Annotated in this window: 53 protein-coding genes (1 of these 53 cut by a window edge); 22 read left to right on the top strand and 31 right to left on the bottom strand. The window is 71.5% G+C overall.

The features are described 5' to 3' along the window. Window positions 1-672 carry the 5' portion of a helix-turn-helix transcriptional regulator gene (locus tag DEJ03_RS18130; protein ID WP_111054919.1) on the bottom strand. 291 nt of this gene lie to the left of the window's left edge, so 672 of the gene's 963 nt are visible here — the first part of the coding sequence; its start codon is at window positions 670-672; the stop codon falls past the left edge of the window. Continuing rightward, window positions 669-836, bottom strand: coding sequence for a hypothetical protein (locus tag DEJ03_RS18030; protein ID WP_163343324.1), 168 nt, complete (start codon window positions 834-836; stop codon window positions 669-671). The genes DEJ03_RS18130 and DEJ03_RS18030 overlap by 4 nt, the downstream gene beginning before the upstream one ends. 196 nt (window positions 837-1,032) lie before the next feature. Here DEJ03_RS18030 and DEJ03_RS13785 point away from each other — a divergent pair, with 196 nt between their 5' ends. The 3 genes from DEJ03_RS13785 (at window position 1,033) to DEJ03_RS13775 (ending at window position 3,356) form a co-directional block, all read left to right on the top strand. After that, window positions 1,033-1,791: an AraC family transcriptional regulator gene (locus DEJ03_RS13785; protein ID WP_110865022.1), complete on the top strand. Its 759-nt coding sequence runs from the start codon at window positions 1,033-1,035 to the stop codon at window positions 1,789-1,791. Between the two features lie 106 nt (window positions 1,792-1,897). Then, on the top strand, window positions 1,898-2,275 hold the full coding sequence (locus DEJ03_RS13780) for an ATP-dependent DNA ligase (RefSeq protein WP_071245963.1): 378 nt from the start codon (window positions 1,898-1,900) through the stop codon (window positions 2,273-2,275). A 55-nt stretch (window positions 2,276-2,330) separates the two neighbouring features. Then, entirely contained in the window at window positions 2,331-3,356 is a 1,026-nt protein-coding gene (locus tag DEJ03_RS13775) for a glycosyl hydrolase family 18 protein (protein ID WP_110865021.1), read from the top strand. Window positions 3,357-3,453: 97 nt separating this feature from the next. Here the strand turns inward: DEJ03_RS13775 and DEJ03_RS13770 are convergent, their stop codons facing one another. From DEJ03_RS13770 to DEJ03_RS13755, 4 genes are all read right to left on the bottom strand, one after another. Then, a complete protein-coding gene (locus DEJ03_RS13770) occupies window positions 3,454-5,826 on the bottom strand; it encodes a glycoside hydrolase family 3 N-terminal domain-containing protein (protein WP_375342295.1) in 2,373 nt (790 codons plus the stop codon). A 113-nt stretch (window positions 5,827-5,939) separates the two neighbouring features. Further along, window positions 5,940-6,821: a carbohydrate ABC transporter permease gene (locus DEJ03_RS13765; RefSeq protein WP_017886791.1), complete on the bottom strand. Its 882-nt coding sequence runs from the start codon at window positions 6,819-6,821 to the stop codon at window positions 5,940-5,942. Continuing rightward, on the bottom strand, window positions 6,821-7,843 hold the full coding sequence (locus tag DEJ03_RS13760) for a carbohydrate ABC transporter permease (protein ID WP_027464452.1): 1,023 nt from the start codon (window positions 7,841-7,843) through the stop codon (window positions 6,821-6,823). Before DEJ03_RS13760 ends, DEJ03_RS13765 begins: the two co-directional genes overlap by 1 nt. A 2-nt stretch (window positions 7,844-7,845) precedes the next feature. Then, complete coding sequence (locus DEJ03_RS13755) at window positions 7,846-9,141, bottom strand: ABC transporter substrate-binding protein (RefSeq protein ID WP_027464451.1); 1,296 nt, start codon at window positions 9,139-9,141, stop codon at window positions 7,846-7,848. Window positions 9,142-9,287: 146 nt separating this feature from the next. Between DEJ03_RS13755 and DEJ03_RS13750 the strand changes: the two genes are divergently transcribed. Then, a complete protein-coding gene (locus DEJ03_RS13750; RefSeq protein WP_181422725.1) occupies window positions 9,288-10,331 on the top strand; it encodes a LacI family DNA-binding transcriptional regulator in 1,044 nt (347 codons plus the stop codon). Window positions 10,332-10,344: 13 nt separating this feature from the next. Here DEJ03_RS13750 and DEJ03_RS13745 read toward each other — a convergent pair whose 3' ends face one another. Continuing rightward, window positions 10,345-11,328 (bottom strand): AraC family transcriptional regulator, encoded by a 984-nt coding sequence (locus DEJ03_RS13745; protein ID WP_110865020.1) that lies wholly within the window; start codon window positions 11,326-11,328, stop codon window positions 10,345-10,347. 121 nt (window positions 11,329-11,449) lie between these two features. Between DEJ03_RS13745 and DEJ03_RS13740 the strand changes: the two genes are divergently transcribed. Beyond that, complete coding sequence (locus DEJ03_RS13740; protein WP_071405206.1) at window positions 11,450-11,896, top strand: MarR family winged helix-turn-helix transcriptional regulator; 447 nt, start codon at window positions 11,450-11,452, stop codon at window positions 11,894-11,896. Between the two features lie 95 nt (window positions 11,897-11,991). Here the strand turns inward: DEJ03_RS13740 and DEJ03_RS13735 are convergent, their stop codons facing one another. The 4 genes from DEJ03_RS13735 to DEJ03_RS13720 all read right to left on the bottom strand — a co-directional run bounded on the left by DEJ03_RS13735 (window position 11,992) and on the right by DEJ03_RS13720 (window position 16,514). Continuing rightward, on the bottom strand, window positions 11,992-12,840 hold the full coding sequence (locus DEJ03_RS13735; protein ID WP_027464448.1) for a carbohydrate ABC transporter permease: 849 nt from the start codon (window positions 12,838-12,840) through the stop codon (window positions 11,992-11,994). Further along, window positions 12,840-13,808 carry a carbohydrate ABC transporter permease gene (locus DEJ03_RS13730; protein WP_171907805.1) on the bottom strand — a complete coding sequence of 323 codons (969 nt, stop codon included), beginning with the start codon at window positions 13,806-13,808 and terminating at the stop codon, window positions 12,840-12,842. The genes DEJ03_RS13735 and DEJ03_RS13730 overlap by 1 nt, the downstream gene beginning before the upstream one ends. Beyond that, window positions 13,805-15,124 carry an ABC transporter substrate-binding protein gene (locus tag DEJ03_RS13725; protein WP_110865019.1) on the bottom strand — a complete coding sequence of 440 codons (1,320 nt, stop codon included), beginning with the start codon at window positions 15,122-15,124 and terminating at the stop codon, window positions 13,805-13,807. The genes DEJ03_RS13730 and DEJ03_RS13725 overlap by 4 nt, the downstream gene beginning before the upstream one ends. Window positions 15,125-15,497: 373 nt before the next feature. Continuing rightward, entirely contained in the window at window positions 15,498-16,514 is a 1,017-nt protein-coding gene (locus DEJ03_RS13720) for a LacI family DNA-binding transcriptional regulator (protein WP_253183720.1), read from the bottom strand. A 201-nt stretch (window positions 16,515-16,715) separates the two neighbouring features. Here DEJ03_RS13720 and DEJ03_RS13715 point away from each other — a divergent pair, with 201 nt between their 5' ends. From DEJ03_RS13715 to DEJ03_RS13680, 8 genes are all read left to right on the top strand, one after another. Then, the gene (locus DEJ03_RS13715) at window positions 16,716-17,951 is read left to right on the top strand and encodes an ABC transporter substrate-binding protein (RefSeq protein ID WP_110865018.1); all 1,236 of its coding nucleotides are present in this window, start codon (window positions 16,716-16,718) and stop codon (window positions 17,949-17,951) included. Window positions 17,952-17,953: 2 nt separating this feature from the next. Beyond that, window positions 17,954-18,919, top strand: a complete 966-nt coding sequence (locus DEJ03_RS13710; protein ID WP_110865017.1) for a carbohydrate ABC transporter permease — start codon at window positions 17,954-17,956, stop codon at window positions 18,917-18,919. Beyond that, window positions 18,912-19,799, top strand: coding sequence for a carbohydrate ABC transporter permease (locus tag DEJ03_RS13705; RefSeq protein WP_084740987.1), 888 nt, complete (start codon window positions 18,912-18,914; stop codon window positions 19,797-19,799). The genes DEJ03_RS13710 and DEJ03_RS13705 overlap by 8 nt, the downstream gene beginning before the upstream one ends. 32 nt (window positions 19,800-19,831) lie before the next feature. Then, window positions 19,832-20,665 carry a ThuA domain-containing protein gene (locus DEJ03_RS13700; protein ID WP_110865016.1) on the top strand — a complete coding sequence of 278 codons (834 nt, stop codon included), beginning with the start codon at window positions 19,832-19,834 and terminating at the stop codon, window positions 20,663-20,665. Then, window positions 20,662-21,765: a Gfo/Idh/MocA family protein gene (locus DEJ03_RS13695; RefSeq protein ID WP_071405201.1), complete on the top strand. Its 1,104-nt coding sequence runs from the start codon at window positions 20,662-20,664 to the stop codon at window positions 21,763-21,765. Before DEJ03_RS13700 ends, DEJ03_RS13695 begins: the two co-directional genes overlap by 4 nt. A gap of 181 nt (window positions 21,766-21,946) precedes the next feature. Continuing rightward, window positions 21,947-23,320, top strand: a complete 1,374-nt coding sequence (locus DEJ03_RS13690; protein WP_110865015.1) for an ATP-binding protein — start codon at window positions 21,947-21,949, stop codon at window positions 23,318-23,320. Next, window positions 23,317-23,940 (top strand): response regulator transcription factor, encoded by a 624-nt coding sequence (locus DEJ03_RS13685; RefSeq protein ID WP_110865014.1) that lies wholly within the window; start codon window positions 23,317-23,319, stop codon window positions 23,938-23,940. The genes DEJ03_RS13690 and DEJ03_RS13685 overlap by 4 nt, the downstream gene beginning before the upstream one ends. Before the next feature lie 114 nt (window positions 23,941-24,054). Then, window positions 24,055-24,936, top strand: a complete 882-nt coding sequence (locus tag DEJ03_RS13680; protein ID WP_110865013.1) for a hypothetical protein — start codon at window positions 24,055-24,057, stop codon at window positions 24,934-24,936. 154 nt (window positions 24,937-25,090) lie between these two features. On the opposite strand, the gene opgC is transcribed toward DEJ03_RS13680, so the two are convergent. From opgC to DEJ03_RS13660, 4 genes are all read right to left on the bottom strand, one after another. After that, a complete protein-coding gene (gene opgC / locus DEJ03_RS13675) occupies window positions 25,091-27,580 on the bottom strand; it encodes an OpgC domain-containing protein (protein WP_146237733.1) in 2,490 nt (829 codons plus the stop codon). Then, window positions 27,577-27,987, bottom strand: coding sequence for an ATP-binding protein (locus DEJ03_RS13670; RefSeq protein ID WP_110865011.1), 411 nt, complete (start codon window positions 27,985-27,987; stop codon window positions 27,577-27,579). The genes opgC and DEJ03_RS13670 overlap by 4 nt, the downstream gene beginning before the upstream one ends. Further along, entirely contained in the window at window positions 27,984-29,939 is a 1,956-nt protein-coding gene (locus DEJ03_RS13665) for a glycosyltransferase (protein ID WP_258370828.1), read from the bottom strand. Before DEJ03_RS13665 ends, DEJ03_RS13670 begins: the two co-directional genes overlap by 4 nt. A 310-nt stretch (window positions 29,940-30,249) precedes the next feature. After that, a complete protein-coding gene (locus tag DEJ03_RS13660; protein WP_110865010.1) occupies window positions 30,250-31,035 on the bottom strand; it encodes a TetR/AcrR family transcriptional regulator in 786 nt (261 codons plus the stop codon). 151 nt (window positions 31,036-31,186) lie between these two features. On the opposite strand from DEJ03_RS13660, the gene DEJ03_RS13655 reads away from it, so the two are divergent. Beyond that, complete coding sequence (locus tag DEJ03_RS13655; protein WP_110865009.1) at window positions 31,187-32,110, top strand: NAD-dependent epimerase/dehydratase family protein; 924 nt, start codon at window positions 31,187-31,189, stop codon at window positions 32,108-32,110. Between the two features lie 98 nt (window positions 32,111-32,208). On the opposite strand, the gene DEJ03_RS13650 is transcribed toward DEJ03_RS13655, so the two are convergent. The 3 genes from DEJ03_RS13650 to DEJ03_RS18025 form a co-directional block, all read right to left on the bottom strand. Further along, the gene (locus DEJ03_RS13650) at window positions 32,209-33,543 is read right to left on the bottom strand and encodes a fibronectin type III domain-containing protein (protein WP_181422724.1); all 1,335 of its coding nucleotides are present in this window, start codon (window positions 33,541-33,543) and stop codon (window positions 32,209-32,211) included. A gap of 319 nt (window positions 33,544-33,862) precedes the next feature. After that, on the bottom strand, window positions 33,863-35,671 hold the full coding sequence (locus tag DEJ03_RS13645; protein WP_110865007.1) for a DEAD/DEAH box helicase: 1,809 nt from the start codon (window positions 35,669-35,671) through the stop codon (window positions 33,863-33,865). A gap of 91 nt (window positions 35,672-35,762) precedes the next feature. Beyond that, the gene (locus DEJ03_RS18025; protein WP_163343313.1) at window positions 35,763-36,227 is read right to left on the bottom strand and encodes a MarR family winged helix-turn-helix transcriptional regulator; all 465 of its coding nucleotides are present in this window, start codon (window positions 36,225-36,227) and stop codon (window positions 35,763-35,765) included. A gap of 96 nt (window positions 36,228-36,323) precedes the next feature. Between DEJ03_RS18025 and DEJ03_RS13635 the strand changes: the two genes are divergently transcribed. After that, a complete protein-coding gene (locus DEJ03_RS13635; RefSeq protein ID WP_258370824.1) occupies window positions 36,324-38,573 on the top strand; it encodes an MDR family MFS transporter in 2,250 nt (749 codons plus the stop codon). Between the two features lie 76 nt (window positions 38,574-38,649). Further along, a complete protein-coding gene (locus DEJ03_RS13630; RefSeq protein ID WP_051596480.1) occupies window positions 38,650-39,237 on the top strand; it encodes a TetR/AcrR family transcriptional regulator in 588 nt (195 codons plus the stop codon). Window positions 39,238-39,422: 185 nt separating this feature from the next. Here DEJ03_RS13630 and DEJ03_RS13625 read toward each other — a convergent pair whose 3' ends face one another. The 10 genes from DEJ03_RS13625 to DEJ03_RS13580 form a co-directional block, all read right to left on the bottom strand. After that, complete coding sequence (locus DEJ03_RS13625) at window positions 39,423-39,923, bottom strand: flavin reductase family protein (protein WP_110865006.1); 501 nt, start codon at window positions 39,921-39,923, stop codon at window positions 39,423-39,425. A 14-nt stretch (window positions 39,924-39,937) separates the two neighbouring features. Continuing rightward, a complete protein-coding gene (locus DEJ03_RS13620; RefSeq protein WP_258370823.1) occupies window positions 39,938-41,659 on the bottom strand; it encodes an MDR family MFS transporter in 1,722 nt (573 codons plus the stop codon). A 1-nt stretch (window position 41,660) separates the two neighbouring features. Further along, the gene (locus DEJ03_RS13615; RefSeq protein WP_110865060.1) at window positions 41,661-42,995 is read right to left on the bottom strand and encodes an NtaA/DmoA family FMN-dependent monooxygenase; all 1,335 of its coding nucleotides are present in this window, start codon (window positions 42,993-42,995) and stop codon (window positions 41,661-41,663) included. Then, window positions 42,992-43,729, bottom strand: coding sequence for a cysteine hydrolase family protein (locus DEJ03_RS13610; RefSeq protein WP_258370822.1), 738 nt, complete (start codon window positions 43,727-43,729; stop codon window positions 42,992-42,994). The genes DEJ03_RS13615 and DEJ03_RS13610 overlap by 4 nt, the downstream gene beginning before the upstream one ends. Continuing rightward, window positions 43,726-44,790, bottom strand: coding sequence for an LLM class flavin-dependent oxidoreductase (locus DEJ03_RS13605; protein ID WP_110865005.1), 1,065 nt, complete (start codon window positions 44,788-44,790; stop codon window positions 43,726-43,728). Before DEJ03_RS13605 ends, DEJ03_RS13610 begins: the two co-directional genes overlap by 4 nt. 48 nt (window positions 44,791-44,838) lie before the next feature. Beyond that, window positions 44,839-45,981 carry an ABC transporter substrate-binding protein gene (locus DEJ03_RS13600; RefSeq protein WP_110865004.1) on the bottom strand — a complete coding sequence of 381 codons (1,143 nt, stop codon included), beginning with the start codon at window positions 45,979-45,981 and terminating at the stop codon, window positions 44,839-44,841. A gap of 148 nt (window positions 45,982-46,129) precedes the next feature. Further along, a complete protein-coding gene (locus tag DEJ03_RS13595) occupies window positions 46,130-46,978 on the bottom strand; it encodes an ABC transporter permease (RefSeq protein ID WP_110865058.1) in 849 nt (282 codons plus the stop codon). 13 nt (window positions 46,979-46,991) lie between these two features. Beyond that, a complete protein-coding gene (locus DEJ03_RS13590) occupies window positions 46,992-47,819 on the bottom strand; it encodes an ABC transporter ATP-binding protein (RefSeq protein ID WP_110865057.1) in 828 nt (275 codons plus the stop codon). Between the two features lie 174 nt (window positions 47,820-47,993). Further along, a complete protein-coding gene (locus DEJ03_RS13585) occupies window positions 47,994-48,407 on the bottom strand; it encodes a hypothetical protein (RefSeq protein WP_110865056.1) in 414 nt (137 codons plus the stop codon). Between the two features lie 130 nt (window positions 48,408-48,537). Beyond that, window positions 48,538-49,296, bottom strand: coding sequence for an SDR family NAD(P)-dependent oxidoreductase (locus DEJ03_RS13580; protein ID WP_110865003.1), 759 nt, complete (start codon window positions 49,294-49,296; stop codon window positions 48,538-48,540). A 69-nt stretch (window positions 49,297-49,365) separates the two neighbouring features. Here DEJ03_RS13580 and DEJ03_RS13575 point away from each other — a divergent pair, with 69 nt between their 5' ends. Together DEJ03_RS13575 and DEJ03_RS13570 are read left to right on the top strand one after the other, a co-directional pair. Continuing rightward, entirely contained in the window at window positions 49,366-49,944 is a 579-nt protein-coding gene (locus tag DEJ03_RS13575; protein ID WP_027464431.1) for a TetR family transcriptional regulator, read from the top strand. Between the two features lie 48 nt (window positions 49,945-49,992). Beyond that, entirely contained in the window at window positions 49,993-50,403 is a 411-nt protein-coding gene (locus DEJ03_RS13570; protein ID WP_110865002.1) for a VOC family protein, read from the top strand. Window positions 50,404-50,422: 19 nt separating this feature from the next. Here DEJ03_RS13570 and DEJ03_RS13565 read toward each other — a convergent pair whose 3' ends face one another. Further along, complete coding sequence (locus tag DEJ03_RS13565; RefSeq protein ID WP_071245932.1) at window positions 50,423-50,692, bottom strand: hypothetical protein; 270 nt, start codon at window positions 50,690-50,692, stop codon at window positions 50,423-50,425. A 94-nt stretch (window positions 50,693-50,786) separates the two neighbouring features. Here DEJ03_RS13565 and DEJ03_RS13560 point away from each other — a divergent pair, with 94 nt between their 5' ends. Beyond that, window positions 50,787-51,662 (top strand): DUF808 domain-containing protein, encoded by an 876-nt coding sequence (locus DEJ03_RS13560; RefSeq protein ID WP_110865055.1) that lies wholly within the window; start codon window positions 50,787-50,789, stop codon window positions 51,660-51,662. A gap of 491 nt (window positions 51,663-52,153) precedes the next feature. Here DEJ03_RS13560 and DEJ03_RS13555 read toward each other — a convergent pair whose 3' ends face one another. Continuing rightward, window positions 52,154-53,035, bottom strand: coding sequence for an SDR family oxidoreductase (locus DEJ03_RS13555; protein ID WP_110865001.1), 882 nt, complete (start codon window positions 53,033-53,035; stop codon window positions 52,154-52,156). A gap of 85 nt (window positions 53,036-53,120) precedes the next feature. Between DEJ03_RS13555 and DEJ03_RS13550 the strand changes: the two genes are divergently transcribed. The 3 genes from DEJ03_RS13550 (at window position 53,121) to DEJ03_RS13540 (ending at window position 55,684) form a co-directional block, all read left to right on the top strand. Beyond that, the gene (locus tag DEJ03_RS13550; protein WP_110865000.1) at window positions 53,121-53,699 is read left to right on the top strand and encodes a TetR/AcrR family transcriptional regulator; all 579 of its coding nucleotides are present in this window, start codon (window positions 53,121-53,123) and stop codon (window positions 53,697-53,699) included. A gap of 91 nt (window positions 53,700-53,790) precedes the next feature. After that, window positions 53,791-54,225 carry a VOC family protein gene (locus DEJ03_RS13545; RefSeq protein ID WP_110864999.1) on the top strand — a complete coding sequence of 145 codons (435 nt, stop codon included), beginning with the start codon at window positions 53,791-53,793 and terminating at the stop codon, window positions 54,223-54,225. Between the two features lie 61 nt (window positions 54,226-54,286). Further along, window positions 54,287-55,684 carry an FAD-binding oxidoreductase gene (locus DEJ03_RS13540; protein ID WP_110864998.1) on the top strand — a complete coding sequence of 466 codons (1,398 nt, stop codon included), beginning with the start codon at window positions 54,287-54,289 and terminating at the stop codon, window positions 55,682-55,684. Between the two features lie 120 nt (window positions 55,685-55,804). Here the strand turns inward: DEJ03_RS13540 and DEJ03_RS13535 are convergent, their stop codons facing one another. Then, a complete protein-coding gene (locus DEJ03_RS13535; protein ID WP_071405987.1) occupies window positions 55,805-56,200 on the bottom strand; it encodes a hypothetical protein in 396 nt (131 codons plus the stop codon). Between the last annotated feature and the right edge of the window lie 336 nt (window positions 56,201-56,536).

The raw sequence follows: 56,536 nt of genomic DNA, 5'->3' as shown, positions 1-56,536 counted from the left end.
CGCGAGCCAGGCCTGTGCGAGCTGCACGGTGTTCACCGTCCGGCGGACCGGCGATGCGTCGGGTTCGGCGTCCGTCCCGCCGAAGGCCCGCAGCACGGACTCGGCCAGCAGCACCTGTGCCGACAGGTGCCCGCCCGGGTTGCGGTCGGGGTGCAGTGCGTTGACGGCGACCGCGTCGATGCGGGCGACCAGGTGGGACACCTCGGCCTCGGCCGGGCGGGATCGCAGTCGGCCGGCGAAGCGGTGGTCGAACACGACCCCGTTCACGGCGTCGAGGAATCCGCGGTCGACCCGCAGGACCTGGACGGTCCCCGCCGGCACGAGCAGCGTGAACGGCCGGTCCGTCGGCAGGAGCACCGGCACACCGGGCCGGGCGGGCGCGTCGTCGTCGACCCGCAGGCACCCCGCGGTCGACCACGCCAGCACCGGCGTGCCGTCCGGCGTGAACGAGGCGGCGGCGGCGGTCGACACCGCCGACGACAGCAGCGCGACGTTGTGGTGGCGCACCGTCCGGTGGCGGAACGCGAACCGGTCGGTGGGGGCGAACCGGACGTCGCGACCGTCGTACACGGCACGCACCGTCCGGACGGCGTCCGCGGTGGTCCGGCCGCACCGCTCGGCGGTCCGGGGCGCGTTGCCGACGGCGACCCGCGGGACGGTGTCGCTGCTCACTGGCCCGATCCTCGCCGGGCGCGGAGGTCCGCGAAGGTGAACCGCTCGCGGTCGACGTCGTCCTCGGACTGCACGATCCACCCGCGTCGGGCAGCGCGTGCCCGAGCCCGGTAGGAGGTGATGTGGACCGGGGCGACCCCCGGTGCACGCTCGTAACCACTCATCAGATCCTCCGATCTGTCCCCGTGCCTCCGACCCTGTTCGGAGGGGGACAGTTTGAGTACCTCTTGGACGATAAGCGCCCTCACCGGGGTCCACAATGGCCCCCGAACGGGTGCGATCCACATCCGCGCACGCCGGATAACGGCGGCGTCGTGGCGTCGGAGGCCGATCGGCCCGACCGACTCGTACCCTCCACGTATGGACCAGGCACCGACCACGGCGAGTGGTCCCGAGCACGGCGGAGCACGGCTGTCGCGCACCGTGCACGAGGCGCTGCGGTTCGTGCACGCCCACGCCCGCGAAGCGATCTCCGTACCGGACATCGCCGCCGCCGCACACCTGTCGACCCGCGGCCTGCAGAGCGCGTTCCGGCGGGAGCTGCAGACCTCACCCGCGTCGTACCTGCGCGGGGTGCGACTCGAGGGCGTCCGCCGCGACCTGCTGTCGATGACACCGGCCGACCGTCGCACCATCGCGGACGTCGCCAAGCACTGGCACTTCAGCAACGCCGGTCGGATGGCGGCCGAGTACCGCGCCGCGTTCGGCACCGCACCGTCGGCGGCGCTCCGGTCGTTCGACCCGGAGGACCCGGACCCCCGCGCCACGTCGGACCTCGCCGGGTCCCCGGGCGAGGGATCACGCTTCCGGATCGTGCTCGACTGCGAGGTGGAGGTCGACGACGCCGACGCGACCTTCGCCCATGCCCTGCGCCGTGCCCAGGGCGACGACCGCCCCTGGCACGGCTACGACCCCGACGGCAGCACGGCGGACGTCGTCGCGTTCCTGCTGGCGAACGCCGTCCGCGGGGCCGCCGGGGACACCTCCGGCATCCGGCTGCGTGCGGTCAACCCGATGCTGCGGGCGCCGGACGAGCACGGCGGGTACCCGTCGGCCGAGCTCCCGCCGTGGTCGGCACCGGCCGTCCCACCGTCGGCCACCGGCACGGAACGGGACTGATCGCGCCGTCGATGGACGAAAAGCGCCAGGGGTCGAGGAACCGGGGGAGGATGGACCTCGCGGGCCCGGCACGTGCGGCGGGCCCCGGCAAACGGAAGGCAGCGCCATGGGCCAGCTCATCTACGACTCGCAACCCCTCGAGCTCCGCCTCGACGACCGTGCGCTCACGCACCTGCAGATCGTCATCGTGAACCTCATCCGCCGCGGGGAGAGCTTCGTGTTCTCGTGGAAGGACGACCCCGCCGTCGGCGGGGGCCGCAGCAGCATCTGGATCCACCCGTACTGTGGACTGCACTTCAAGTTCGCCGGCGGCAAGTCCCCGAGCGTGAACCGCTCGTGGCTCGACGAGCTCTACGCCAGCGCGGCGAGCGGCTCCGGCCTCGTCCTGAGCCCGGAACCGACGGACGCCGAGGGCCCGGTCTCCGCCGACGACGTCGCCGGCGCCCCACCGGCACGACCCACCACGACCATCAGCGCCTCCTGACCGGAGCGCTGACGACGCGCCCCGACCGGGCACGAACGACAGGACGCCCCTCCCCGTGACCACCACCCCGCGTCGACGCCGCTCCGCGCTGCTCGCCGCCGCGCTCACCGCCGGACTCGCACTCGCCGGCTGCACGGCCCCGACCGCCGCCCACGCTGAGGGGTTCGACGTGACCGGCTTCCAGCCCGAGAACGCCGACACCGCCCTGGTGGACGCGAACGCCGCCGCGATGGACGTGGTCGGCGTCGACGGCCTGCTGCTGAACCGCACGGGCACGAAGGTCACCGCCCCGTCGCGCGCCGCCAAGGCCCAGCGCAACCGGGCGCACGCCAACGGGCTCACCGCGCAGCTGCTCGTCAGCAACTACTCCGAGGCCGACGAGGACTTCAGCGAGCCGATCGCGCGGAAGCTCCTGACCTCGCCCGCGAACCGCGCCCGGGTCGTCCGATCACTCGCCGCCGACGTGGCCACGGGCGGCTGGGACTCGGTCATGATCGACCTCGAGGCGCTGACCCCGGCGGAGAAGCCCGGTCTCACCGCCTTCGCCCGGGAGCTCCGGGCCGCCGTCGGCGACGACGTCCGGCTCGACATCGCCCTGTCCGCGTCGACCACCGCCGCCGGGTACGCCCGCCTCGGCTACGACGTCCGCGCCCTCCGCGCCCCGCTCGACCACCTGACGCTCATGGCCTACGACCAGCACGGCCCCTGGGAGCCGGACACACCCGGCCCGGTCGGGTCGCTCGCGTGGTCGTCGAAGGCTGCCCGTGCGCTCGCGACCCTCGCTCCCGCCGACCAGATCGTGCTCGGTGTCGCCGGGTACGGCTACCACTGGAAGGGGAAGCGTCCGGCCGGTCAGCTCTCCGACGCCCAGGCCCGGCTCCGGGTCCGGAAGGCGGGCGCGACCGCCCGCTGGGACGCGACGGTCGGCGAGTGGACCGCGACCCTGCCGAGCGGTGAGGTGCTCTGGTGGTCCGACGCACGCTCGCTGCGCGAGCGGGTCGCGCTGGCGGAACGGCTCGGCCTGACGGGCGTCGCCGTCTGGTCGCTGGACCTGTCCGACCGGATCGAACCGGTCGGGTGACCGCGACCCGCTGACGGACAGGAGGCGCGGTGCGAGCCCGCACCGCGCCTCCCGTCCGTCTCCCGGTCACGCCCAGGGCGCGTGGTCCGTCACCAGGTCAGACGAGCGACCACTCCACCAGGCGGGGGTCGTCGAGGGTGACCTCGTGGACCGAGCCGGTGACCGCGACGGTGGCGCGCGCCGTGGCGGTGCCGGGGACGGGGTGTCGGACCGGCCCGTCGCCCGAGGCGACGATCCCACCCGCTGCCACCGGGCCTCCCGGCCGGGACGCCGCCGCGTGCGACGCGACCCAGACCTGCACGTCGCCGGGTTCGACCACCTTGCGCATCCGACGGTCGGTGAACGCGAAGCGCTGCACCGGGACGCGGAAGCGGACCCGCGCGGACTCCCCCGCGGCGAGCGCGACCCGCGCGTAGCCGAGGAGCTGCACCTCGGGCCTGGTGACGCTGCCGTGCACGTCGTGCCCGTAGAGCTGCACGACGTCCTCGCCGGCACGGGACCCGGTGTTCCGGACCGTCACCGACGCGGTGAAGACGCCGTCGGAACGGACGTCCGGGTCGACGACGAGCTCGTCGTGGGCGAAGTCGGTGTAGCCGAGGCCGAAGCCGAACGGCCGCACCGGCGTCGAGTCGGCGGCGGTGACGTCCGACGGACCGCCGAGCCGGGGGTGCAGGTACGTGAACGGCTGCGCGCCGGCGGACCGGGGCAGGGACAGCGGCAGGCGGCCCGAGGGCGAGGCCGCGCCGGTGAGCAGGTCGGCGATCGCCAGCCCGCCGCCCTCGCCCGGGAAGAACGCCTGCACGACCGCGGCCGGACGCGGCTGGTCGCCGTCGAGCGCCCAGCCGATCGCGTACGGCCGGCCGGTGAGCAGCACCATCACGGTGGGGGTGCCGGTCGCGACGACGGCCTCGACCAGCTCACGCTGCACGCCGGGCAGGTCGAGCGACTCGGTGTCGTTGCCCTCGCCGACCGTGCCGCGGCCGAAGAGCCCGGCCTGGTCGCCGACGACGACCACCGCGACGTCCGAGGCGGAGGCCACGGCGACCGCGTCGGCGAAACCGGCCCGGTCGTCGCCCGTGACGGCGCAGCCCGCTGCGAAGCGGACCGCTGCCGGGCCGAGGGCCCGGGCGACGGCTTCGCGGACGGTCGGGATCGCGAAGCCGAGCGGCAGGTCGGGGTGCGAGGCGAGCACGTGGTTGGCGAACGAGTAGCAGCCCTGCAGGGCCTCGGCTCGGTCGGCGTTCGGGCCGATGACGGCGACGGAGGCCCCCGGTGCGAGCGGGAGGACGGGGGTGGTGCTGTCGACGGTGCCACCGTCGGCGGTGCCGCTGTTGGCGCTGCCGCTGTCGTTCGACAGCAGCACGAGCGACTTCGCCGCCAGCTGGCGTGCGAGTGCCTGGTGCAGCGGGGTGTCGAGGTCGATCCCGGTCGGGGCGTCCTCGGCGAACGCGTCCGGTTCGAGCAGGCCGAGCCGCTCCTTCTGCCGGAGCACCCGGAGCACGGCGCGGTCGACGAGTGCCTCGTCCACCTGCCCGCTGCGGACCCGCTCGACCAGCGGCGCGAGGTACGCGTCACCGGTCGGGAGCTCGACGTCGATGCCGGCCTCGAGCGCCAGCGCCGCGGCCTCGCCACGGTCGGCGGCGATGCCGTGCATGACCTCGAGGAACGCCACCGAGAAGTAGTCCGCGACGACGGTGCCGTCGAAGCCGAGCCGGTCGCGGAGCAGGTCGGTGAGCAGCTCGCCGTTCGCCGCGACGGGCACGCCGTCGATCTCGGCGTACGAGTTCATGACGCTCCGGGCGCCGCCGTCGCGCAGCGCCATCTCGAACGGCGGCAGGTACACGTCGGCGACCTCGCGGGCCCCGGCGTGCACGGGGGCGTGGTTCCGCCCCGCCTGCGACGCCGAGTAGCCGAGGAAGTGCTTCAGCGTCGCGTCGACCCCGGCGGACTGCAGGCCACGCACGTACGCGGTGCCGACCGTGCCGACCAGGTACGGGTCCTCGGCGATGCACTCGTCGACCCGGCCCCAGCGGGGGTCACGGATCACGTCGAGCACGGGTGCGAGCCCCTGGTGGACGCCGAGCTGGCGCATGGACGCACCGATCGCGGCGCCGACCTGCTCGACGAGCTCCGGGTCGAACGACGCGCCCCACGCCAGCGGGGTCGGGAACGTCGCGGCCTTCCACGCGGCGAGCCCGGTCAGGCACTCCTCGTGGACGAGCGCCGGGATCCCGAGCCGGGTCTCGCGCTGCAGGCGGCGCTGTTCGGCCCAGAGCCAGGCGGCACGTTCGTCGGGTTCGACGGGGCGGGTGCCGTAGACGCGGGTGAACTGCCCGATGCCGTCGCGGGTGATGTCCGCCAGGGTGCTGCCCTGCTGCACGGCCGCCATCTCGCCCTGCATGGGGGCGACGACGCCGTTCTGGTCGAGCCAGTAGCCGACGAGCTGCGCGACCTTCTCGTCGAGGGTCATCACGGCGAGCAGGGCGTCGGCGCGGGGTCCGGCGGCGGTCGCGGTCGCGTCCGTCGCGCTGTCGGTCTGGAGGCGCGGGTCGCGTCCGGCGGTCTGCGTCGCGTCCGTCGCGGTCACCCCTTCACCGCCCCGGTCAGGCCGCCGACGATGCGGCGCTGGAAGATCGTGAAGAACACGAGCGCCGGGATCATCGACATCGAGGTGAACGCGAGCACCTTGGCGGTGTCGACGGAGTACTGCGACGAGAACGACTGGACCCCGAGCGGCAGGGTGTACGCCGCCTCGTTGTTCAGGATGAACAGCGGCAGGATGTAGCTGTTCCAGCTGGCGATGAACGCCAGGATGCCGACCGTGACGACGCCGGGCAGCGACAGCGGCACGACCATCCGGAAGAAGAACCCGAGACGGCTCGCTCCGTCGATCGACGCGGCCTCCTCGAGCTCGTCGGGGATCGCCCGCAGGAACGGCACCAGGATGATGACGGTGGTCGGCAGCGCGAACGCGATCTGCGGCAGGATCACGCCGGCCAGGCTGTTCGTCAGACCGAGGTCCTTGACGAGCAGGTACAGCGGGGTGATCGCGACGGTGATCGGGAACATCAGACCAGCAGCGAACAGGGCGTACAGCGCCCCGCGGCCGGCGAACCGGTAGCGGGCGAGCACGAAGCTCACCATCAGCCCGAGCACGACGACCCCGAGGGTGGTCGTGACGGCGCTGATCGTGGAGTTGCCGAGCTGCTGCCAGAAGATGCCGCTGGACAGCACGGACCCGTAGTTGCCGAACTCGAACGGTGCCGGCAGTCCGGCGGGGCTCGTGGTGATCTGCGAGTTGGTCCGGAAGCCGCCCAGCACGATGTAGAGCACAGGTGCCAGGTTGGCGGCGACGAACAGGATCGCGACGACGTACGTCAGCGGGTTCGCGCGTCCGATCGCGGCACTGGACCGGCGCTCCCGCACGGCCCGGCGCCCGGGGGCGACGATGCTCGTGGTGGCCATCAGTTCTTCCTCTCGGTGAGTGCACCCGCGGTGTCGCGGCGGAGCACGAAGCGCTGGTAGATCAGGGCGACCACGAGCGAGATCACGAACATCACGACCGCGACGGCGCTGCCGAAGCCGAAGTTGCCCGAGGTCCGGCCGTTGGCGACCATGTACGTCGCCATCGTCGAGGTGCCCGCGGTCGACGCGATGTACTGCCCCCAGATGATGTAGACGAGGTCGAACAGCTGCAGCGAGCCGATGATCGACAGGAACGCCCAGATGCGGATGGTCGGACCGAGCAGCGGCAGCGTGATGCGCCGCTGGATCTGCCAGTAGCCGGCGCCGTCGATGGCGGCGGCCTCGAACAGTTCCTCGGGGATGCTCTGCAGGCCGGCGAGGAACAGGATCACCGCGAAGCCGATGTACTTCCACGAGATGATCACGAGCAGCGTCCAGATGGCGATGTCGGGGTTCGACAGCCAGTCCGCACGGAGCCCGCCCAGGCCGATGCTCTGGAACAGGTCGTTCACGGCGCCGTTCGACTGGAGCATCAGGCTCCACCCGGTGCCGACGATCACCTCGGAGATGACGTACGGCACGAAGACGAGCACGCGGACGAGTCCTCGGCCGTGCATCTTCTGGTTGAGCAGCAGTGCGAGCACGATCGCGATCGGCCCCTGCAGCACCAGGGAGAGCACGACGATGAAGCCGTTGTGCATCAGGACCGCGTGGAACGCCTTGTCCTGGAAGATGATCAGGTAGTTCTGCAGCCCGACGAAGTCGGTGGGCGGGCCGTAGCCCTGCCACTTGAAGAACCCGTAGTAGGCGGCGAGCGCCACGGGCAGGATCACGAACGTGACGAAGACGATGACCGCGGGTCCGGCGAGGACCGCGATCTCGACGCGCTTGCGCCAGTCCGCGATGCGGCGCTTGGTCCGCCGACCGGCGGGGAGCGGCGAACCGCTCCCCGCCGGGGACGTCCCCGCGGCCGTGTCCGACCCGGTGGTCGGAGTCGTACCGAGCGAGGTGTCGAGGGTCATGCTCAGCCCTTGGCCGCAGCCTGGTTGGTGGTCTCGACGATGTCCTTCGCGCTGCCCTTGTCGGCGAGCAGGTCGACGACGCTGGTGTTCAGCGCGTTGCCGACGTTCTGGCCGTACAGGGTGTCGAGGTACTGCGAGACGAACGGGGCTTCCTGGTAGGCGGCCAGGGCCGTCTTCAGGTAGTCCGAGTCGACGACCGACTGGGCTTCCTTGTTCACCGGGATGGCGTTGAAGGCCTTGTAGTAGCCCTCCTGGTTGTCCTTCTGCACGATGAAGTTCAGGAAGTCAGTGCACGCCTTCTTCGGGGCCTGCGCCGAGCAGGAGTTGCCGTCGACACCACCCATCATCGACTTCGGGTCACCCTTGCCACCGTCGATCGCGGGGAACGGGAACCAACCGAGGTCGGGCAGCGGCTTGGCGTCCGGCGTCAGCGACGCGATCACGCCCGGGTCCCACGCGCCCATGAGCTCCATGGCCGCCTTGTGGTTGGCGAGGAGACCGGCGGAGCTGCCGGCGCCCTGCTGGGCTGCGGTGGTCAGGAAGCCGTTGTTGAAGGGCTTGGTGGCGTTGAAGTCCTCGAGCTGCTCGCCGGCCTTCGTCCAGCAGGCGTTGTCGAACTTCAGCGACTTCGCCGTGTCCTCGAGGGTCTTCTGGCTGCACTCGCGGAGCGCGAAGTTGTAGTACCAGTGGGCGGCCGGCCACGCGTCCTTCGCGCCGACGGCGACCGGGTCGATGTCCTTGGCCTTGAGCTTCGTGATCGCGTCGTTCAGCTCGTCCATGGTCGTGGGCGTGCCCTCGATGCCGGCTTCCTTGAACAGGTCCTTCGAGTACCAGATGCCCTCGGGGAGCACCGCGCCCGGCATGGCGTAGGTCTTGCCGTCCTTCTCGTACCCGGCGAACGTGCCCGCGCTGATGGACTTCTTCGCGTCGGCGCTGATGGAGTCGGAGATGTCCATGAGCTGCCCGGCAGCGATCATCGCGTCCATCTTGCCGCCGCCGCGCTGCAGGAACACGTCGGGGGCGTCGCCGGAGTTGAGGGCGGTCTGGAGCTTGCCGTCCAGGTCCTCGTTCTGGATCGCCTGGGTCTTGATGGTGACGTTCGGGTACTTCTCCTCGAACGCCTTCACCGTCGAGGCCCAGTAGGCCTTGCCAGGTCCGGTGGTCGAGTTGTGCCAGAAGGTCATCGTGACCTTCCCGCCGTCCTCGGAGGCATCGCTGCCCGCCGAGCACCCACTGGCCACCAGTGCTGTGGCCCCGATCAGCGCGATGGCTGCCGCGGCACGGATCTTCCTCGTCATCGTGGAACTCCTGAAGTGTCGTCGTTGACATGCGCGACATCGACTGCCGCTGCGGAGAGCATGCCTGCTGCTCCAGGTCGATGTCAATCGATATCGATAACGTTTTCTTACCCGATCGCATGGTGCCGCAGCGGTACGGTGTGCACATGGACTCGGCACTCGGCGCGCGTCCCGGTGCCGGCCGGGTGACGATCGGCGACGTGGCGCGGGTGGCCGGGGTCTCGATCCCGACGGTGTCCAAGGTGATCAACCAGCGCGACGGGGTCGCACCCGCCACGATGCTCCGCGTGCAGCAGGTGGTCGAGGACCTGGGGTACGAGACCTCGCTGGTCGCGCGGAGCCTGCGGAGTTCGCGGACCGGGGTCGTCGGCATCCTGGTGCCCGAGTTCGAGCCGTTCTCGACCGAGCTGCTCCGGGGCATCTCGCGGGCGGCCACCGGCACCGGCTACGAGCTGCTCGCCTACGCCGGCCTGATGACCGGCGCCGATCGACCCGGCTGGGAGCGCCGGTCGCTGTCCCGCCTCTCCGGCACCCTGATCGACGGCGCGATCGTCGTCACTCCGACCACGGCGCTGTCGAGCTCGTCGATCCCCGTCGTGGCGATCGACCCGCACACCGGGCCGGAGGGGCACGCCACCGTCGACGCCGACAACGAGGCCGGCGCGGTGCAGGCCGTCCAACACCTGCTGTCACTCGGACATACCCGCATCGCGCACCTGCAGGGACGCGCCGACCTGGCCTCCGCCCAGCTCCGCGCGGCCGGGTACCGCTCGGCCCTGACGGCCGCGGGCATCACGGTCGACGAGTGCCTGCTGCGTGACGGCGGCTACCAGGAGGACCAGTCCGCGGCCGTCGCCCGCGAGCTCCTGACCCTCGCCGACCGCCCCACCGCGGTGTTCGCCGCGAACGACTCGTCGGCGATCGGCGTGCTCCGTGCCGCGGCCGAGGTCGGGCTCCGCGTCCCCCAGGACCTGTCCGTCGTGGGCTTCGACGACGTGCCGCAGGCGTCCACCACGACCCCGCCGCTCACCACGGTGTCGCAGCCGCTCGCCGAACTCGGGTCGCACGCCGTGCAGATGCTCCTGACGATGCTCCGTGGCGAACCGACCACGGACCACGTCCGGCTCCCCACGACCCTGCGGGTGCGGGCGAGCACCGGCCCCGTGCCGAGGCCGGCATCCGGCCGCTGAGCACCCGGCGTCGTCAGCGTCGCAGGGTCTGCTTCGGGTACTCGCCGAACCGGGCCGCGTAGGCCGCCGAGAACCGGCCGAGGTGGGCGAACCCCCACCGCCGCGCGACGTCGCCGACGATCCCGGCCTGCGGGTCGAGCTCGAGCAGTTCTCCGCGCACCCGGTCGAGCCGGACCTCGCGCAGGTAGGTCAGCGGTGACACGTCGAAGACCCGGCGGAAGGACTCCTGCACCGACCGCACGCTCAGGCCGGCGACCTCGGACAGCTCCTGGACCGTGACGGACTCGGCGGCGTGCGCGTGGATGTACTCCACGGCGGCCCGCAGCCGGGCGTTCCGCGGCAGGCCGAGCACCGCGGGCAGGTCGTCCGCCTGCGGCGGGAAGGTGTCCAGGAACGCGGTGGCCGCCGACCGCTTGGCCTCGTGCCACGCGTCGGAGTCGGGCCCCTCGGCGCGCAGTGCCCGGGACAGCGCCACGAGTGCCCCCTGCCAGCGCTCCGCCGTGTCGGGTTCCGGCGCGCGGGTGGGGTCGAACCGCAGTGGTGTGGCGTCGACCTCCAGGTGTTCGAACGCGACGCGGTGCACGTACTCCCGCCCGAAGTGCACCAACCGCTGGTCGTGGTCCTCGGCCGTGAACACGAAGTCGTCCTCGGGCGGCAGGAGCACGGGGACGTCCCGGCGCAACTCCATCCGGACGCGCCCGGAGTCCAGGTGCGCGGTCCCGCTGGTGATCCACGTCACCACGTAGTCGGCACCGACGGGCACCGAGCCGCGCACGGCACCGCGGAGCTGCGAGCGCCGGATGCTCACGTCGGAGTCCCCGACGGCTGTGTACCGGTACGAGAAGTCGTCGTCGATGCGCCGGACGGACCACCGATCCGCGCCGTGGACGGCGGCGAGGTCGCGCTCGGCCGAGTCGGGATCCCCGCCCGAGACCTCGAAACGCACCGGTTCACCGGCGCGTTCGGCGCCCTGTGGGGTCGGGACGGGGTCAGCCACAGCGCCTCGCTCCCGATGCCGTCACCCGCACCGTTCCACGCTCCGCGTTATGTGGATACGCTGGGGCGGTGACTGCGGCGTATCGTGACCCGGACGAGACCCGTTCAGAGGGGGCGTTGTCGTGAGCGATGTCGACCTGGACGCGGCGCTGACCCGGCTCGAGGCCGCGGTCTCCGAACTGCGCGGCCGACTGCGCGACGAACTCGGCGTCTCCGGCGGAGACCTGACGCTGCTGCAGTTCGTCTCGCGTGCCGAGGAAGCGGGTCGGACGGTGCGCGTGAAGGACCTGTCGAAGCACCTGGGGCTCACCGGCCCGGCGGTCACCGGCATGGTGGACCGCCTCGAGCACAGCGGACACCTCAGTCGTGTCCCGAACCCCGACGACGGCCGCAGCCGGTACATCGAGCTGACCGATGCTGCCCGCCGCGACTACGCGCGCGCGATGGACGGCACGAACAAGCACCTGCACGACCTGATGGCCTCCTTCTCGGAACGGGAGCGGGCCAGGTTCGTGCGGATCATCGACCGCATCGTCGCAGCCGTCGATCTCGGCGCACCGAGCCCCTGACGGCAGGGTACGGGCGGTCAGGTCGACGTCCGGACGAATGTCCAGCATGCGCAGCTAGGTAAGTTCCCTACCTATCTCCGCATGCCGGACACCGGTCACCCCTTGACGGCGCCGGAGGTCAGACCGGACACGATCGAGCGGCGGAACACGAGCACCAGGATGACGATCGGCACCGTCGCAGCGACGCTCGCGGCGAAGATCTGCGCGAACGGCACCGTGAACTGCGTCCCGAAGAGCGCGATGCCGACCGGGATCGTCCGGAACGAGTTCTCGCTGTTGAAGGTCAGTGCCATCAGGAACTCGCTCCACGAGGCCGTGAAGGTGAAGACGCCGACCGTGAACAGGCCCGGCTTGGCCATCGGCAGGATCACCGACAGCACGGTCCGCCACGCCCCGGCGCCGTCGATCTCGGACGCCTCCTCGATCGTCGACGGGATCCCCTGCAGGTAGTTCCGCATGATCCAGATGGCGAACGGCAGGTTGAACGCCACGTACGGCACGATCAGGCCCGGGTACGAGTTGAGCAGCCCGAGGTTGCGCTCGAGCAGGTACAGCGGTGTCAGCACCGCGATCGCCGGGAACACCGACAGCATGAGCAGCGAGGTCATGATCGCCGTGCGCCCCCGGATGAACCGGCCGGCCAGGGCGTACCCGGCGAGGAACGCCAGCGCGAGCACGATCACCGTGGTCGACACCGAAACGATGACGCTGTTCACCATGTACTGGCCGAGCGCGTTGTCGCGGAAGGCCACCACGAAGTTGTCGAAGGTGAACGACTGCGGCCAGACGGTGGGCGGCGACTGCCCGATCTCGGACGCCGGCTTGAGCGACGTCGTGACGAGCCAGTAGAGCGGCAGCGCGGTGAGCACCGCGATGACGACACCGCTGACGTTGACGGTGTTGACCCACTTGCGCCAGCCCTTGCGCACACGTTGACGGGGCATCAGTCGTCCCCTCCCTTCGCCTGGTTCCGGAACGCCCGGAGGAACAGCAGACACCCGGCCGCGACGATGACCGCGGTGGAGGTCGCGATCGCCGCGCCCGGTCCGATGTTGATGTCCTGGAAGAGCACCTTGTAGCCCATGATCGCGAGCGACTGGGTGGCGGTGCCCGGTCCACCGTTCGTCAGCACGAACGGCAGGTCGAAGACCCCGAACGCCTGCAGGATGCGGAACAGCACCGCGATCGTCAGGGTCGGGGTGAGCTGCGGCAGCACCACGCGCCAGAACGTCTGCCAGGTGCTCGCACCGTCGAGCTCGGCGGCCTCGTAGTGGTCCTCGGAGATCTGCACGAGCCCGGCGAGCAGGATGATCGCGACGAACGGCGTCGTCTTCCAGATGTCCGCGACCATCAGCCCGGTGATCGCGGGCACCGGTTCGCCGAGGATCACCGGCGCGTCCCCGAACAGGCCGAAGAACCACGTCGCGACGCCGTAGGTGCTGTCGTAGATGTACTTCCACAGCTGCGCGTTGACGATGGTGACGAGCGACCACGGGATGAGCATGAGCGCGAGCATCCAGCCGCGGGTGGCCCCGAGCCGCTCGAGCACCAGGGCGACGAGCATGCCGAGCACCAGCTCGACCGACACCGTCACCACCGTGTAGAGCACCGTGAAGCCCAGCGCCCGGTACCAGTCGGCGCTCTGCAGCAGGGCCGCGTAGTTGTCGAACCCGAACGACTGGATCGTGAAGCCCTCGTAGCCGACCTCGACGTCCGCGAAGCTCAGGACGACCGAGTACACGACCGGGAAGATCGTCACCGCCGCGACCACCAGGAGCGCCGGTGCCGCGAAGCCCCACGCGCCCCGCGAGCGGATGCGGTCGAGACGTGACCGCCCCGTCGGCCGGGGCGGCGGATCGACGCGACCCGTGCCTCCAGGCCGTGCCGGTCGTGTCGCCGTGCCGGCGCTCACAGCGCTGCTCCCTGCAGTGCGAGCGAGATGGCGGAGGCCATCGCGCTGGTGCCGCCGTCGACGGACGCCTGTCCGCCGAGGATGCTGTTGCCGTTCTGGTAGACGCCCTGCGAGACCTTCGGGTAGTAGGCGGTCGAGGTCGGGCGGGGCACGAGCGTGATGCCGGCGGCCGTGTCGTAGGTCGGGCGCTCCTGCCGCTTCGCGTCCTCGCTCACGAGCGAGGCGCTTCGGGCCGGCAGGACCCCGCCCTCGCGGGTCAGGAACTGCTGCGCGGTCTCGCTCGACATCCAGCGCGCGAAGGTCAGTGCCGCCGCGGGCTCCTGGGTGTGCGGGTTGATGTAGTTCCCCCACCCGCCGATCGTCGAGTGGTGCTCGTCCATGCCGTCGAACGTCGGCCGGGCGGCGAGCCCCACCTTGCCGGCGACCTTGCTGTCCGGGCCGTTCGCGATCCCCCACGCGTACGACCAGTTGCGGAGGAACGCCGCGCGGCCGCCGGAGAAGGCGTCGTTGGTGTCCTGCTCCTGGTACGTCAGGGTGGCCCGTGGCGACGCTCCCGACGTGACCAGCGACCGCATGAACTCGAACGCGCGCTTGGTCTCGGAGCTCGTCGTCTCGGGCTTCGTGAGGTCGTCGTTGAGCAACGACCCGCCCGCGTCGGCGACGAACTCGGTGACGTTGCAGGTCAGTCCCTCGTACACGTCGCCCTGGAACGCGAACCCGTACGACACGTCGCCGGAGTCCACGAGCTTCGCGGCGGTCTCGCGCACTTCCTCCCACGACCCCGGCACCTGCAGGGAGTGCTTCGCGAGCAGGTCCTTCCGGTACAGGAAGAACGACTCGTCGATGTAGAGCGGGAACATGTAGTACGTGCCGTCGACACTCGCCGCCAGCCGCAGGCCCTCGGGGAACTGGTCGAAGAAGTCCTCGCCGACGAGCTGGTTCACGGGGGTCGCGAGCTTGTTCTTCGCGAACTGCCCGGGCCAGGCGACGTCACCCAGGTAGACATCCGGCGTGCTGCTGCCGGCCGCGATCTGGGTCGTCAGGCTGGTGCGGTTCGTGTCGGTGTCGCTCGGGGCGCTGACGATCCGGACGCGGATGTTCGGGTGCTCCTTCTGGAACTCCGCGATGAGCCGGCGGCGCAGGTCACCGCCGTCCTTCGAGGCGACCTGGCCGGCCCACCAGCTGATCGTCGCCTCGCCCTCGGGCGGTTCGGTGGGCCAGTCCTCGACGCGCGTGCGCTCGGGTCGGGTGGAGCAGCCGGCGAGCAGCAGCACCCCCGCTCCCCCGAGCATGAACGTCCTCCGGTCGATTGCCATCCGTCCTCCTCGACGTGTGGTGCTGCGAACCTGTACGTCCACACAACCAGGCGGAGCCTGGTCTGTCCGCCAGGCGGCGGCGCGGTCGCCGTCGCTGTCGCTGTCGCTGTCGCGAAAGCGACACCCTGCCGCGGAACGTCCGCAGGGATCTGTCGCTTTCGCGGGTGGGGGCGTGGGCCCGCGGGGCGGCGGACGGGAGGCGCGTGGCGGGGACGACCCGCGCCTCCAGGCCGCCAGGTGGTCGCGAAAGCGACAGAACCCGCACGGCCGAACCCGTCAGTCCCCGCGAAAGCGACAGTGTGCCGCGAACCGTTGGCGGAGATCTGTCGCTTTCGCAGATGGGGCCGACCCGCGCCTCCAGTCCGGCAGGGGGTCAGGCGGGGGCGGGGGCCGTCGAGTCGGCCAGGTGCAGGGCGCACGGGATGAGCGTGTGGGTGCGCTCGGTGCTGCCGCCCTCGAGGCGGTCGACCAGCGACTCGACCGCCAGGCGGCCGAGCTCCGGGCCGGGGGCGTTCAGCGTCGTGAGCACCGGTTCGGTCGCGGCGCCGGCGCCGTCGGAGGACACGATCGCGATGACCGAGACGTCCTCGGGCACCCGCCGACCGCCGGCCCGCAACCCGCTGACCAGCCCGAAGTTCGAGTCGTCCTTCATGATGATCGCGGCCGTGACGTCGGGGTCGTGCGCCAGCAGGTCCGCCGCCGCACGACGACCGCCCTCGGCCGAGGCACCGGCGGCGACCACGGTGCCGGTCAGTCCGCGGCGCTCGATGCCGGCGTGGAACGCCGCCTCGGAGCGGACCTTCGGCCCGTAGTCGGCCATGGTGGTGCCGTCGAGGTCCTCGACCACGAGGCCGATCCGACGGTGCCCGAGCCCGGTGAGGTGGTCGAGGGCGTCCTCGACGGTGCGCTCGAAGTCGATGTCGACGTAGGAGATGCCCGAGGGGTCGGCGGTGCGGCCGATCGCGACGAACGGGACCTCGAGCTCGGTCAGACGGGCGATCCGGGGGTCGTGCATCGTGACCTCCATCACCACGACCCCGTCGGCGAGACCACCGGAGATGAGCTCCTGCACGTCGTCCGCCGTCGTCACCGCCGGCCAGAGCACCAGGTGGTACCCGAGCTCCGAGGCGCGGCTCGCGGCACTCGTGAAGAACTGCAGCGCGGTCTGGCCGAGCCGGTGCTCGAGCACCGGGAACACGAGCGCGAGGATCCGGGTGCGGCGCGACGCCAGCGCCCGGGCGACCACGTTGTTCCGGTAGCCGAGCTCGCGCATCGCCGCCGTGACCCGGGCACGGGTGTCGGCGGACACGCGCTTGTTGCCGTTCACGACGAAGGACACCGTCGCGATCGAGACGCCCGCCCGGTCGGCGACCTGCTGCATCGTCGCCATGCCGCTCCCTCACCCTGTCCCGCTCACTGTAGCGGGGGCGGTGTCCGAAAAAGTTCGTCTAAGCGCTTTACCATCTAACCGCTTCGATGCTAACTTCGACCCCACTCGGGACGCGACGGAGCGGTTCTGGTCCGGTCGTCCCCGATCCACGAGCGACACGTTCGACTCGTGTCCGGCAACCATCCAGAGAAGAGCGAAGCAATGAAGCCTCGACACCGCAGGATCGCCCCGGTCCTCAGCGCGGTCGCCATGCTGGCGACCGTCCCCCTCGTCCTCGCCGGCTGTTCCGGCGGCTCGTCCGCGAGCTCCGGCGGCAAGGTGGACTCCATCACCGTGCTCGACTACTACAACCAGGGCAACGACAAGAAGGTCATCGGCGAGTACCTCGACAAGTGCGGGGCCGAGAACGACGTCACCATCAAGCGCAGCCTGGTGCCCGGCTCGTCGCTCATCCAGAAGGTCCTGCAGCAGGCGTCGTCGAAGACCCTGCCGGACGTCCTGATGCTCGACAACCCGGATCTGCAGCAGATCGCCGAGACCGGTGCGCTGTCGCCGCTGTCCGACTACGACATCTCGACCGACGGCTACGCCAAGGGCGTGCTGCAGGCCGGGACCTACGAGGACAAGGTCTACGGCCTCGCCCCCACCGTGAACACCATCGCGCTCTTCTACAACAAGAAGGCGCTGTCCGAGGCCGGTGTCACCCCGCCGAAGACGTGGGACGAGCTGCAGTCCGCCGCGGCGAAGCTCACCGAGGGCGACCAGTACGGGTTCGCCGTCGACGCCAACGCCACGTACGAGGGCACCTGGCAGTTCCTGCCGTTCATGTGGTCGAACGGCGGCGACGAGAAGGACATCGCGACCCCGGAGACCGAGGAAGCACTGTCGCTCTGGAAGGGCCTGGTCGACGACGGCTCGATGTCGAAGAGCGTCGTGAACTGGACCCAGGCCGACGTGAACGACCAGTTCATGGCCGGCAAGGCCGCGATGATGATCAACGGCCCGTGGCAGATCCCCGGGCTGAAGGAGTCGAAGGTCGACTACGGGATCGCCCAGATCCCCGTGCAGTCCGCCAGCGACAAGGCCGTGGCCCCGCTCGGTGGCGAGGTCTGGACCGTCCCGAACACCGGTGACAAGGCGAAGCAGGCCGTCGCGGCGAAGATCGTCGACTGCATGAACAGCGACGCGAACCAGCTCGCGATGGCGAAGCTGCGCTACACGATCCCCTCGAAGACCGACGTCGCCCAGCAGTTCGGCAAGGACGTCCCCGAGGAGCAGGTGTTCGTCGACCTCGTCGCCGACGCCCGCGCCCGCACCGGCGAGCTCGGTGCCGACTGGCCCAAGGCCGCGACGAAGATCTACACGGCCGTGCAGTCGGCGCTGACCGGGCAGGACTCCCCGGCCGACGCCCTGCAGAACGCGCAGTCGAGCAACTGAGCATGACGAGCACCGCGACCCCCGTCGCCCCACGGCGGGCCGCCGGGAACGGAGCACCCGCTCCGTCCCGGCGGCCCCGCCCGGGCCGCTCGCTGCGCTTCGAACGGATCGCGCAGCTGCTGTTCCTGCTGCCGGCCGTCCTGTTCCTGCTGCTGTTCTTCGGCTACCCGGTGGTCAAGAACATCGTCATGAGCTTCCAGGCGTACACGACGTCGACGTTCTACACGGGCGAGGCGCCGTGGGTCGGCCTGGCGAACTACGCCTCGGTCGTGTCGTCCCAGCTGTTCGGCACGGCGATGCTCAACACGGCGCTGTTCACGATCGGGTCGATCGTCGGCCAGTTCGTCCTCGGCCTGCTGCTCGCCCTGTTCTTCCGACGGAACTTCCCGCTGTCCGGCCTCCTGCGCTCGCTGCTCCTGCTGCCCTGGCTGCTGCCGCTCATCGTCTCGAGCGCGGTCTGGAAGTGGATGCTCGACCAAGACTCGGGCGTCGTCAACCAGTTCCTCGGCACCTTCGGCGTCCCGTCGGTCCCGTGGCTGACGAGTCCCGCCGTGGCGCTCATCACCGTCATCGCGGTGAACATCTGGATCGGGATCCCGTTCAACACCACGATCCTGTACGGCGGTCTGCAGGACATCCCCACCGAGCTGTACGAGGCAGCGGCACTCGACGGCGCGACCGGGTGGAAGGCCTTCTGGGCGATCACCTGGCCGATGCTGCGACCCGTCGTGAGCGTCACGCTCGTGCTCGGCGTCGTCTACACGATCAAGGTGCTCGACATCATCCTCGGGTTGACGAACGGCGGGCCGGCGAACGCCACCCAGACCATCGCGACCCAGTCCTACGACCTGTCGTTCAAGCAGTTCGACTTCGGGCAGGGCGCCGCGCTGAGCAACATCCTCATCGTGATCTCCGCCCTGTTCGCGATCGTCTACCTCCGCCTCAACAGGAAGGCCGTCGATGACTGACGCAGCGTCCACCACCGACGCCCTCCGGACCCGCGCGGTGGTCACCCGCGGTGCCCGGCGGCCCGTCCGTCCCACGAGCGCGAAGCAGTGGGTGCTGTCCGGCGTCGGGATCCTGATCCTCGCCGTGATGCTGTTCCCCGTCTACTGGATGATCAACATCTCGCTGCAGCCGGCCGGCTCCGCGATCGAGGCCGCCTGGTTCCCGATCAACGCCCAGCTCGGCGGCTACGCGCAGGCCATCGCCGACCAGGGCGGCGCCCTGGTCACGAGCCTGGTGATCGCCCTGGGCAGCGTCGTCGTCAGCCTGCTCATCGCGACGCCGGCGTCCTACGCGCTCGCCCAGTTCAAGGTCAAGGGCATCAACGCGGTGCTGTTCGGCATCCTCATCTCGCAGATGATCCCGGGCATCGTCGTCGCGAACGCCCTGTACGCCGCGTACAACGACCTCGGCCTGCTCAACACCGTGCCCGGGCTGATCCTGGCCGACAGCACCGCGGGCGTGCCCTTCGCGATCCTGATCATGCGGGCGTTCATGCAGAACATCCCGCCGTCGATCATCGAGGCCGCCAAGGTCGACGGTGCCGGCAACTTCCGGGCCTTCCGCTCGGTCGTCGTGCCGATCAGCGCCAACGCCCTGATCACCGCCGGGCTGTTCACGTTCCTGTTCACCTGGAGCGACTTCCTGTTCGCCCTGACCCTCACCACCACCGAGGACGTCCGGCCGATCACCCTCGGCATCTACAACTACATCGGCACCTTCACCGCCGACTGGTCGACCGTCATGGCCGCCGCGGTGATGGCCTCGATCCCCGCCATCGTGCTGCTGCTCGTGGCGCAGAAGTTCATCGCCGCCGGGGCCACCGGCGGCGCAGTCAAGTGACCGGGTCTCACCACCCCCGAAAGGCACACACCATGACCACCACCCCGCTCCGCATCACCGTCTGGGGCGAGAACGTCCACGAACAGGTCGAGCAGCACGTCGCCGAGCGGTACCCCGACGGCATGCACGGCGCGATCGCGGACGGCATCCGCGAGCACCTGCCCGAGGCCGTCGTCCGGACCGCCACCATGCAGGAGCCCGAGCACGGCCTCACCGACGAGGTCCTCGCGAACACCGACGTCCTCACCTGGTGGGGGCACGCCGCACACCAGGACGTCGACGACGCCGTGGTCGACCGGGTGCACAAGCACGTGCTCTCCGGCATGGGGCTGCTCGTCCTGCACTCCGGCCACTGGTCGAAGATCTTCGGCAAGCTGATGGGCACCACCTGCACCCTCCGCTGGCGCAGCGAGCACGACCAGGAGCTCGTCTGGACCGTCAACCCGCAGCACCCGATCACCCGCGGGGTGCCGAACCCGATCGTCATCCCCGAGCAGGAGATGTACGGCGAGTACTTCGACGTCCCGACGCCCGACGAGCTCGTGTTCATCTCGGGCTTCACGGGCGGCGAGGTGTTCCGGAGCGGCATGACCTACCGCCGCGGCCTCGGGAAGATCTTCTACTTCTCCCCCGGTGACCAGGACTTCCCCGTCTACCACCACCCGGACGTCCGCCGCGTGATCGCGAACGGTGCCGAGTGGGCGCGGCCCGAGCGGGAGCGGGAGATCCCGACGCTCCGCCGCTACGACCTGGGCGAGTACTTCGACGGGCAGCACTACCGCGGCCCGTTCGACGACGCGGAGCCCGACGACGCCGAGCCCGAGACCGCCGAGCCCGTGGCCGAGCGCGACGGGGCACAGGCGTGAGCCCCCTCCGCGTCCTGCAGGTCGGCGCCGGCGGGATGGGGCGGGCCTGGCTCGCCACCGTCGCCGCCGACCCCGAGGTCGAGCTGGTCGGCATCGTCGACCTCGACCTCGACGCCGCCCGCGCCGGGGCCGAGCACGCCGGCGACCCGTCGATCCCGGTCGGCACGGACCTGACCGTGCTGGCCGCCGAGACCGGTGCCGAGGCCGTCCTCGACATCACCGTGCCGGTCGCGCACCACCCGGTCACCCTGCAGGCGCTCCGTGCCGGGCTCCCCGTGCTCGGCGAGAAGCCGGCAGCGCAGACCGTCGCCGAAGCGCTGTCGCTCGCCGCCGCCGCCGAGGCCACGGGCAAGCTGTTCATGGTGTCGCAGTCCCGCCGGTACAACGACCAGCTCGTCGCGTTCCGGCAGCACGTCCGCGACCTCGGTGCCGTGGGCGGGCTGAGCACCCGGTTCGCGAAGGCGCCGCACTTCGGTGGGTTCCGCGAGGAGATGGACGACGTCCTGCTGCTCGACATGGCCATCCACGCCTTCGACTCCGCCCGGTACGTGCTCGAACGCGACCCGGTGTCGGTGTACTGCGAGTCGTGGAACCCGTCGTGGTCCTGGTACCGGGGCGACGCGGCCGCCGCAGCCGTCTTCACGTTCGAGGACGACGTCCGCTACGTCTACGACGGCTCGTGGTGCGCGCCGGGTGCCGAGACCTCGTGGAACGGCGACTGGCGTGCCTCCGGAGCGGCCGGCACGGCGCTCTGGGACGGCGACCACGACCCGTCGAGCGACCTCGACGGCACCCCCGGTTCCCCTGCCGCTGCGCCGTCGGTCGGGCACGAGATCGCCGGGTCGCTGGCGTCCTTCGTCCGGGCGGTCCGCTCCGGCGAGGTGCCGGACGGCGAGGTGCACGGCAACGTGATGAGCCTCACGATGGTCGACGCAGCCATCACCTCGGCCCGCAGCGGCCGCCGGGTCGTCATCGACGAGGTGCTCGAACAGGCGCACCGGGACGCCCTGGCCGCCGAGCAGGACGACGCGATCCGCGACCGCCTGGCCGGGTGGGAGTCGGTCCGCGGCGCCCTGCGCGAGCGGCTGCCCGCTTCGTGAGCAGGAACGGTCGGGTCGCGCACCGCGACCCGACCGTTCCTGCTCACCATGTGCGGTACGACGCACCCCGAGCAGGCCTGGAGGCCCGTGGCGACGCCGCCACGGGCCTCCAGGCCTGCGTTCTGCGGCGATCCGGGCCCCACGCGCGCCCGGTGGGGACGCCGCCGGTTACGGTGTCCGGGTGCACGGACAACGGTCGTCGGACAGTGACACGGCGGCAGAGCCGGTCGTGCTCGTCGCGGCCGACCCGCGCCGGAGGACCGGCCGGACGCCCTGGCGGCTCGTCCTGGTCGGCGTCGTGCTCGCCGCGGTCGTCGGCGGCGCCGCGGTCGCGACCGCCGGCACCCTGGTGGCGCAACGCATCGCGGAGTCGTTCGCCGTCCGTGACGCGACCAGCGACACCGCGGCGCTCGCACGGGTCGTGGTCGAACCCGCACTGCTCGACGCGGTCGCCGACCCGTCCCGCTCCGCCGTCGACCGGGCTGCCGCACGGACGCGCCTGGACGACGCGGTGGCCGGTGAGCTGCGCGCCGGGTCGGCGGTCCGGATGAAGCTCTGGGCGGCCGACGGCACGGTGCTCTGGTCGGACGAACGTCGACTGGTCGGCGAGCGCTTCCCGCTGTCCGACGAGGACCAGGAGGCGCTGGAGTCGGACCGCTCCGACGCCGAGGTGTCCGACCTGACCGAGCCGGAGAACCGCTACGAGCGCGGGCACGGGCCGCTGCTCGAGGCGTACCAGGCGGTGCACACGCCGTCCGGCGAGGCGCTGCTGTTCGAGGCGTACCAGCCGTACGACCAGGTGCTCGCGCGCGCCGCGGACCTGCGACGGTCGTTCGCCGTCCTGGCGTTCGGCACGGTGGCGGTGGTGCTCGCGCTCCTGGTGCCGCTGCTGCTCGGGTTGCTGCTGCGGATCCGTTCCGGGCAGCGCCTGCGGGAGCGGCTGCTCGGTCGCGCGCTCGACGCCGAGGCCGCGGAACGCCGACGGATGGCCGCCGAGCTGCACGACGGACCGGTGCAGGACGTCGCCGGACTCGCACTGTCCCTCGGTGCCGATCCCGCCACGCGTGACGCCGCCGCCGTGCTCCGGGGTGCGGTGTCGTCGCTGCGGACCTCGATGGCGACGATCCGGCCGGCGGCTCCGACGCCCGAGGGACTCGGTGCCGCCCTCGACGACGCCTGTGCCCGCGCGCGTGCAGCGGGGCTCGCGACCACCGTGCGGGTGCCGGACGCCGTCGACGCGTCCCCCGCCGCGCTGCTCGCGGTCGTCCGGTTCGTCCGCGAGGCCGTCTGGAACGCCGTCAAGCACGCCGGCGCAGGCCGGGTCGAGGTCACGGTCACGCAGGCCGTCGGCTCGGTCCGGGTGGTCGTGCACGACGACGGGGCGGGCTTCGACCCCGCCGTGGTCGTCGAGGGCGGCCGCACCGGACACCTCGGCACGACCCTGCTGCGCGAGGTCGCCGAGGACACCGGCGGGTCCCTGCTGCTCCGGACCGCTCCGGGTGCCGGCACCACCTGGGACCTCGGGGTCCCCGTCGACGCGGAGGCCCTGCGGTGAGGGTCCTGCTGGTCGACGACCACGCGCTGGTCCGGAGCGGGCTGCGCGCGGTGCTCGCGACGACCGACGACTGCGAGGTCGTCGGCGAGGCGGCCACCGGCGAAGCGGCGGTGGCGCTCGTGCCGACGCTGCGGCCCGACGTCGTCGTGATGGACCTGTCGATGCCCGGTGCCGGCGGTGTGGAGGCGACCCGGCGGGTGCGGACCCTGCTGCCGTCGGTCCGGGTCCTCGTGCTCACGACGTTCTCCGACGACCAGCGGGTCCGGGCCGCCCTGGCCGCGGGTGCCACCGGGTACCTGCTGAAGGACGCCGCGCCCGACGACGTGGTCGAGGCGGTCCGTGCCGCAGCGCGCGACGAGACGCCGATCGACCCCCGGGTGGCCCGGGCGCTCCTGCCCGGAGCAGCCGCCGGCGCCGCCGCGGACCGGGGCCCGGAGCTCCCGCCCCGGGAACGGGACGTGCTCGTCCGCATCGCCCGCGGCATGTCGAACCGGCAGATCGGCACGGAACTCGGCATCGCGGAGCGGACCGTGAAGGTGCACGTCGGGTCGCTGTTCCGGCGGATCGGCGTCGCCGACCGGACGAGCGCCGCACTCTGGGCCCGCGACCACGGCTGGTGACCGTGCCCTGCTGCACGCTGCTGCCGGGGTACTAGTACCAAGGTCCGATGGTGCGGAGTGGGGCTGGCGGCGACGATCGTCGTACCGGCCAGACAGGCCCACCAGGAGGCACCCATGCACACCCAGCGCTCACGCCGACGCGGTACCGGCATCGCCGCCGCGATCGCCCTCGGCACCGTCGTCGCCGCTGCCCTCGTCGGGGTCTCCCCCGCGAACGCGTCCGGCAAGACCTCGACCGGCGGTGACTACGCCGTCACCGTGAACGGGGTCACGACGAACCCCGCCCAGGGCAAGGAGCTGAAGATCCGGGACGTCGCGGTCGCCGGCACGATCGCGGTCCGGGGCAAGCACAACGGCTTCGACATCCGGATCGCCGACCTCGGCGTGTACGACTACACGCTGACCGGCGCCGCGGACACGCAGCGCATGGTGACGAAGCCGACCGTGGTGTTCGCGTCGAAGGTCCCGTCGCTCACCGCCGCGCAGCTCGCCAGCACGAAGCTCTCGTCGCTCGAGGTCAAGGACGACACCCTCGTCGCGATCTTCTCGACGGGGGCCGGGAAGCTCAAGGTCCAGGCGAAGGACGGCGCCCAGGGCGGCATCTTCCAGATGGAGACCGAGTTCGCGGGGCCGGTGACGTTCACCCACACCCTCGGGGCGGGCCTGTTCTACTTCACGAACCCGTACACGGGCAAGATCAACTTCGGCGACGGCATGGCCGCGGTGTCCGCGGGCAGCGGTGCCCACCAGATGCTCCTCGGCAAGGACAGCCCGCAGGTCGCCACGAAGACCTCGCAGACCACGACGACGACCACGTGGACGGTCCAGCCCGGCGGGCGTCTGGGCGGGGTACTCGGCGAGGACGCCGTCGAACTGTCGCAGGGTGCGACGAACTGCACCAGCGACTGCCAGGCGCAGAACCAGATCCGCGGGTCGCTCCCGGTCCCGCCGGACCCCGTGGACCCGACACCGCTGAGCGTCACGCGGATCGCGTGAGCGCATGACGGACAGGAGGCCCGTGGCGACGCCGCCACGGGCCTCCTGTCCGTCTGCCCTCGCTTCGTGAGCAGGAATGGTCGGGTCCGCACGTCGGACCCGACCATTCCTGCTCACCATGTGCTGCGCGCTGCGCGGCGCCGCGCGCACCCGCTCAGCGCGGGATGACGGAGAACAGGAACTTCTTGCGGACCATGTACCAGGCCAGCAGGATCAGCGCCGTGTGCACCACGAACCCGATCCAGAAGTCGCCCCACGGCACACCGGGGATCGAGGCGATCGCCAGGGCGAAGAACACCTGCCAGACGAACACGTACAGGCTCGCCTGCCCGAGCGGGATCCAGAGCCAGCCGATGGCGGCGGCGATGGGCTTCCAGAACACCGTGAGGATCGCGTAGGACACGATCGCGAAGAACGCGATGTCCACCAGGCGACCCCACTGCAGGTCCACCCGCTGGTACGCCGTGTTGTACAGGGACTCGTACATCGTCGCCGGGAACGGCACCGGGGTGAACCCGAAGTGGTCGCCGGCCCACACGTAGACCAGGAACGCCGCGTACCCGGCGACGGCGACGCCGACCAGGACCTTGCCGAGACGCCCGGTGAGCGCGCCGACGATCTGCCGCCGGTAGTACCCGAGCACGAGCCCGTGGGTGAACACGACCTGCCAGGTGAACAGGGGGAACACCGCCTCGAACTGGGAGTTCAGCGGACGGAAGTCGGGGTTGAGCGCCTGGAACACGTACAGCGCCCAGCTGGCGGCGAGCAGTGCCCACCAGAACCCGCGGCGGATCACCCAGATGAACGCCGGGATGAACAGGCTCAGCACCACGAACAAGCCCATGATGTTGAACGGCCACGGCCCCATCTCGAGCAGCAGGAACTGCCGGATCGCGTACCAGGGCGGCGGGTAGGCGAGCAGCTGCATCGCGTTCGGGTACAGGTCGTAGACCCGGCCCTCGGCGTCGACACCGCCGGTGCCCGTGCCGCGGTCGGTGAACGTGGTGATGGCATCGGTGTTCAGGAACGGGACGAAGCTCAGCGCGAAGACCACCAGGATCACCACGAGCGTGACGACGTACTGCTTGCGCGCGCGCTTCCACGCCCCGACGGCCGCCGCCCACTCGCCGAACTTCTTCACGGCGAACGGGTACGTCATGCCGAGGACCATGCCGGACAGGAACACGAACATCTCGGCGCCGGTGATCGCGCCGACGGCATGCAGCGTGAGGTACGAGTACGGCCCGCCGATCTCGATGTGGGTGATCACCACGGCGAGGATGATGAACCCGCGGAACAGGTCGAGCCGCAGGTCACGGCCGGGCTTGCCGTCGTCGGGGTAGCGCCAGCTCGGCAGGAGCCGGCCGAACACCCCGCTCAGCAGGAACACGATCGCCAGGCCGGCGGCCAGCCAGACGATCCATGCCATCTGCTCGCCGCCGGTCTCGTACTCCTGGGAGATCGCGGCGTTGCCCTGCTGCACGGTCACGCGGTCGGTGACCGGACCGAAGGCGAAGTCACCGGACCGCTCGAGGTCGGCGCGGAAGGACCCCGCGACGCCCGGGTCCGCGGTGAGTCGCCAGTCGGCCACGCGGTTGCCGGCCTCGGGCTCGCGTCGCTCCGCCTCGAGCACGGTCATGCCCCGGATCAGCGGACGCTCCTGCACCGCGGCGAGCACCTGCCGCCACCAGCTCCGCTTGACCTGGAGCTCGGCGTCGCCCTGCAGCTCGCGGTTGTACAGGGCGCCGGTGTCGAGGAGCATCGGGCGGTCGTCGGCGGCCGCGAACCGGTCGTAGAACGTGCCCGACTGGGGCTGGTCGTACCCCCAGTCCTCGTCGAACCGGGCCTCGACCTCGCCGCTGCGGGTGAGCGGCACGGCGCGGCCGGCGGCCTCGGTCGGGTCGCCCTTGCCGTACGAGAACATCGAGAGCCCGACCCAGTCGACGGCCTCGGCTCCCGGCCAGTACGGCCCGTACGGGTCGTCGGCGGCGGTGAGCTGTCCGTCGCCGTTCGTGTCCGCCTTCGCGACGTCGACCGGGGACAGGTTCCGCAGCCGCCCGGCGGACTCGCCGAACGGGTAGCCGGCACCGTAGGACGGGGACCACACCATGAGCGCGTCCGACGTGCCCGCGTGCACGGTCGTGCCGAGCGCCCGGAACGCCCGGACGAACTCGGTCGGCTGCTGGCCCCAGCGGACCCACGTGCCGTTCATCTGCGGTGCGAACCGGACGAGCACCTGGGTGTCGTACTGGTCGTGCAGGTCCTCGAACACGGTGTTGACGGCACGGGTGTCCGCGGTGTCGAGCGACCGCAGTTCACGGTCGGGTTCGAGGCTCACGACGAGCACCGCACCCTGGGTCGCAGCCGCACGCGCTGAGCGGAGGAGCTCCTGCTTCGCCGTGCGGTCGAGCGGGTAGTCGACGGAGACCCCGTACATCGACGGCGTCGCGCCGAGCCGCCCCTCGTACCCCTCGGGCGAATCGCTGGCCCAGTCGAGGTCGGGGCCGAACCACGTCGACCCCTCGGCCGGCTGCACGGCGGCCGCCGGGTGCACGGACGCAGCCGACGCCGGCAGCGCACCACCGAGCAGAAGCGTGGCGATCGTGACGAGGAGGGCGACCGCGCGGGCCACCGGCTGCTTCACCGGTCGCACGCAAGCGTCCAGACGTTGTGGCCGGGCTCGTGCCGGTGCTCCAACCGGTCGAGCGCCGCGATGGCGAGTGCGAGACCGCGCCCGCTCTCCTGTTCGACGTCGGCCATGGTGACGGCACTCAGGTCGATGTCGACGGGCATCCCGTTGTCGGTCAGCACCGCGGTCAGGGCCCGGTCGGTGGCCTCGAGGTGCACGGTGTACCGGCGCCCGGTCCCCCGGTCGGCGCGGACGGTGTGCTCGACGATGTTCGCGGCGACCTCGGCCAACGCGGTCTCGAGTGCGAACCGGAGCCGCACGTCGTCGATGCCCAGGCCGTCCCACCACGCGGCGAAGCGGTCCTGCACCTCGTCGAGGGAGTCGGGCGTCGCGGCGACCTCGAACGTGGTCTCGGTGCTCACAGGGGTCCTCCGGCGGTGCTCGACTCGTGTTCGGACTGGGCTGGGGTGGCAGGCCCGCGGTACCGGACGGCCCGGATCACGATGCTGAAGATGAACAGGTCGAAGACGACCCACGCGGTGTTCACGAGCGGTGCGATCCCCTCGGCCTGGCCGGTCAGGTAGCGGATGCCGATCATGATCAGGGCGGCGACCAGGGCACCCATGGCGTACAGCTGCGGCTTGACCAGGTCCCACCGCGGCTTCTGCTCGGTCTCGTCGCGCACCTTCGGGGTGACGCGGAACCCGAGCGGCTTGCCCCGGTAGACGTTCTGGAACGCGCTGGTCACCGACTCGATCCAGACCGGGAACAGGGCGAGCGAGTACTGCTGCCCGCGCCAGGTCGGTCTGCCGGCGGCCACCACCCAGAACAGCAGCTGGTTGCACACCAGGAACGGGATGAGCCGGGCGAAGAAGTCGACGCTGTAGGCCTGCACCGGGATGACCCCGAACGACAGGCAGAGCACCGGGGCGGCGATGTAGACGATCGCGGCGAACCCCGACAGGTAGCTCCACATCGTCGAGAAGTACATGAGCCGCTGCCCCCACGACAGCCCCTTCTGCACCAGGGGGTTCTCGCGGAAGAACACCTGCATGGTGCCCTGCGCCCAGCGGAGTCGCTGCACGAGCATCGTCGGCAGGTCCTCGGGGGCCAGCCCCTTCGCCAGGATCTCGTCGTGGTACGCCGACTTCCAGCCGAGGCCGTGCAGGCGCATCGCCGTGGCCATGTCCTCGGTCACCGAGATCGTCGCCAGCGGCATGATCGGCTGCGCCTCGTCGTCGCGGTTGACGTCGAGGGCACGGGCGAGCACCGCGATGGACTCGATGGCGGCGACCGGTGAAGCCTCGCGCCGGCCGAGCACGTCGAGCGCGGCGTCGTCGAGACCGGCGAAGGTGTTGGCGTCGGTCGACATCGCCGCGAGCTCCTGCAGGTCGTTCCGCACGGACTCGAGGTCGGCGGCGGCGAACCGGAAGGCGATGGCGTCGATCCCCCGCTGGAACCCGTACGTCACGTCACCGAGGGGTTCACCGGCGCGGACCTGTTCGCGCGCCTGGTCCACCACGGCCTCGGCGTCGTCGAGGGCGGCGAGCACGCGCGGGTCGGTCTCGGTCTCACGGGAGCGGGCGAGGAGCTTGCGCGAGGTGGCGAGGGTGCGCTGCACGGACGCCTCGACCTCGGCCACGTAGCGCGAGATGCCGAGCTGCATGAGCGCTTCGCGTCGCAGGATGGCGTTCGACCCGCAGAAGAACGCGGCGTTCCAGCCGTCCTTCGACTGCTGGATCGGACCGTAGAACAGCGGCGCCTGGCTGCCGAGGGGGTCGTCGTCCGGCACGTTCTCGAACCACTGTGGCGTCTGCACGAGCGCCATCTTCGGGTCCTTGAAGTAGCCGAGGGTGCGGTCGAGGATCGCCGGGTCGGGCACCTGGTCGGCGTCGAGGATGAGCAGGAACTCGCCCTGGGTCGCGAGCAGGGCGTTGTTGAGGTTGCCGGCCTTGGCGTGCCGGGGTCGGTCCACCCAGTCGGCACCGCGGGTGATGACGCCGATGCCGAGCGCGTCGGCCGCCGCACGCATCTCGGGGCGGTTGCCGTCGTCGAGGATCCAGGTGGTGTGCGGGTGCGTGATCGCCTTCGCGGCCCGGGCGGTGCGCTCGACCAGGTCGATGGGCTCGTTGTAGGTCGTGATGAAGACGTCGACGGTGACGTCGGTGGACGGCTTCGCCGGTGGTTCGCCGCGCTCCCGGAGCCGCCAGGCCCCGAGGGCGAAGAGCAGGGAGTCGATGACGCTGTAGGTCTCGGCGAGGATCAGCGGCACCGCGATCCACCACGAGTGCCAGTTCACCGAGGCCGCCCAGCGCCACACGATGTAGTTGACCCCGGCGAGGGACGCCAGGAGCGCCACCGTCCGCACGGCCACCAGGCGTCGGCGGGCGGTGCCGGTGCTCAGGCGGCGGCGGTCCTGTCGGCTGACGTCGAGCGCGGTCACCGGGTCTCCCCGTCCGCGGCGTCGCCGGACGTGCTGCGTCGCAAGCGTTCCTCCTGATCCCCGCGCGGGCCCCGGCCGCGTCGCACACGCCCGAGTGTGGTTCCGTCCGGCAGCTGACCCGGAGGGCACCGTGCCGGTCGTCCGCTCCGGTCATCGGGCACGACCTCGGCGTGACGACCTGTCTACCGCACGGGCGGGGCCTGTGTCAGGCTGCGCACCCGATCTGGGGACAGCACGCGCGTCAGAACGTGGCGGTGAACCCCAGGTCATCCGCCAGGCGCACGATGACCTGGTCGAAGTAGGCGGCCGGGTCGGACACGGAACCGACGAAGTGCCCGAAGAGCTCGAACGAGATCGTCCCGAACACCGTCGTCCAGGCCATCAGGGTGCGGACCAGGACCTCGTCGGGCAGGGTGATGCCGAACGAGCGCAGGGTGGCGACCCCGTCCGCGACGGCGGGACCGGCCACCCCGGGAGCCGCCGTGGGCGCGGTGGGTGATCCGGGCCTCCCGGCCGCCCCCGGCGTCGACGTGACGGACGAGCCCGCCGCACCGGACGCACCGGACGCACCGGGCGCATCGGACATACCGGAGCCGATGGCGTCCGCTACCACGCGCACCAGCGCCAGCGCCGTCCGCGACGCGGGCACGACGGTCTCGCGCGGCGCCGCGTAGCCCGGCACAGGCGAGCCGAACAGCAGCGCGAAGTCCCCCGGGTGCGCGATCGACCAGTCGCGGATCGCCCGGCACATCGCGACCCAGCGCGTACCGGGAGCCGGTCCGGCCGCGGCACCGGCGGCCTCGACCGCGGTGCCGAGTTCGTCGTAGTCGGTGATGAGCAGGGCCGTCAGCAGGTCGTCGCGGCTCGGGAAGTACCGGTACACGGCCGACGAGACCATCCCGACGTCACGGGCGACGGCACGCAGGCTGAGGGCGGCCGGACCCTCGTCGGTCAGGCGGGTGCGTGCCGCGGCCAGGATGTCCGCGGTGACCGTCTGCCGTGCCAGTGCTCGGGCGGTGGGTGCCATCCCACGATCCTGGCACGAGAGAGCAGCGCACACAAAGGAGAGCACTGCTCTTGCTTTCGCGTCGACGAACTGCCATGCTCGATTCCGAGAGCAGTGCTCTCGCAAGGACCAACAAACGACCAACAAGCGATCAACCAGGAAGCAGGAGACCATGCCCCACCACCTCATCGTCGGCGCCGGCCCCGTCGGCCGGCACGTCGCGGAGTTGTTGACCGTCCGGGGTGACCGCGTCACCGTCGTCTCCCGCTCCGGTCGCAGCACGGGCATCGTCGGTGTCGAGCACCTCGCGCTCGACGCCTCCGATGCCGATGCCCTCTCCCGCGCCACCGAGGGAGCAGCCACCCTCTACAACTGCGCGAACCCCGGCGACTACACGCAGTGGGAGCGCACCTGGCCCCCGCTCGCCGCAGCACTGCTCACCGCGGCCGAACGCACCGGGGCGACCTACGCCATCACCGGGAACCTGTACCCGTACGGCCCGGTCGACGGGCCGATGCACGAGGGACTGCCGGACGCCGCCACAGACCACAAGGGGGTGCTCCGGGCGACGCTGTGGACGGATGCCCTCGCCGCGCACGACGCCGGCCGTGTCCGGGCCGTCGAGGTCCGCGCCTCGGACTACCTCGGTCCCGGGATCGGCGCGAACGGGCACGTCACGCGCGTGCTGCCGGCGGCGCTGCGCGGACGGGCGGTGTCGATGGTCGGTCGCACGGACCTGCCGCACACCTTCACGGACGTGCTCGACGTCGCTCGGACCCTCGTCGCCGCTGCCGAGGACCAGGGCGCGCACGGCCGCACGTGGATGGTGCCGAGCAACGCGCCGCGGACGCAGCGGCAGGCGCTCACCGACGTCCTCGCGGCGGCGGGGAAGCCCGCGGTGCCGGTGCGGCGGATGCCCGCGGCACTGTTCCGCGTCGGCGGGCTCGTGTCGCCGATGCTCCGCGAGCTGGCCGAGATGTCCTACCAGTGGACCGCGCCGTACGTGGTCGACGACCGCGAGACCCGGGCGCACTTCGGCATCGAACCGACCCCGTGGGACGAGGTGTGCCGCCGGACGGCCGCCGGCGCGGCCTGAACCACCGCCGCCGACACCGCCGCCACCCGCTGCCACCACACACGGAAGGGGGTGGGACGCGCCGTTGCGTCCCACCCCCTTCCGCCTCGCACCGCCGGTCAGATCACCAGCAGCCTCGAGTACTGCGCCGCGTCGAGCTGCTGCGCAGCTCCACCCGCGGCGGGGACCTTCCACAGCCCGACCGAGGGGCCGCTGTCGATGGAGACGAACACGTCCCCGTCGGCCGAGACGGCACCGAGGTGCTCGCCACCCGACCCGGCAGTCAGCCCGGTCACCGGCACGGTCGACGTCCCGCCGATGCCCACCACGAGCTTGTCCGGGATGCCGCGGTCGATCGTGCACCCGCCCGGCCGGTACTCCGACGGGGCGGGGCAGAACTGCGCCGACTGCAGGAGCGAGAAGCCGTCGGCGTTCGCGGCGGCGTACTCGAACGCGTACCGTGGTTCGATCTTCGTCAGTTGGGTCGCCCCGGGCTTGAGCTGGTACCAGACCCACGACCCGGCGCCACCGGTCGATCGGATGTCGACGTAGACGTTGCCGTGCGAGTCCGCGAGCACGCCGGCGGGGTAGCCGACGATCGTGCCGGTCGGCCCGATGAACGTGCGGGGCGCGATGCCGGTGCCCTTGACGTACGGCTGGCTGACGGTTCCGCCGAGCACGACGACCTTGCCGTCCGGGGTGACGGTCCAGAAACGCTGATCGCTCCCGACGGCCTTGCCACCCAGGTCCAGCACGACCTTCGGGGTCGAGGCGCCGACGGACAGCTTCTGCACCGCACCGGTCACCGAGTCCACCCAGTACAGGTTGCCCTCGGCGTCGGAGCGCAGGTCCGGGGTCAGGTGCAGGCCGGACGCGATGATCGAGACCCCGCTGCCGTCGGCCGGGTCCCGCAGGATCTCGGTGCCGTCCGCCGACGGGGTGAACACGTCACCGTCGGCGTTCGCGGTGAAGCCTTCGCCGTCCGTCGCGACGACGGTCTCCGCACCGCTGCCGGAGTCCGCGAACCGCACGACGTCACCGTTGCCGTCGAGCGCGAACAGCGACTGCGTCGTCTCCGGCTCGGGCACCGACGGTGACGTCCAGCGCAGCGTGATCGTGCGTCCGGTCCCCCGGTGTCCGAGGGCACGCACCGAGAACCGGTACGTGGTCGCGGGCGAGAGCTCGTCGAAGCGGTCGGAGCGGGCGCGCGGGTGGAGTCGGTCGACCTGACGGTCGTGCCGGTTCGCGACGGCGGCGACCGCGACCTTCCAGCCGGTCACCTTCGCGCCGTGCTTCGGGCCACGCCACGTCAGCGTGGCACTGTCCGCGTCGCCGGTGACGCGGACGGCGGTCGGTGCGCCCGGCACCGACGGAGAGGTGTGCGCCGTCGCCGGCACCGCACCTCCGAAGACGAGCGCCGCGGCGGCGACCGCGGTGATGAGTGCTCGGTACACGATGGTTCCCCTGCCTTCCCCGCGGCTCCCTGCGTCACGGCTCCACGTATCACAGCACCGCGCTGACCCCAGGGGAACGCTTGCGGGTCGGATCTGCGGTTCCCCGCACCGCAAGATGCCGCATGGCCGGACCGGCAGACGCCGTCGTGTTCCCGAGACGCCGCCGAATCCGACGGCGTCTCGCCGACTCGGCGGCGTGGAGCCGACACGACGGCGTCTCGCGGGCACGGGACCCGCACCGACGACGGACGGGAGGCCCGGTGCCAGCTGGCACCGGGCCTCCCGTCAGAAGGGGGTCGCGTCTCGGACGCGGCGCGTCTCAGTAGCGCGGCTTGCGCTCCGGACGGTCGTCGCGGTCGTCGCGGCGGCCACCACCACGGCGGTCCGCACGGATCTCGATGAGCTTGCCGCTGATCCGGGTGTCGGTCAGTCGGTCGAGCACACCGGGGTCCATGTCGGCCGGCAGTTCGACGATCGAGAAGTCCGGACGGATCTGGATCGCACCGAAGTCGTCGCGGCGCAGGCCACCCTCGTTCGCGAGTGCACCGACGATCTGGCGCGGCTCGACGCGGTGACGACGGCCGACCTCGATGCGGTACGGGGACATCGGCTGCGAACGGCGCGGGCCACGGTCACCACGGTCACCACGGTCGCGGTCGCCACCACGGTCGCCGCGGTCGTTGCGGCCGCCACGGTCGTCGCGGGCACCACGGTCGTCGCGCTCGCTGCGACGGGCGTCGCGCTCCATCTGGCTGCGGAGGGCGTCGTCGGCTGCGGTGAGGAGCAGCGGCGAGTCGCCCTGCGCCACGACGGCCAGGGCCGCGGCGACGTCGTCCGAGGGGACGTCGTGGTGCTCGACGTAGTGCGCGATGACGTCGCGGAAGGCGGCGATCCGGCCCTGGTCCTCGAGCGCCGCGGTGATGGCGTCGTCGAAGCGGGTCAGGCGCGTCTCGTTGACGTCGTCGATGGTCGGCAGCTGCATCTGCGTGAGCGGCTGCTTGGTGTGGCGCTCGATCGCGGACAGCAGGCGACGCTCACGCGGGGTGACGAAGCTGATCGAGTCACCCGAGCGACCGGCGCGGCCGGTACGACCGATGCGGTGCACGTAGGACTCGATGTCGACCGGGATGTCGAAGTTCACGACGTGCGTGATGCGGTCGACGTCGAGGCCACGGGCGGCGACGTCGGTGGCGACCAGGATGTCGAGCTTGCCCGACTTCAGCTGGTTGACCGTGCGCTCACGCTGGGCCTGGGCGACGTCACCGCTGATCGCGGCGGCGGCGTACCCGCGGGCACGGAGCTTCTCGGCCAGGGTCTCGGTCTCGCTCTTGGTGCGGACGAAGATGATCATGCCCTCGAAGTCCTCGACCTCGAGGATGCGGGTCAGAGCATCGACCTTCTGCGGGTACGAGACCATCAGGTAGCGCTGCGTGATGTTCGCGGCGGTCTTCGTCTTGGTCTTGACGGTGATCTCGGCCGGGTCGGTCAGGTACTGCTGCGAGATGCGGCGGATCTGCGCGGGCATGGTCGCCGAGAAGAGCGCGACCTGCTTGTCGTCCGGGGTGTCGGCGAGGATCGTCTCGACGTCCTCGGCGAAGCCCATCTTGAGCATCTCGTCGGCCTCGTCGAGCACCAGGTACTTCAGCTCGGACAGGTCGAGCGTGCCCTTTGCCAGGTGGTCCATGATGCGACCGGGGGTGCCGACGATGACGTCGACGCCGCGGCGCAGGGCGGAGAGCTGCACGCCGTACGCCTGGCCGCCGTAGACCGGCAGGACGTGGACGTTCTTCATGTGGGACGCGAACTGCTCGAACGCCTCGCACACCTGCAGGGCGAGCTCGCGCGTCGGGGACAGCACGAGCGCCTGCGGCTTCTTGCTGCCGGACTCCATGCGGGACAGGATCGGCAGCGCGAAGGCCGCGGTCTTGCCGGTACCGGTCTGTGCCAGGCCGACGACGTCGCGCCCGGCGAGGAGGGTGGGGATGGTGGCTTCCTGGATGGCGGAAGGGGTCTCGTAACCGATGTCCTTGACGGCCTTGAGCACAGCGTCGCTCAGGCCGAGATCGGCGAACGTCACCACGGGCCCGTCGTCGAGGGTCTCAGTGGTGGGGGTGGTGTCCGTGCTCATACCACCAACGGTATCTCGAATGCGCGCTCCGCAGGGACGGGAGGCCCGTGGCGGCGCCGCCACGGGCCTCCCGTCCGCCGTGTTGGTCACGTCAGGAGCGCGTGGTGCCGATCCCCAGGACCGCGTCCGCCCGGTCGTTCAGTCGCGTCAGCATCTCGGCGAGCGAGCGCAGCTCGTCCGAGGCGAACTCCTCCGTCAGGTCGTCGAACACCTCGGCGCCGGCGGCGTCCAGCTCGTCGAGCAGCCGTCGGCCGGCGGGCGCGAGCGTGACGAGCGTGGCGCGGCCGTCCGCGGGGTCCGGCGATCCGATCAGGTGCTCGGCCTCGATCAGCGAGGCGACCCGGCGGCTGATCACCGGGCGCGACAACCCCGTCGCGTCGGCGATCGCGGTCGCCCGGACCGGCCCGTGCCCGGCGACGGCTCGCAGGATCACGCGGGCCGTCGGGTCGAGGCCGCCCCGGGACTCGATGAGCGAGGAGCGCAGGGTCTGCCGGACCCACAGCCGGTCGAGCTGGGATCGCAGGAGTCGCTCGGCGGCACGCCGGTCGTCGGTCACGCGCTCAGCGTAGCGGGCACATTTAGTTGCTTGCCGGAAGCAACAGATGTATCGTTGCGCGGTCTGCAAAGTTTCACAGCCAGAAAAAGGAGTTCGATGACCGCCACCGCACCCGTCCCGGTGCAGCACGGTCGGCACACCGCCGAGGCCCCCGCGGCCTCCGGAGGCGCCGGCCAGCAGCCGCTGATGACCCACCGTCAGATCCTCCTGGTGATCTACGGCCTGATGGCGGGCATGTTCCTGTCCTCGCTCGGCCAGACGGTGTTCGGCACGGCGATCCGCACGATCGGCGACGACCTGCACGGGCTCGACCAGCAGGCCTGGGTGACGACCGCGTACCTCATCACCTCGACGATCGCGACGCCGATCTACGGCAAGCTCTCCGACATCTTCGGCCGCCGCCCGCTGTACATCTTCGGCATCGTCGTCTTCATCCTCGGCGCCGTCCTGTCGTCGATGTCCACCTCGATGCTCATGCTCGCCGCCTTCCGTGCGGTGCAGGGCATCGGTGCCGGTGCGCTGATGTCGCTGCCGCTCGCGATCATGGGCGACATCCTGGCCCCGCGTGAGCGCGCGAAGTACCAGGGGTACTTCCTCGCCGTGTTCGGCATCTCGTCCGTGATCGGCCCGCTCATCGGTGGTCTGCTCGCCGGTTCCTCCGAGATCCTGTGGATCACGGGCTGGCGCTGGGTGCTCCTGATCAACGTGCCGATCGGTGTCGCGGCGCTCCTCATGGTCATCGTGTTCCTGCACCTGCCGAAGGTGCACGGCGCCGGCGACGCGAAGCCGAAGGTCGACTGGTGGGGCGCGACCGCCGTCATCGTCACCCTCGTGCCGCTCCTGCTCGTCGCCGAACAGGGCCGCATCTGGGGCTGGGGCTCCCCCGCCGCCATCGCCTGCTACGTCGTCGGTGTCGTCGGCCTGATCGGTCTGCTGCTCATCGAGTCGAAGATGGGCGACGCGGCGATCATCCCGCTCAAGCTGTTCCGCTCGGGCACGTTCTCGATGGCGACCGTCATCGGGTTCCTGGTCGGCTTCGCGATGTTCGGCGCGATGCTCACGATCCCGCTCTACCTGCAGATCGTCGTCGGGCTCACCCCGACCGAGTCCGGTTTCGCCACGCTGCCCCTGGTCGGCGGCCTGATGATCGCCTCGATCACGAGCGGTCAGATCGTCGCCCGCGTCGGCCGGTACCGGATCTTCCCGGTCATCGGCACCGCGCTCGTCTCCGCCGGCTACGTCGTCCTGACCTTCATGTCGATCGACAAGCCGCTCTGGTTCCTGATGATCGGCATGTTCCTCATCGGTCTCGGCCTCGGCTCGGTCATGCAGTCGCTGACCCTGGCGTCGCAGGGCTCCGTCGAGGCCCGTGACATGGGCGTCGCCACGTCGTCCGCCACGTTCTTCCGCCAGATCGGTGGCACGCTCGGCACCGCCGTGCTGCTGTCCATCCTGTTCTCGGTGATGCCGGCGAACATCCTGACCGCGACCGCGAACCAGAAGGACCTCGGTCCGGCACTCGACGCCGCGCTCAACCCGACCGTCGCCAGCGCGAAGGCGAACCAGGGCGCCATGGACAAGATCTGGACGCCCGTCGTCACCCCGCTGACGAAGACCGTGCAGTCGCAGCTCGACGCAGCCTCGGCCAAGGCGAAGCAGGCCGCCGACGCCGCGGTCACCGAGCAGGTCACCGCGGCCGTGCAGCAGCAGGTCACCGCCGGTGCCGTGCCCGCAGCAGCCGCGCAGACCGTCATCGACCAGCAGGTCGCCGCGGCCACGCCGGCCGCCGAGCAGTCCGCACTCGAGCAGGTCGCCGACCAGGCGCACGCCAGCGTGCAGGGCGACACCGTGTCCGTCGACTGGGCGGACGCCGACCAGCGCTCCTACTGGGTCGACGAGCTCACCCCGGAGCTGGCGAAGAAGATCGACGACGGCAACACCACGAGCGACAGCGCCACCAGCACGAACGACACCTCGTTCCTGACCGGTGCCGACAGCCGCCTGACCCGGCCGTTCATGGCGGGCTTCAACGCCTCGTCCGTGACGATCTACTGGGTCGGTCTCGGCGTCATCCTGCTCGCGTTCGTGCTGACCTGGTTCTTCCGGGTGCCGCCGCTGCGCCAGCGTTCCGCGCTGCAGGAGCAGGCCGACATGTCCGCCGAGGCGCAGCTCGAGGCCGAGGCGGGCGCCGCCGCAGCCGAGGCCGGCTCGTTCACCGGACCGATGACCGGGTCCGTGCCGACCGGGTCCGTGCCGACCGGTTCGGGTTCGACCGGCTCGGGTTCGACCGGCTCGGGTTCGACCGGCTCGGGTTCGACCGGATCCACGCCGACGCACCGTCGGTGACCGACCGGGGCGTCCGTCCGTGCCCCCTTTCCGGGCGGGCGCCCCTCCCACACACACCAACCCACCAGGAGTCCACGTGATCACCACCCCGGCAGCGGCTGCGGCAACGGAGCCGTGCACGCTGCGTGAACGGAAGAAGCAGCAGACCCGGCAGGCACTGCACGACGCAGCGCTCACGCTGGTGTCCGCGCACGGGCTCGACGGCGTCACGGTCGAGCAGATCTGCGCCGACGCCGACGTCTCCCCCCGCACCTTCTTCAACTACTTCTCGTCGAAGGCGCACGCGGCGCTCGGGCTCGACTCGGTCGAGGTCCCGGAGCGCTCAGCGGCCTGGTTCGCCGAGGCCGACGGTGCCCTGGTCGACGACCTGTGCGCCCTGGTCGCGGCCACCGTCCCGCTCTCGCAGGACCGCCGTCGCATGAAGGAGCTGCTCGTGCTCCGGCCGGAGATGTCCTCGATGGTGATGCAGTGGATGGCCGAGTCGCGCCAGTCCCTGCTCAGCGTCGTCGGCACCCGCACGGACGCACAGACAGCCCGCACCGCGGTGACCCTGGTGATGTCGGCGCTCAGCGAGGTGGCGCACCGCGAGACCGTGCGGAGCAACGACGAGCTCGCGGACCGGCTCCGTGCCGTCGTGCGCGAGATGGCGGCGCTCGTCTCCTGAGGCGGGGGTAGCGGGGCCCTTCGGGCGTACCTGGTCGAATCGGGCGTACCTGGCAGGAACTTCCTGCCAGGTACGCCCGATTCCGCTTTCCAGCGCACGTGCTCTGGGAAGGAACCGCGCGTCGTCGACGCGAGCGAAGGGCGGACGGGAGGCCCGTGGCGGCGTCGCCACGGGCCTCCCGTCCGTCAGGTGGAGACGCCCTGACGCCGCCGCGCCGGCCGGTGCCACACGAGTGCCTCACGCGAGCGGTCGCGGGCGAACCGGAGCACCCGCAGCACGACGATGTCGTGGTCGCCCGCCCGGTGGGTGGCCTCGACGACGCACTCGAGCCACGAGTGCGCGCCGTCGAGCAGGATCGCTCCCCCGGCCGTCTCGACCGTCCCCACGCCGTCGAGCCGACGCCCGCGGTCACGCGACGCCAGCTGCGCGGTGTGCGCGGCGTGCTCGTGGCCGAGGACGGAGACCCCGATGACCGGCGCCGCGGCGAGGTCGGGCCAGGTGGTCGAGGAGTGCTGCACGGCGAACGTCACCAGCGGCGGGTCGTACGAGACCCCGACTGTGAAGGACGTCGCGACCATCACCACCGGGACGCCCGTGACGCGGGCGGCGATCGCCACGACGACCGAGGGCACCTCGGCGATCGCCTCGCGGATGTCGAGCGGGTCGTCGGTGAACTCGTCGTGCATGGTGGGTCCCTCGTTCAGGAGCGGGCGAGAAGTGTCCGGGCGCGGTGCTCGTCGGCACGCATGGCGGCGACGAGGGCGTCCGGACCGGGGAACGTGCGCTGCCGGCGGATGCGCCGGCCGACCGTGAGCTCGACGGCCGTGCCGTACAGGTCGCCGTCGAAGTCGAGCACGTGGATCTCGACGGTGCGCGGCCGGTCGGCGAAGGTGCTGTTGCTGCCGACCGAGACCAGGGCCTCGCGGGCGGTGGGCCAGGTCGCCGCCGTGAGCCAGCCGACGTAGACCCCGTCCGCCGGCACGGACCGGACGACGTCGGCGTCGGGCAGCAGGTTGGCGGTGGGGAACCCCAGGCCGTGTCCGACCCCGGCGCCGTGGACCACGGCACCGGTGAGCACGGTGCCCGCTCGACGGGGCGCGGGCAGGGACCGTGCCGCCACCACAGCGACGACCGCGACCAGCGCGAGGACGCCGAGTGCGACGGCGTCGGTCGCGGTGGCCAGCAGGACCGCGGTGACGGTGCTGCCGAGCACGGCGCCGAGCTGCTTGACGGTGTTGAAGGTGCTCGAGGCCGCCCCGATCGTGCTCGGGCCGGCGGCGAGCACGGCGGCGAGCGAGAACGGCGACCAGACGAAGGCGTTCGCGACCCCGAAGCCGGTGAAGGCGCTCGCGACCGCCCAGAGCGGCGCACCGGTGCCGATCAGCAGGGCGGTGACGGCGACGGACACGACCAGCAGGACCGCGCCGACGGTGGCCGTCGCCCGGGGGCCCGCGGTGTTCGTCATGCGTCCGACGAAGGGCGCTGCGGCCAGGCACGCGATGCCCATCGGCACGAGCACCAGTGCGGCTGCTCCCGCACCGAGGCCCCGCTCGGTCTGCAGGGCGAGCATCAGCGGGATCGGCGCGGACCCGACGCAGAACGACGCCGCGGTCGCGCCCCACGAGCCGGTGACGAAGCCTCGGTCCCGGAACAGCCCGAGGGGGACGAGCGCCCGGTCGCCGGCCCGACGCTGCACCGTGAGGACCACCGCGACGACCCCCGCACCGAGCACCACCAGGGCGGCTCGGGGCAGCGGGGCGGCGAGCAACCCCGCTCCGGTCCCCTGCACGCCGACGACGACCGCGAGGACCCCGGCCGTCACCCCGGTGACCGCGAGCACGGGCAGCGGGACGACGATGCGCGGGGACACCGGCACGAACCGGAGCACCGCGATCGCCGTGACGACCCCGACCGGCACGTTGACGAGGAACACCGACGGCCATCCCCACGTCTCGACGAGCAGTCCGCCCACGATCGGTCCGGCGACCGTGGCAGCCCCGCCACCGGCGCTCCACACGGCGAGCGCGACGGCCAGCCGCGGCGGGTCGAACAGCGACCGGATGACGGTCAGGCACTGCGGGGTCAGCAGCGCCGCACCGAGCCCCTGGACCGCTCGCCAGGCGACGAGCGCACCGATGCCCGGTGCCGCCGCGCAGCCGACGGACGCGATCGTGAAGACCGCGAGCCCGACCATGTAGACGCGGCGGTGCCCGAACCGGTCACCGAGCCGTCCGGCCACGAGCAGCGGCACCGCGAAGGCGAACAGGTAGGCGCTGTTGACCCACACGGACGTCGACGCGTCAGACCCGAGGTCGCGCCCGACGTCGGGCAGTGCGACGGACACGATCGTGCTGTCGAGCAGCAGCATGAAGAAGCCGAGGCAGAGCCCGCCGAGCGCGAGCCACCGACGGGCCGGGGTCACCTCACACCGCCAGGTTCTCGCGGAGCGTGGTGCCCGGGTACCGCGGTGCGAGGGCCCCGCGGTCGCGGAGCTCCGGCACGAGCAGCTCGCTCAGGTCGGCGAACCCGGACGGCATGCCGAGGGGGCTGGAGAGCATGTAGCCACCGCGGCCTCCCGTGGCGGCGAAGTTCTCCTGCAGTGCGTCGGCCACCGTGGCGGCGTCACCGACGAGCATGTGGTCGAGCCCGGTCGCGGCCCGCCAGCCGTGCTCGAAGAAGTCGTCACGGTCCATCGTGTGGTCCGCGCCGAACTCCGCGACCAGGCTGCCGACCAGGCCTGCCGGGCTCGCCTGCGCGGCGACGATCTCGTCGCGCAGTTCGCCGAGCCGGAACGACGCCGGCAGGGTCGAGAAGTCGTACCCGGCGTTGTGCGAGATGAAGGTGCCCACCGCCTCGCGGTTCCAGAACGACAGCAGGGAGTCCCGACGGGTGACGGCCTCGGCCTCGGTGGTACCGACGATCGCCTGGGTGGCCCAGAGGATCCCGACGCCGGCGGGGTCACGGCCGGCTTCGGTGAGCGCCGCGTCGAGGGCGTCGCGGTGCCGGAGCTGCCCGGTGACGCTCGCGCCGAACCCGAACACCAGGTCGGCGAACGACGCACTCGCGGCGATGCCGCGCGGCGAGTTGCCGGCCTGCACCACCACGGGGTGCCGCTGCGGGCTGGGCACGCTCGCCAGGGGCCCGCGCACCTTGAAGAACCGTCCGTCGTGGTCGATGGGGTGCACCCCGGCGGGGTCGGCGAACCGGCCGGTCGCACGGTCGCGGACGATGGCGTCCGGTGCGACGGAGTCCCAGAGCGCACGGCAGACGCCGATGAACTCCTCCATCCGCTCGTACCGCAGGTCGTGGTCGACGAGGTGGTCGGACCCGTAGTTCGCGGCGTCCGCACCCCGTGACGAGGCCACGACGTTGAACGCCATCCGGCCGCCGGTGACGTGGTCGAGCGAGTTGAGCAGTCGGGCGATCGAGAAGGGGTGGGTGAACGTGGACGAGTAGGTGAGCCCGAAGCCGATGTGCTCGGTGACCGTGGACATCGCGGCGATCACCGGTGCCATGTCCTGCCGGGGCCACTGGATTCCCCACTCGACGGCCGGGTCGATGCTGCCGCGCCAGGTGCTCGGCACGCCGGAGCCGTCGCCGAAGAACAGCATGTCGACGCCGGCGCGTTCGGCGGTCCGCGCCACCTCCATGTACATCCGCACGTCGGGGAAGTCCTGGCCGACCCAGCTGCCTGCTGCCGCCCACCGCCCCTCGGTGTGGGTGAAGGACAGGTCGTAGGCCAGGTGCATGCCGGTCATCGGGCGCCCACCGTCTCGGTCGGCACCGCTGCGCGCCACAGCGCCACGGCGTCGTCGGCGTCGGTCACGACGCCGACGTTCAGGCCGATCATCGTCAGCGCGGCCTCGTGCACGTCGGTGTCGTACGCGGCAGTGGCGTCCCGCGGGACCACCACGGGCCAGCCGAGCTGCATCGCGTCCTGTGCGGTGGCGAGCACGCAGCACTCGGTCGTGAGTCCCACGACGGTGACCCAGCCGATCCCGGCGGAGGTGAGCCGGGCCTCCAGGTCGGTGCCCAGGAACCCGCTGTAGCCGCGCTTCACGACGCGCGTCTCGCCGGACGCGGGCGCCGTGCGGAACCACTCTGCACCCTCGGTGCCGATGCGGCAGGGCTCGTCGTCGGGCATCGGTCCGTCGAGGGCACCACCGCGCAGCCAGGTGCTCGAGCGCCACGGTCGAGCCGGGTCGCTGCCGAGCTCGACCCAGACGACGGGGACGCCGGAGGAGCGGGCCTCGTCGACCAGGGTACCGATGCGGGTGACCGCGGCGTCGACGGCGGCCGACGCACGGTCGTCGAGTCCGTACGGGGCGATGCGCGCCGGCTCCCCGAAGTCGCGCTGCACGTCCACGACGACGAGCGCGGGGCGGAGCGCGGTGCCGGGTACGGGGCGCAGCGCGGCGTCGGCTGCCGCCGGCGGCGCGGTGCCGAGCAGGCGGTCCAGCCGCGTGTCGCGGCCCTCCGTCGCCCCGGTCACCGGAGCACCGCCGCGTCGTGCTGCCGGAGGGCCGGCAGGACCGTCTCGCCGAACAGCACCATGTCCTGGTCGTACTCGGGGAAGATCAGCATCAGACCGTCGAGCTCGCCCTGGTCGACGATGTACTCGATGTGCTCGGTGACGGTGTCCGCCGCACCCGCGACGTACGCCGTCTGGAACGCGTCCTCGCCGACCGCGCTGTCCGCCCAGGCACGCGCCTGCGCGGCGGGGACGCCCCACGACGACCGCATCGAGGCCAGTGCCTCGCGGTCGACGCCCACGCCCCACTCGCGCACCTTGCGCTGTGCGGCGGCGTCGGTCTCGCCCTGCACGACGGTGAGCATCGAGTAGGTCTTGCACTCCCGCCCCTCGGCGGCCGCGCGGTCGTGCACGTCACGCGACAGGTCGCGCATCTCGTCCAGGCTGTCAGCGGCGAGGAACGCACCGTCGGCGTGCTTCGCCTGGAACGCCCGGGCCGCCTCGGACTTGCCGGCGCTGATGATCGTCGGACGGGCCGACGGGTGCGGACGCGACTCGCAGCCGTCGAGGTCGAAGTACGGCGTGTGCATGGTGACGCTGTCCTCGGTCCACAGGCGCGTGACGGCCTCGGTCCAGAGCTCGGTCATCCGGTACCGGTCGGCGTGGTTGAGCGCCGCGTCCCAGATCCCGAACTGCTCGAACTCCGCCGCGTAGGCACCGTTCACGATGTTCATGCCGGCACGGCCGCCGGAGACGTCCTGCAGGGTGGTGTACATCTTCGCCGCGACGGCGGGGTTGTGGACGTTGGCGTGCATCGTCGCCCAGATCTTCACCCGCTCGGTGGCCTCGGCGATGCCGGCCATCATCGTCATCGACTCCAGGGACCGGCCCCAGTGGTCGGTGGTGCCGCCGAAGCCGCGCCACTTCGCCATCGACATCACGAAGTCCAGGCCGATCGCCTCGGCGTGCAAAGCCGCGCGCTTGTTCCAGGCGTAGGTCGCCTCGGGGTGGGGTGCGGTGGTGGAGAGCATCCACCCGCCGTTGCCGATCGGGAGGAAGATCCCGTACTCCTTCGCGGGCATCTCACGCCGCCTCTCTGGTCGTTGCGGAACACTCGGTCACGACGGGGCTCACGGTGCCGGCCACACCGTCTCGCCGTCCTTCGTGACGGCGTCGACGTACTCGTTCGTGAACCAGGCCTTCGCGTCGGCACCGGTCACGGAGGGCTTCACGATGCCGAACTGGTGCAGCATGTCGACGAGCTTCGACACGTTCTCCATGTCGATGCCGCCGAGCGGCTGCTCTAGCGTGGGGTTGTCCGCGATGACCTTCGTCTCGGTGGTCCAGATCTTCGCGTTCTGGGCTTCGTCGTAGGTCGCGCCGGAGAGCTTCGCTGCGTAGCCGACGCACTGCTTCGTCTTCGCCGCGCTCGCGGAGCAGAAGTCGTAGGCGTGCAGGGCTGCGCGCAGGACGTCCTCGACGGCGGTCGGGTGCGCCTTCGCGAACGCCGGGTTCACGGCCATCGCGCCGATCGACGAGGGGATGCCGTAGTCGACGGGCTGCCAGACCTTGACGTCGTCACCGGCGGCCTGCAGCAGGTTCGGCTCGTTCGACACGAAGCCGGTCAGCGCCTCGAGCCCGTTCTGCTTCCGGGGCAGGACCGAGGGGTCGTAGCCCTCCTTCACCAGCGTCAGGGAGTCCCAGTCGACACCGGCCTTGACCATCATCGCCTGGACGGACGCGGGCACGTACCCCTTGTGCCCGACGACCTTGCCGTCGAGCTGCTTCAGGTCCGTGACGTCGTCGCCGTTGGTCATCAGGATGTCGAGCCCGGCGTTCGAGTAGGACGAGATGCCGGTGATGTCGATGCCGTTCGCCCGGGCCTGGATGAGGTCCTGCTCGGCGACCGCGGACACCGTGGCCTGGCCGCTGGCGAGGAGCTTGGTGTTCTGCGCGGTGTCGCCGGAGCCGGGCTTCAGGGTGACGTCGAGGCAGAGGTCCTTGAAGTAGCCGAGCTCGTCCGCCGCGATGTACTCGAGGATCGACGCCGACGACTGGTACTGGTAGCCGGACAGGTACGTGATCGTGCCGGCGTCCTTGTTCTCCTTGCACCGCTCGGACGAGATCGCGCTGCCCTCGGCCGATGCGCTGCCGGCGCTCGAGCCGGTGCTGCAGCCGGTGAGGGCGAGGGCGACGGCGGCGGTGGCGAGGGCCGCGACGGCGGCCTTGGTGCGGTGCTGCTTGCTGCGGGGCTGCGTGGTGCTGTGCTGCATGGTCACTCCTGTGGGAAGGGATGGGTGGTGCAGGGCGGGTGCGGGTGATGGGACGGGTCGCCGGGGGCCGGCCTGGAGGCGCGGCTGACGTCGAGCGGGCGGGCTCGCTCCGGCGGGTGGTGCGGTCGGGCCGCGGGGCGGCCGCGGGTCAGTCGTTCGCGCTGCGGTGCCAGTGCAGGACGCGTCGCTCGACGAGCGTGATGAGGCCGAGCAGCGCCACGCCCATCACGGCGAGGATCGCGATGGCCGCGTAGACGACGGCGAGCTGGTTCATCGACGACGCCGTGCTGATCACGGTGCCGAGACCGCCGGTCGACCCGGACGCCGACAGCTCCGCGACGACCGCGCCGATGATGGACAGCGGGAACACGATCCGCAGTGCGGCGAAGACGAACGGCAGGGCGTTCGGGATCCGCAGGTGCACGAGCATCTCGAACCGGGACGCGTCGATCGTCCGGTACACCTGCAGCACGGGCTGCGGCACGGACCGCAGTCCGGCGGCGGTGTTGATCAGGATCGGGAAGAAGCAGATCAGGGCCGTGATCACGAGCTTCGGCAACGGCCCGAACCCGAACGCCACGACGAGTGCCGGGGCGATGGCGACGAGCGGGGTCACGTTGAGGACGATCGCGATCGGCATGACCGCCCGGCGGACGATCGGCAGTTCGCTCGTCAGCACCGCGAGCACGAAGGCCGCCAGGAACCCGATCGCCAAGCCCACGAGTGACTCGGCCAGGGTGATGCCGGCGTTCTGCAGGTAGTAGGGCAGCTGCGTCGCCAGGGTCTCCCCCACCGCGGGCAGCGGCGGCAGCAGGTACGGCATCGCGGACGCCCCGAGCTGCCAGAGCACCGCCAGGACGGCGAGCATGACGACGAGGGGCAGCCAGACGACGGGCCGGAGCCAGCCGGGCACGGGCCGACGGGTGCTGCGCCGTTCGGCTTCAGCCGTGGTGCCGGTCGCGGTGACGGTGGACGCCGAGGTGGAGGTCGCGCTCATGGTCCCGTCCTCCTCAGGCCGCATCGGTCGTGCGCCAGGCGCTGTGCAGTCGAGTCCGGACGAGGTCCTCGTACTCGTGGAACCGCCGTTCCTCGAACAGGCGCTGGTTCCGCGGGCGGGGCAGGTCGATGTCGATCACGTCGACGATGCGGCCGGGGCGCGGGGCCATCACGACCACGGTGTCGGACATCCGGACCGCTTCGGACACCGAGTGCGTGACGAACAGCACCGTGGTGCGCAGTTCGTCCCACAGGTCGAGCAGCTGGTCCTGCAGGCTCTCGCGGGTGAACTCATCGAGCGCCGAGAACGGCTCGTCCATCAGCAGGACGTCGGGCCGCAGCCCGAAGGCCCGCACGATCGCGGCGCGCTGCTGCATCCCGCCGGACAGCTGGGCGGGCAGCTTGTCCATCGCCTCGCCGAGTCCCGCCATCCGCAGCAGCTCCCGCATGTCCGGGCCGGCTCCGGTGGTGCGTTCCTCGAGGTCCCCGATGGCCGCTCGGCGACGCCCGGCTCCGGGGTTCACCCGGGCGGCGAGCGAGACGTTCTGCAGCACGGTCAGCCACGGCAGGAGCGCGGGGGCCTGCGGCACGAGTCCGATGAGCTTGGCGGCGCAGGCCTGGGCCGGCGTGACGCCGTGCACCCGGACGTCGCCGCGGTCAGCCGGTTCGAGCCCGGCGACCAGGCGGAGCAGTGTCGACTTGCCGCAGCCGCTCGGGCCGATCAGCGAGACGAACCGTCCGGGTTCGATCGTCAGCTCCACGTCGTCGAGGGCCACCATCGCACTCGCGCCGCTGCCGTACACCTTGCGCACCGCGTCCACGCGGACCGCTGATGTGCTCATCCGTTCCTCCATACCGTCGGCGAGCACGCAGGCTCGGTCTCGTATGGCGGAGAGCGTGCGTCGCGAGCTCGGGTTCGTCTGCGACGCGGAAATCCGCTGCTGGTGACGAGGTTAGGACGCCCGTGTTACGGAGCCGGACCACATGTGTTGCGAACGTGTGAACGGGTGCGGAGCTCAGCGCGACGAGGGCGCTGCGGTGGTTCCGTCCCACACGAGCACCTCGACGCCCAGGTCGGCGGCGGCGACCGAGACCCACCCGGCGAGTGCCCGAGCAGCGGGTTCGGCCACGACGAGCACCGCTCGTTCGACCCCGGGCACCGAACGGCGCAGCCACAGGAGCTTGAACAGGTCCGCCATCACCTTGTTGCGCCACGCGGGCTTGTAGGCGCCCTGGTTCGCGACGAGCTGCACGACCACCCGGTCGGCGTCGTCGATGCCCTCGACCTCGACCCGGGCGCGGTCGAGCACGACCGTCCGGGGCCGCAGGACGACACCGAGTGCGGTGCCGGCGTGCTCGAGCATCCGGCGTTCGACGGAGTCGGGGGCGAACCGGCCCCACTCGGAGCGCTCGGCGGAGACCTCGGTCATGTCGGCAGTGTAGGCGGGCGACACCGCGGCGTACGCCGTCGTGTCTGCCCGACGCCGCGAAGTCGTCGAGACGCCCCCGTTTCCGGAGGCGTCTCGACGTGACGACGGCGTCTCGTGCCGCAGCAACGGGTCAGACCACGGACCAGCCACCGTCGCTCGGCAGCACCGCACCGTTGACGTTCGCCGAGTCGTCGCTCAGCAGCCAGGTGATGGCGGCGGCGAGCTGCTCGGGCTGGGCGACCGGCGGGATGGTGGTCTGCATGATGGGACCGACCCGGCGGGCCGCGTACTCGCTGCGCATCGGCGCCTCGATGTTCGTGGCGACCGCACCCGGCGCCACGGCGTTCGCCCGGATGCCCTGCGGCCCGTGGAAGAACGCGACGCTCTTGGTGTACCCGGCGATGGCGTGCTTCGACGAGGTGTAGGCAGCACCGGCGGCCGAGGCCTTCAACGCGGCCTCGGACGCGACGTTCACGACCGATCCCTTGCCGGCGGCGATCATCAGCGGCAGCACCGCCCGGGTCAGGCGCATCGGGCCGGTGACGTTGACGCTGAAGACACGCTCCCAGGTGGCGTCGTCGACCTCGTCCGGCGGCAGGAACGCGTCCATGATGCCGGCGACGTTGGCGAGCCCGTCCACCCGGTCGCCGGCGGCGGCGATGAGTGCGTCGATGGTCTCCCTCGCGGCGACGTCGCCGACGACGGTCTCCACTGCGAGGCCCTCGAGCTCCGTGCGCAGTGCATCGAGCCGATCAGCCACGACGTCGGTCGCGATGACGCGGCCGCCCTCGTTCGCGATGCGTGTCGCCGTGGCGCGTCCGATGCCGGAACCCGCTCCGGTGACGATGATGGTCCTGCCGGTGAACCGTCCGGCGGTGGTGTCGGTCATGTCGTCTCCTCAATGAGAGGCGCTCGCTGCGCCACACCCGGTTATAGCACTCAGTGCCGAAAGGTCTCCATGAGCTCGACGAACGACCGTCCGACGGGGCGCCCGCGCACCATCGACCCCGACGCCGTGTCCCTCGTCGCACTCCGGCTGTTCGACGACCAGGGCTTCGACGCGGTGTCGATGGACGACGTCGCCGCGGCGGCCGGGGTGAGCCGTCGGTCGCTCTTCCGGTTGTTCCCGAACAAGGCGGCGCTGGTGTGGGGCGGTCTCGACGAGTTCGCCGCACGGTTCCGCGAGGCCCTGCGGTCACGGCCGGCCGACGAACCCTCGGCGGTGGCGCTCCGGGCGGCCTACCGGATCGGAGCGACGTTCCCGGACGACGCCGTCGAGGTCACCCGACACCGGCTCCGGGTCATCCGCGCGAACCCGTCGCTCGAGCACGTCGGCGCTGCCACGGTCACGGCCCTGACCGACGAGATCCTGCGGTACGTGGCCGAGCGGGACGGGGTCACCGCCGACGACCTCGCCGTCGCCGTGCGCGCCCACACGCTGGCCGCCGCCGCGAGCGCCGCACTCACCTGGTGGGCACTGCACGGCGACGGCCGTCCGGAGGACGTCCTGGAGCGGGCACTCGCGCTGCTCGACTGACGAGCCCCGGGGTTCCCGCACGCCGCACTCCGGAGTACCTTGCCGGGCATGCACACGACCGGACCCGCGCCGTACTTCCAGTTCGCCGGCACCGCCAGGCAGGCCCTCGAGCACTGGCAGCGGGTGTTCGGCGGCGACGTGCAGATCGCGACCTACGCGGACTTCTCCCGCACGGACGGCCCGGCCGACGCCGTCGCGCACGGCCAGCTCACCGGCGAGCTGCAGCTGTTCGCCGCGGACGCGAGCGAGGGCGACACCCCGTTCGCGGCGACCGGGCTGCTCTTCTCACTGCTCGGCGCTGCGGAACCGGACGTCCTGCGTCGGTGGTTCGACCAACTCGCCGAGGGCGGCACGGTGATCGACCCACTGCAGCAGCGCCCGTGGGGCGACTGGGACGGCACCGTCCGCGACGCGCACGGGGTCACCTGGCTGATCGGGTTCGAGGACTCGGCGCGCTGACTCCCACGCGCTGCAGCGCCTACTGCTGGTCGGACGGGAGCAGCGGTGCCCAGAAGGCGTCGGGACCGTCGGCCTGCACGGCGTCGCGCTCGAACCGGAACCCGTAGTCGCGCACGAAGTCGAGGGCCGCGGCCTGCTCGTCCTCGGCGTCGTCGTGGTCCGCGTCGAACAGGTACACGCCGTGCCCCATCGCGACACCGGCGTCGCTGATGACGGAGAGGTCCCAGCGCCCCTGCTCGGAACGCTCGATCCGGACGACGGCGGCCTGGGATGCGGTGAAGTCAGCCATGCCGCGAGCCTACGGACGCCCCGCGGCTGGCGTTCAGGATGCTCCGCGGCCACTACGCTGTGCACGGTCACAGGTCAGACGAGTGGAGAACGCATTGTCAGTCGGATTGCTCGCCGTGGTGGACGACATCCTCTCCGCAGCCCTCAAGGCCAGCGCGAAGACCGCCGGGGTCGTCATCGACGACGCCGCCGTCACGCCCCAGTACGTGCAGGGCCTCGAGCCCGCTCGTGAACTCCCCGTCGTCGGGCGCATCGCCCTCGGCAGCCTGTTCAACAAGTTCATCATCATCATCCCGCTGGCGTTGCTGCTCACGGCGTTCGCACCCGGGGTGCTGCCGTGGCTGCTGCTGCTCGGCGGCACGTACCTGTGCTTCGAGGGCGCCGAGAAGGTCACCGAGTGGTTCGGTGTCCACCACGAGGGCGGGTCCGACGAGGCCGTCACCGAACCGAAGCTCGTCTTCGGCGCCATCCGCACCGACCTCATCCTGAGCACCGAGATCATGCTCATCGCGCTGGCGGGCCTCGACCCCGACCTGGGGCTCTGGCCGACGCTCGGCGCCCTGATCGTGATCGGTCTGGTCATGACGGCCGTCGTCTACGGCGCCGTGGCACTGCTCGTGAAGGTCGACGACATCGGCCTGCAGATGATGAAGAACTCCGTCCGCCGCACCCGCCGGATCGGTGCCCGCATCGTCCGTGCGATGCCGATGGTCTTCCGGGTCATCAGCGTCATCGGCACGGTCGCGATGCTCTGGGTCGGCGGACACCTGGTCATCGCGAACCTCGCCGAGACCTTCTGGCACGGACCGTACGACCTGCTGCACGTGATCGAGCACGCGCTCGAGGCCGCAGGCCCCGTCGTCGTCTGGATCGCCGACACGGCCGTGTCGGCCGTGGCCGGCCTCGCGCTGGGCATGGTCGTCGTCGGCATCGTGCTCGGCATCGGCCGCCTGCGCGGCACGCAGCACTGACGCGGCTGCACGGCGCACCGTGCGCAACGCCGACCGGTGCGCGCCTGACCGCCCCGTGACGCGCCACAGGCGCGCACCACGCCATCAACGCCGCACCGCATCGCGCACGCCGCACCGTGCACTGGCAGCGCCCACCGCACAGCCAGGAGGCCCGGGGCGGCCCGGCACCGCACCTCCCGACCGGCGCACCGTGCGCGCAACGCCGACCGGTGCGCGCCTGACCGCCCCGTGACGCGCCACAGGCGCGCACCACGCCATCAACGCCGCACCGCATCGCGCACGCCGCACCGTGCACTGGCAGCGCCCACCGCACAGCCAGGAGGCCCGGGGCGGCCCGGCACCGCACCTCCCGACCGGCGCACCGTGCGCGCAACGCCGACCGGTGCGCGCCTGACCGCCCCGTGACGCGCCACAGGCGCGCACCACGCCATCAACGCCGCACCGCATCGCGCACGCCGCACCGTGCACGCTCAGCGCTCACCGCTCAGCGCTCAGCGCTGCACGTTCTCCAGGTCCTCGAGCAGGCTCGGGTGGGTCGGGGCCCAGCCGAGCGCGTCGCGCGTGTGGGCACTCGACGCAGGCTGGTCCATCGCGAAGATCGGCGCGAACGCGCCGAACGTCTCGTCGGCCACCCGCTCGACCGGCAGGCCGAGCCGACGCCCGATGACCTCGGCCAGGGCACGCACCCGGTCCCCCTCGTCGGCGACCGCGTGCCAGACGGTCCCTGCCGGAGCACCTTCGAGCGCGAGCCGGAACAGCACCGCGGCGTCCGCGGCGTGCACGGCGGGCCACCGCTGCTCACCGTCGCCGGGGTAGCCCGCCACCCCTGCCTGTCGGGCCGTCTCCGTCAGGATGCCGGCGAACCCGCCCGTGCCGTCCGCATGCACGGTGCGCGGCAGCCGGATCGCCGAGACCCGGACGCCCCGTGCCGCCAGGTCGAGGGCGGCGAGGACGGATCGGGCTCGACCCGCGACCGGCCCCTCGAGCGGGAGCGGGTCGGTCTCGACCGAGGCCCGGCCGGGCTCCCACGGCGTGCCGGAGACGACGACGAACGGGCGGGCGGTGCCGACGAGTGCCTCGCCGAGTGCGGCCATGGCGGCGCCTTCCTCGGCGATCCCCCGCTCGAGCGCTTCGGCTGAACTGAAGTCGTTCGAGAACGCGAGGCTGATGACCCCGTCGGCCGCGCGTGCGCCCTCGCGCAGCACGTCGAGGTCGGTGAGCGCACCGCGGGCGGGGGTCGCCCCCGCGGCGACGAGGGCAACGGCCGACCGGTCCGACCGGGCCAGGGCCGTGACGGCGTGCCCGGCGGTGATGAGTTCGGTGACGACGGCGGTGCCGATGGTGCCGGTGCCGCCGGTGACGAAGACGTGCATGGGTGCTCCTCAGAAGTGATGGGACTTTTGTACCATCACCGTACACCCGTGATGGGACAATTGTCCCGTCGCGTATGATCGTCCCATGGTGCGATGGGAACCCGGGGCCCGGGAACGACTGGTCCTGGCCGCGGTCGACCTGTTCTCCGAGCAGGGCTACGACGAGACGACCGTCGCGCAGATCACCGAGCGCGCCGGTGTCACCAAGAGCACGTTCTTCCGGCACTTCCCGGACAAGCGCGAACTGCTCGTCGCCGGGCAGGAGACCCTGAGCCGGCTGCTCGCCGAGGGCATCACCGACGCACCGGCCGACGCCACCCCGCTCGACGCCGTCGCCGCGGGTCTGGAACGGGCCTCGGACGAGATGGGACCGCTGAACCGCGAGCTCGGACCACGACTGCGAGCGGCCGTCGCCGCCAGCGCCGAGCTGCAGGAGCGCGACGCCCTGAAGAGCGTCGGGATGGCCGCGGCCATGACCGACGCCCTGGTCGGCCGCGGTGTCCCCGACGCGCCCGCTCGACTGGCCGCCGAGATGGGTGTCCTCGCCTTCAAGCAGGGCTTCGAGCGGTGGTCGGGTGTGGGGCGCGCCGACGACGACCGACTGGCCGACCACGCCACGGCCGCGCTCGCCGAGCTCCGAGCCGCCGCCACCCAGCTCGGCTGAGCCGACGCGGGCGGACGCGGGGCGGACGCCGGGCGGACGCGGGGCGAACGCCGGGCGGACGCCGGTCGCGCATCGTCGTATCCTCGGCGCCATGGCAACGGTGCGACAGGTCCAGGTGACGTTCGACTGCGCCGAGCCGGAGCGTGTCGCCCGGTTCTGGTGCGAGGTCCTCGGCTACGTGGTGCCGCCACCCCCACCGGGGTTCGCCGACTGGGACGCGTTCGACCGGTCGCTGCCGCCGGAGCACCAGGGCTCGGCCTTCGCGTGCGTCGACCCGACCGGTGCCGGCCCCCGCCTGTTCTTCCAGCGCGTCCCCGAGGGCAAGACGGTCAAGAACCGCGTGCACCTGGACGTCCGGGTCGGCACGGGGATGACCGGTGCCGAACGGCTCGCGGCCCTCGACGCCGAGAGCGCCCGACTGGTCGGGCTCGGCGCCACCCAGGTCCGTCGGATGACGGCGGACCAGGTGAACGAGTCGTGCATCGTCCTGCAGGACGTCGAGGGCAACGAGTTCTGCCTGGACTGACCGGCGTATCGTCGACGGACCCGGCCCGCACCGCCGCGCCACGGAAGGACCCCCACCCCGCATGACCGTCACCGCCGCATCCGCCACCGCAGCCGACGCCACCGCCCTCGAACACCTGCTGGGGTCCGACCAGGTCCTCCGCGACCCGGAGTCCCTCGAGCGCTACCGCCACGACGACGCCGAGTGGGCCGACTCCACGGCACCGCTCGCCGTGGTCCTGGCACGCAGCCCCGACGACGTCGTCACCGCCGTCCGCTGGGCAGCCGCCGCCGGTCTCCGGGTCGTCCCCCGCGGTGCCGGCACCGGTCTGTCCGGCGGCGCCAACGCGATGGCCGACTCGATCGTCGTGTCGCTCGAGCGGATGAACCGGGTGCTCGAGGTGAACACCGACGAGCGCTACGCGGTCACCGAACCCGGCGTCATCAACGACGCACTCCGCGCCGCGGTCGCCGAGCACGGCCTCTGGTACCCGCCGGACCCCGCGAGCTCGGCGATCTCGACGATCGGCGGCAACGTCGCGACGAACGCCGGCGGCATCTGCTGCGTCAAGTACGGGGTCACCCGCGACTACGTCCTCGGCATGACCGTCGTGCTGGCCGACGGATCGGTGGTCGAACTCGGCCGCCGGACGGCGAAGGGCGTCGCCGGGTACGACCTCACGGGGCTGATGGTCGGTTCCGAGGGCACGCTCGGCATCGTCGTGTCGGTCACCGTGCAGCTGCTCCCCCTGGCCGGCCGTGACGAACGGGCGGTGATCGGGTACTTCCCCTCGCTGACCGCCGCGGGCGACGCCGTGGCCGCGATCTCGCGCGCGGGCATCATCCCCGCAGCACTCGAGATCGTCGACCGCACCTGCCTGCGCGCCGTCGACGACTGGATGCACCTCGGGCTGCCGGCGGACGTCGACACCCTGCTGCTCGCGCGGGTCGACGAGCGCGGTGCCGCCGGGGACGCGATCGCCGACCACGTCGCGGACGTCTTCGCCGAGGCCGGCGGCACGGACGTCGAGCGGGCCACCGACCCCGGGGACATCGACCGGCTGTTCCAGGCCCGCCGACTCGCCTACCCGGCGCTCGAACGGCTCGGCCCGGTGCTGACCGAGGACATCTGCGTGCCGCGGAGCGCGGTGCCCGAGATGCTCCGGCGGATCCAGGTGACCGCGGACGCACAGGACGTCACGATCGCCAACATCGCGCACGCCGGCGACGGCAACCTGCACCCGCTGATCATCGCGCCCGAGGGCGACGACGCCGCGAAGGCCCGCGCGAAGACCGCGTTCGACCAGATCGTGGCGGACTGCCTGGCGCTCGGCGGGACGGTGACCGGTGAGCACGGCGTCGGGCTGCTCAAGCTGCCGGGCCTGCGCGTCGAGCTCGGCGACCGCGTGCTCGCGATGCACCGCTCCGTGAAGGACGCGCTCGACCCGGCGGGGACCCTGAACCCGGGCAAGGCGTTCTGACCCGAGCGGACGACGGACGGGAGGCCCGGTGCCAGCTGGCACCGGGCCTCCCGTCCGTCAGGTGGTCGCGTTCAGCGACCGGTGTGCGTCACGCAGGAGCGCATCCGCACGCACGCCCGCTCAGTGGCGACGGAAGTACCCGTTCGCGCCGCCGACGTACATCAGGATCGTCGCGATGAGCACCGCGATGCCACCGATGAACCCGAAGGCGTTGCCACCCGAGGCCGCGCCGACGCCGACGCCGATGAGCTGCAGGACCGCGAGGACCGTCAGCACGATGCGGGCCCAGTTGCGGCCGTCGCGCATCTTGAAGACGATGATGAGCTCGATCACGGCGAGGATGAACGCGAAGATCGCGCCGCCGACGAGCGGGGCGGTGCCGACACTGTCAGCGACGTCGGCGGAGGAGCCCGACGTGAGGTTGATGATGCCCTGCAGGATGTTCGCCAGGACCACCACCAGCCAGATGACGAACGCGACGGTGACGGACGTGGGACGACTGGACGTCGATGCCATGGGGAGTGCCTTTCTCGATGGACCACGTTCAGCGGCCTCCCAGAGAACGTACTTGCGGGCGTGACCGCTGTCCGGATGAGCCCGAAGGTCACAGAGCGGTAACGACGGCAGATCCGTCCAAACCCTTCGCCGCAGGGTGCCGAATCACCTGCAACGACCGGGAAACACCCGGAGCGCTCACCAGCCGCACATCGCTGGTTCTCCACCCCGCCAAGGGTGTGTTCGGCGCGCACACAGCAGCCGCGCCGAGCGCGACAACAGCAAAGGACTGATCACGATGCGTAAGAGCCTCAAGACCTCCATCACCCTCGCCACGACCGGCGCCCTCGTCCTCGG

The organism is Curtobacterium sp. MCLR17_043 (genome assembly GCF_003224215.1).
Taxonomy (GTDB): Bacteria; Actinomycetota; Actinomycetes; order Actinomycetales; family Microbacteriaceae; genus Curtobacterium; species Curtobacterium flaccumfaciens.
This window is presented reverse-complemented; position numbering and strand designations above follow the sequence as displayed.

What these genes read in the sequence shown, in the direction of transcription:
- DEJ03_RS18030 (WP_163343324.1), bottom strand. Translation starts at nt 836, where the DNA reads ATGAGTGGTTACGAGCGTGCACCGGGGGTCGCCCCGGTCCACATCACC.
- DEJ03_RS13785 (WP_110865022.1), top strand. Translation starts at nt 1,033, where the DNA reads ATGGACCAGGCACCGACCACGGCGAGTGGTCCCGAGCACGGCGGAGCA.
- DEJ03_RS13780 (WP_071245963.1), top strand. Translation starts at nt 1,898, where the DNA reads ATGGGCCAGCTCATCTACGACTCGCAACCCCTCGAGCTCCGCCTCGAC.
- DEJ03_RS13770 (WP_375342295.1), bottom strand. Translation starts at nt 5,826, where the DNA reads ATGACCCTCGACGAGAAGGTCGCGCAGCTCGTCGGCTACTGGCTCGAC.
- DEJ03_RS13765 (WP_017886791.1), bottom strand. Translation starts at nt 6,821, where the DNA reads ATGGCCACCACGAGCATCGTCGCCCCCGGGCGCCGGGCCGTGCGGGAG.
- DEJ03_RS13760 (WP_027464452.1), bottom strand. Translation starts at nt 7,843, where the DNA reads ATGACCCTCGACACCTCGCTCGGTACGACTCCGACCACCGGGTCGGAC.
- DEJ03_RS13755 (WP_027464451.1), bottom strand. Translation starts at nt 9,141, where the DNA reads ATGACGAGGAAGATCCGTGCCGCGGCAGCCATCGCGCTGATCGGGGCC.
- DEJ03_RS13750 (WP_181422725.1), top strand. Translation starts at nt 9,288, where the DNA reads ATGGACTCGGCACTCGGCGCGCGTCCCGGTGCCGGCCGGGTGACGATC.
- DEJ03_RS13735 (WP_027464448.1), bottom strand. Translation starts at nt 12,840, where the DNA reads ATGCCCCGTCAACGTGTGCGCAAGGGCTGGCGCAAGTGGGTCAACACC.
- DEJ03_RS13725 (WP_110865019.1), bottom strand. Translation starts at nt 15,124, where the DNA reads ATGGCAATCGACCGGAGGACGTTCATGCTCGGGGGAGCGGGGGTGCTG.
- DEJ03_RS13720 (WP_253183720.1), bottom strand. Translation starts at nt 16,514, where the DNA reads ATGGCGACGATGCAGCAGGTCGCCGACCGGGCGGGCGTCTCGATCGCG.
- DEJ03_RS13715 (WP_110865018.1), top strand. Translation starts at nt 16,716, where the DNA reads ATGAAGCCTCGACACCGCAGGATCGCCCCGGTCCTCAGCGCGGTCGCC.
- DEJ03_RS13710 (WP_110865017.1), top strand. Translation starts at nt 17,954, where the DNA reads ATGACGAGCACCGCGACCCCCGTCGCCCCACGGCGGGCCGCCGGGAAC.
- DEJ03_RS13705 (WP_084740987.1), top strand. Translation starts at nt 18,912, where the DNA reads ATGACTGACGCAGCGTCCACCACCGACGCCCTCCGGACCCGCGCGGTG.
- DEJ03_RS13700 (WP_110865016.1), top strand. Translation starts at nt 19,832, where the DNA reads ATGACCACCACCCCGCTCCGCATCACCGTCTGGGGCGAGAACGTCCAC.
- DEJ03_RS13680 (WP_110865013.1), top strand. Translation starts at nt 24,055, where the DNA reads ATGCACACCCAGCGCTCACGCCGACGCGGTACCGGCATCGCCGCCGCG.
- DEJ03_RS13660 (WP_110865010.1), bottom strand. Translation starts at nt 31,035, where the DNA reads ATGGCACCCACCGCCCGAGCACTGGCACGGCAGACGGTCACCGCGGAC.
- DEJ03_RS13655 (WP_110865009.1), top strand. Translation starts at nt 31,187, where the DNA reads ATGCCCCACCACCTCATCGTCGGCGCCGGCCCCGTCGGCCGGCACGTC.
- DEJ03_RS13645 (WP_110865007.1), bottom strand. Translation starts at nt 35,671, where the DNA reads ATGAGCACGGACACCACCCCCACCACTGAGACCCTCGACGACGGGCCC.
- DEJ03_RS13635 (WP_258370824.1), top strand. Translation starts at nt 36,324, where the DNA reads ATGACCGCCACCGCACCCGTCCCGGTGCAGCACGGTCGGCACACCGCC.
- DEJ03_RS13625 (WP_110865006.1), bottom strand. Translation starts at nt 39,923, where the DNA reads ATGCACGACGAGTTCACCGACGACCCGCTCGACATCCGCGAGGCGATC.
- DEJ03_RS13615 (WP_110865060.1), bottom strand. Translation starts at nt 42,995, where the DNA reads ATGACCGGCATGCACCTGGCCTACGACCTGTCCTTCACCCACACCGAG.
- DEJ03_RS13605 (WP_110865005.1), bottom strand. Translation starts at nt 44,790, where the DNA reads ATGCCCGCGAAGGAGTACGGGATCTTCCTCCCGATCGGCAACGGCGGG.
- DEJ03_RS13600 (WP_110865004.1), bottom strand. Translation starts at nt 45,981, where the DNA reads ATGCAGCACAGCACCACGCAGCCCCGCAGCAAGCAGCACCGCACCAAG.
- DEJ03_RS13595 (WP_110865058.1), bottom strand. Translation starts at nt 46,978, where the DNA reads ATGAGCGCGACCTCCACCTCGGCGTCCACCGTCACCGCGACCGGCACC.
- DEJ03_RS13590 (WP_110865057.1), bottom strand. Translation starts at nt 47,819, where the DNA reads ATGAGCACATCAGCGGTCCGCGTGGACGCGGTGCGCAAGGTGTACGGC.
- DEJ03_RS13585 (WP_110865056.1), bottom strand. Translation starts at nt 48,407, where the DNA reads ATGACCGAGGTCTCCGCCGAGCGCTCCGAGTGGGGCCGGTTCGCCCCC.
- DEJ03_RS13580 (WP_110865003.1), bottom strand. Translation starts at nt 49,296, where the DNA reads ATGACCGACACCACCGCCGGACGGTTCACCGGCAGGACCATCATCGTC.
- DEJ03_RS13575 (WP_027464431.1), top strand. Translation starts at nt 49,366, where the DNA reads ATGAGCTCGACGAACGACCGTCCGACGGGGCGCCCGCGCACCATCGAC.
- DEJ03_RS13570 (WP_110865002.1), top strand. Translation starts at nt 49,993, where the DNA reads ATGCACACGACCGGACCCGCGCCGTACTTCCAGTTCGCCGGCACCGCC.
- DEJ03_RS13565 (WP_071245932.1), bottom strand. Translation starts at nt 50,692, where the DNA reads ATGGCTGACTTCACCGCATCCCAGGCCGCCGTCGTCCGGATCGAGCGT.
- DEJ03_RS13555 (WP_110865001.1), bottom strand. Translation starts at nt 53,035, where the DNA reads ATGCACGTCTTCGTCACCGGCGGCACCGGCACCATCGGCACCGCCGTC.
- DEJ03_RS13550 (WP_110865000.1), top strand. Translation starts at nt 53,121, where the DNA reads ATGGTGCGATGGGAACCCGGGGCCCGGGAACGACTGGTCCTGGCCGCG.
- DEJ03_RS13545 (WP_110864999.1), top strand. Translation starts at nt 53,791, where the DNA reads ATGGCAACGGTGCGACAGGTCCAGGTGACGTTCGACTGCGCCGAGCCG.
- DEJ03_RS13540 (WP_110864998.1), top strand. Translation starts at nt 54,287, where the DNA reads ATGACCGTCACCGCCGCATCCGCCACCGCAGCCGACGCCACCGCCCTC.
- DEJ03_RS13535 (WP_071405987.1), bottom strand. Translation starts at nt 56,200, where the DNA reads ATGGCATCGACGTCCAGTCGTCCCACGTCCGTCACCGTCGCGTTCGTC.